Consider the following 56,603-nt stretch of genomic DNA (forward strand, 5'->3'; position numbering starts at 1 on the left):
AGGTGTGGAAGACCCCGATCGGCGCGCACCAGGGCATCGCACATCCGTTGGCCCAGAACCACATCGAGATCGAACTCGCGAAGCTGATGATGCAGAAGGCCGCGGCGCTCTATGACAGCGGCGACGATTTCGGTGCCGCCGAGTCGGCGAACATGGCCAAGTACGCCGCCGGTGAGGCATCGGTACGCGCGGTCGATCAGGCCGTGCAGTCCCTCGGCGGAAACGGACTGACCAAGGAGTACGGCATCGCCTCGGTGCTGACCGCCTCCCGACTGGCGCGTATCGCGCCGGTCAGCCGGGAGATGATCCTCAACTTCGTCGCGCAGACCTCGCTGGGTCTGCCCCGGTCCTACTGACCATGCCGGTCGATTACACGGTCGAGGGCCGGATCGCCCGCCTGACGCTGAACTCCCCGCACAACCACAACGCGCTGTCCACCGCGCTGGTCGAACAGTTGCATCAGGGGTTCGCCGACGCGGCGGCCGCCGATGTCCGCGCGGTGGTGTTGGGCCACACCGGTCCGACGTTCTGCGCGGGCGCCGACCTGTCCGAGGCAGCCGGCCGAGAACCGGGGGATGTGGCGGTCGACCGGGCCCGCGAGATGACCCGCCTGCTGCGCGCGATCCTGGAGTTGCCGGTCCCGGTGATCGCCGCGGTCGACGGGAACGTGCGGGCCGGCGGCATGGGTGTGGTCGGCGCCTGCGATATCGCGGTGGCCGGACCCGCGAGCTCCTTCGCCCTCACCGAGGCGCGGATCGGGGTGGCTCCGTCGATCATCTCGCTGACCCTGCTGCCGAAGCTGACCGCCCGCGCCGCGGGCCGCTACTTCGTCACCGGCGAGAAGTTCGGGCCGGCGGAGGCCGCCAGGATCGGGCTCATCACCGCGGCCGCCGATGACGTCGCCGCGACGGTCGCCGATCTCACCGCGAGCATCGCCAAAGCTTCGCCGCAGGGGCTTGCCGCATCCAAGGCGCTCACCACCGCGTCGGTGCTGGCCGGCTTCGACGAACGTGCCGAGGAACTCACCGAGCAATCGGCACGGCTGTTCGTATCCGAGGAGGCGCACGAAGGCATGCTCGCTTTCCTGCAGAAACGCCGGCCGTCCTGGACGTGAGGGGGTAGCTGTCGTTTGCCAGCCGGGCGTCCGAGCGGCGATGTTTGCCGTAACAGTTTTGCCCACGCGCTTGCATTCGCGAGTATGAGTCGTAGGCTCGTCTGCGATGAGCACCTCAGCCGCCGAACCTGGCTCGACCCGAGCCGGCGATGCCGAGCGGGCGCAGGCTGCCCAGCTTCTCACCGACGCCGCCGCCCAGGGCCGGCTCAGCGTCGAAGAGTACGAGCAGCGGCTGGCCAAGGCCTATGCAGCCAAGACACACGGTGAGCTCGCCCGACTCTCGTCCGATCTGCCGGACTTCGCCACCACCGCACAGTGCGGACCCCGCCGGCCGGCGCCATCGACCCTGCTCTTGGCCATCCTGAGCGGGTTCGAACGCCGTGGCCGCTGGAACGTCCCGAAGCGTCTGACGTCCTTCGCGCTGTTCGGCGGCGGTGTCATCGATCTGCGCTACGCCGACTTCACCTCACCCGATGTGGACATCCACACGATCTCCATCTTCGGCGGTCAGACGATCCTGGTGCCGCCGGAGGTCAACGTCGCGGTCCGTGGGCACGCCGTGATGGGCTCGTTCGACCATGTCGGCGAACCGGGGACACCCGGCGCGCCGTGCGTGACCATCCGTGGGTTCTCGCTGTGGGGCAGCGTCGGCGTCAAGCGCAAGAAACGCAAGAACAGCTGAGCATCATTTGCTGAAAAGCGCGCTTCCGCGACGCTTGTTTTGCTGAACAGCGCAACGATCAGCGGCGCCGCGCGCGCAGATAGTCGCCGACCACCGCCGCGCCGAGCCCGTCGAGATCGGGCACCACGACACGGCCGCCGACCCGGCGGGCCACCTGATCGATGAACCGGGCCAAACCCGGGTCGCTGCCGAGCCGGAAGATCGTCAACTGCGCGCCCAGGGCAGCGAGATCGTCGAAACCCTTCACCGTCAGTCCGATCGTGCGCGGGTGCGGCGGGTAGTAGAAGAACGCCTCGGCGCCGTCACCGAAATCCTCAAGATGCGCCGTCGGCTCCCCGTCGGTGACCACCAGCACGACCGGCTGGGCGTTGGGGTGCTTACGCAGGTGCCGGGCCGCCAAGGCCAGCGCGTGGTGCAGGTTGGTGCCCTGGTCGCGCACCCCCTCCAGGGCCGTCAGCTCGGCGGCGCTGACGGTGCGCGCGTGCCGGCCGAACGCGATGATCTCCAGCGCATCGGAGCGGAACCGCGTGCTCACCAGATGGTTGAGCGCCAGCGCGGTGCGCTTCATCGGCAACCACCGGTTCTCCATGACCATCGAGAAGCTGGTGTCCACCAGCAGGGCGACGGCGGACTGGGTGCGGGTCTCGGTCTCCGAGATCTCGACATCCTCGACACCGATCCGCACCGGGCCGTCGATATGCCCGGCTCCGGGTCGGCGTTGGATGTCTCTGGTCGCCGCCGTGCGGAGCACGTCGTTCGTGGCCGCCGTGCGGAGCACGGCATTAGTGATCGTGCGGGTGACATTCCACGGCTCGGTGTCCCCGAACGCCCACGGGCGGGTCGCCCCGGTCAGCTCACCGGCCGCACCGGCGCGGCGCGTCTCGCGCTCACCGTGCCTGCCCGAGAGCCGCTGGGCGACATCGCGCAGCGCTGTCTGCCCGAGCTGGCGCATCGCCTTCGGCGACAGCCGGAACTGACCGTCGGAGCCACGGTCCAGGAAACCCTGTTCGGTGAGCGCACGTTCCAGATCGGCCAGAGTGCGGGCGTTGACGGCGGCCTCGTCACCGAGCTGGCGGGCCAGCATGTCCAGATCGACATCCTCCATGGTGGCCCCGGCATAGCCCTGCGAGAGCTGTTCGGCCAGCTGTTCCAGCTCGGCGATATCGGCGAGCGCCTGCGCACCCTGACCCATGCCCAGCGGATCGTCACCACGGAATTCCTGCGAACCGTTCCAATCCTCGCCGGGGCGGGCGGCCTGCAGGTTGGCGTCCAGCCGGCTCAGCGCATTCATCAACGACGGCGATCCGAAGGCCTGCTGGGCCAAGGCATCCAGCTCGGCGCGCTGGGATTCGGACAGGCTGTTGCGGAACCGTTGGGCGGCCGCGGAGCGCTTGGCCAACGAATCCATCAGCTCGTCGACATTGCGCGGGTTCTCCGGGAAGTGCTGACCGTGCTCGGCCATGAACTTCTCGAAGTCCTCGTCGGTGTCCTCTCCCCTGGCGTGCTTTTCCAGCAGATCGTTGAGGTCGTCGAGCATCTTGTTGATGGCGGCGCGGTCGTCGTCGGTGGCGTTCTGCAGCGCGTCCTTCATCCCGGCGAACCGCTGGTCGAGCATCTCGCGGCCGAGCAGATCCTTGATCTGGTCGTACTTCTGCCGGGCCTCGGCCGAGCGCCAGTTGTAGTCGGCGAGTTCCTGGACGGCCTTGGCCGGCGACGGCGACAGCGCCTCCATCTGCATCTCACCGAACCGGGCGTCGTCGTCGAGGGCGCGGGCCAGTTCCTTGCGCTCGGCCAGCACGGCCTCGTCGAGCAACTTCTTGACCTCGGCGAGGGTGCCGTCGAGGTTGTTGCGCTGCAACAGTTCCCGGCGCCGCCGGTGAGCCTCGGCGGCCAGCTTGTCCGCGCCCGGCATGGAGGCGGTACCGCGGCGCATCAGTTCCTGCAGCGCCCGTCGCGGCGACGCGCCGGACATCACGTCCTCACCGATCTGGTCCAGCGCCTCGCGCAGATCAACCGGCGGGGCCAGCGGATCTGGCCCGCCGGTGTAGCGCGAATACCGCGAATTATGTTTAGCCATAGACGGTTTCACCATCATCGGAGGTCTTGTCGATCCGCTTGGCCAGATACAGGCCTTCCAGCGCCAGCTCCACCGCGGCGGCGCGCTGCCCCTCGGTGCGAGCATCGAGGCGTTCGGCGATCTGGTCGATCACCTCCAGCTCCGGCAGCGCAGCGAGCACGTCCTTGGCGCTCACCCGCTCACCGGTGGTCACCGGTGAGCCCGTTTCGACCGCGGCGACCAACGGCCCGACGTCCAGTCCGCCGAGCGCCCTGGCCGCGGTGTCGGCGGTGGCGCGGCGCAGCAGGTGCTCCATCACCGCCTGCTCGCGGCCCTCCTCGCCGGACTCGAATTCGAGCTTTCCGCGCAGCACGTCGATGACGGTGCCAAGGTCGACGACGCGGGCCACCGGATCCTGCTCACCGAGGATGGCGGCGCGGTGCCGCGCCGAGGCGGCGACGGTCTCGGCCGCGGCGATGGCGAACCGGGCCGACACCCCCGAACGCTGGTCCACGGCCGTGGACTCGCGCAGCGCCCTGGCGAACCGGGCGACGACGGCGAGCAGGTACTCGGGGACCTCGGCGCTCAGGTGTGCCTCTTGGGCGATGACGGCGACCTCGGCGTCGAGTTCCAGCGGGTAGTGGGTACGGATCTCGGCGCCGAACCGGTCCTTGAGCGGGGTGATGATGCGGCCGCGGTTGGTGTAGTCCTCGGGGTTGGCGCTGGCGACCACCAGGACGTCCAGCGGCAGCCGCAGGGTGTACCCGCGCACCTGGATGTCGCGCTCCTCCATCACGTTGAGCATGGACACCTGGATACGCTCGGCCAGGTCGGGCAGTTCGTTGACGGCGACGATGCCGCGGTGTGCGCGCGGGATGAGGCCGTAGGCAATGGTTTCCGGGTCCCCGAGACTGCGTCCCTCGGCCACCTTGATCGGGTCGATATCACCGACCAGGTCGGCGACGCTGGTGTCGGGGGTGGCCAGCTTCTCGGTGTAGCGCTCGCTGCGGTGTACCCAGGCGACCGGCAGATCGTCACCGGAGGTGGCGGCGCGCCGGATCTGCTCCGGCGTGATCGGCGAGTATGGGTGCTCGTGCAGTTCGGAGCCCTCGATCACCGGGGTCCATTCGTCGAGCAAGCCGACCAGCGAGCGCAGCAGCCGGGTCTTGCCCTGCCCGCGCTCGCCGAGCAGGACGAAATCGTGGCCGGCGATCAGGGCACGTTCGACCTGCGGCAGCACCGTGTCCTCGAATCCGAACAGACCGGGCCAGATCGCGGTGCCCTCTTCCCCGTCGGCCAACCGGGCCAGCAGGTTGGCCCGGATCTCGTCCTTGATCCCGCGCTCGACGTGGCCGGAGGCGCGCAGTTCGCCGAGAGTGCGGGGCAAGTCGTTAGGTGATGTCACGACCTCCACGCTACGACTGCTGTCGACCGCAGGCATGGTCACCGGGCGAATGCCGGTTTTCGCTTGCCGCGAACTACCCGGTACCCTCGGTACCGTGAACTTGCTCGAATGGCACGACCGGCCGATGACGACGCACTTCGGGCCGGCGTCTTGGCAGTCGCGGGTGCTGGGTGTGCTGACCGCGCTGACGCTTCGCCCCGTGCTCGGGTTGTCCACCCTGATCGGCCTGCTGGTCAACCGCATCTGGCCGGCCGGCCTGCAACGGGCACATCTCGACGTCATCGACCGGCCGCTGCGGGCGATCTCCGCGCTGCCCGGCACCACGGTCACCCGCGAGGCGCTGCCGCACTGCCCGGCCGAATGGGTCAACGCGCCCGCCGCCGGCACGTCCACCGATCTGATCATCTACTTTCACGGTTCGGCGCTGGTCACCCTCGGGCTGAACTCGCATCGCCGGTTCGTCTCCAAACTGTCGGCCGCCACCGGAGCCAAGGTGCTCAATGTCGGTTACCGCCTGGCACCCCAGGCCACGATCGAAGAGGCCGTCGAGGACGGGGTGGATGCCTACCGGCGCGCCTTGGATCTCGGCTTCGCGCCGAGCCGCATCGTGTTCGCCGGCGACTCGGCGGGCGGTCTCATCGCGGCCGACACCGCGCTGGCCGTGCGCGACGCCGGGCTCCCGGTGCCGGCCGGGCAGATCCTGTTGTCGGCGTTGACCTCTGCCGATATGGATCTGAAGTATCAGGCCCTCAAACAACATCGGGATGTGCTCTTCCCGTTCATGACGGTCAAGTTCATCTACGACGTCTTCGCGACGGTGAACGGCACCCGCCCGGTGCCGATCATGCCCGCCGAGGCCAACGCGAAAGGCCTGGGCCCGTTCCTGTTGCAGATCGGCACCAACGAGATGCTGCGCAACGACACCTTCGTGCTGGCCGATCAGCTCAAGGCCGCCGGGGTGCCGGTCTGGGTTCAGGTGTGGGACAAGGCCATGCACATGTTCCAGCTGACCTTCGATGTCAACCCCGACGCCCGCCGCGCCATCGACGAGATCGCCTCATTCGTCGAACACGTCACCGCCGAGGCCAGCAAAGCGGCCTGACCTCCGGCGCCCAGTGGCCACTTATTGCACGCATTCTCGGCGGAACCGTGTCACAAGTGGCCACTGAGCCATGAGTCGGCTGTCCACAATCGCGCCTTCGTCCACAGTCAACGCATTCCCGGTGAGCTGAGCGACCTGCGGCGTCGTCTACCCACGCGACCCTGCACCCATGGTTGCTTTCTTGGGCAACGAGGCCCTGAACACCGGCACCCTGAGTCGTCGCGCACTACGACACCACCGGTCCCTCTATCGCAATGTCTACCTGACTCCCGGTGCGACCCTCACCGCCGAGACGCGGGCCCACGCCGCCTGGCTCTGGTCACAACGCAAGGGCATCCTCGGCGGTTTGTCCGCCTCCGCGTGGTACGGCACACGGTGGATAGACCCGGCGACACCGGCCGAATTGTTCCGCGTCAACGGAAAACCCGTCAGTGGAATCCTGATCCATCGCGATGCGCTCCTCGTCGGCGAATACCGGACCGTTCGTGGGATCACGGTGACCTCACCGGCGCGGACGGCCTTCGATCTCGGGAGACGGAGGGGCCGGTTGCGGGCGGTCGAGCAGGTCGACGCCTTGGCGAACCGGACCGGCGTCACCCCGCAGCAGATTCTCGTGCTGGCCGAGGAACACCCGGGCGTGCGCGGGCTCGTCCAACTTCGGCAGGTGTTGCAGGTCATGGACGGCGGTGCCGAGTCCCCACAGGAGACCAGGACGCGGCTGGTGCTCGTCGACGCCGGCTTACCCAAGCCGCGCACGCAGATCGAGGTGTATCCCTACCGGCTCGACATGGGTTATGAGGAGTTCAAGGTCGGCGTGGAGTACGACGGCGAACAACACTGGCAAGACCCGAGACAACATGCGCGCGATATCGACCGGCTCGCCGATCTGGCGGCCGCAGGCTGGCAGATCATTCGCGTGAGCGCCCGGATCCTTCGTCACCGACCTGAGGTCGTCGTCGAGCGCACCTGCCGGGCGTTGCGGGATGCCGGCGCCCAGTGGCCACTTATTGCACGTATTCTCGGCGGAACCGTGTCATAAGTGGCCACTCGGCCAAGGACCTAGTGTGCGAAGTGCCGGGCCCCGGTCAGGTACAGGGTGATCCCGGCGGCCGTCGCGGCGGCGGTCACCTCGTCGTCACGCACCGAACCACCCGGGTGCACAACCGCTTTCACCCCGGCATCGATCAGTGTCTGCAACCCGTCGGGGAACGGGAAGAACGCGTCGGAGGAGGCCACCGCGCCCTGGGTGCGCTCCCCCGCCCGCTCGACTGCCAGCCGGGCGGCGTCCACCCGGTTGACCTGACCCATCCCGACCCCGACGGTGGCGCCGTCCTTGGCGATCACGATGGCATTGGACTTCACCGCCCGGCCGGCCCGCCAGGCGAAGACCAGATCGGCCAGCGTCGCGGGATCGGCGGCCGCACCGGTGGCCAGGGTCCAGTTGTTCGGATCGTCGCCCTCGGCATCGAGGGCATCGCGCTGCTGGACCAGCAGACCACCGCTGATCGGGCGCAACTCGGTGGCGGTGCCCTCGGGTTCACCCGCGACCAGGATGCGGATGTTCTTCTTCTTGGACAGCACCTCGACCGCGCCGGGCTCGTAGGCCGGCGCGACGATCACCTCGGTGAAGATATCGGCCACCGTCTCGGCCATCTCGACGCTCACGGTGGTGTTGGTGGCGATCACCCCGCCGAACGCCGAGAGCGGATCGCAGGCGTGAGCCTTGGCGTGCGCGTCGGCGACCGATGTCGTCGACACCGCGATGCCACACGGGTTGGCGTGCTTGATGATCGCCACACAGGTCTGCTCGTGGTCGAACGCCGCCCGCCATGCCGCATCGGCATCGGTGTAGTTGTTGTAGGACATCTCCTTGCCGTGCAGCTGCTCGGCCTGGGCCAGACCCGGCCAGGCCGAGTCGTCCCGGTAGAGGGCCGCGCGCTGATGGGGGTTCTCGCCGTACCGCAGCACCGCGGTGCGCCGCGAGGTCGAGCCGACCCAGCGCGGGAGCGCGGACGCATCCGCCGTGCCTTCTTCGGGGGACAGCACCGAGACCATCCAGCTCGCCACCGCGACGTCGTATTCGGCGGTGTGCTGGAAGGCCAACGCGGCCAGCTTCTTGCGTTCGGGCAGGGTGAAGCCGCCGTCGCGGACTGCGGCCAGCACCCCGTCATAGCCGAGCGGGTCGACCACGACGGCCACGCTCGGGTGGTTCTTGGCCGCGGCACGCACCATCGACGGGCCGCCGATGTCGATCTGCTCGACACACTCGTCGGGCGCCGCGCCGGAGGCCACCGTCTCGCTGAACGGGTACAGGTTCACCACCACCAGCTCGAACGGGGCGATCCCCAACTCGGCCAGCGCACTCTCGTGCTCTGGCTTGCGCAGGTCGGCGAGCAGACCGGCGTGCACCTTGGGGTGCAGCGTCTTGACCCGGCCGTCGAGCACCTCGGGGAAGCCGGTGACGTCCTCGACCGGGGTCACCGGAACACCGGCGTCGGCAATGGTTTTCGCGGTCGAGCCCGTCGAGACGATGCTCACCCCCGCGGCGTGCAGCCCACGGGCGAGGTCGGCCAGACCGGTCTTGTCGTACACACTGATCAACGCCCGCCGAATCGGCTTACGTTCGCTCATCCCAGGATTGCCTTTCGTCCGCTCCAGGTCAGGCCGCGCGTCGCCAGCGCGGCCAGCACGTCCACCAACAACGCCCGTTCGGCGGTCTTGATGCGCTCGTGCAAGGTCTCTTCGGTGTCATCGTCGCGTACCGGTACCGCCTGCTGCGCCAGGATCGGCCCGGTGTCCACGCCGGAGTCCACCAGGTGCACGGTGCACCCGCTCACCCGCACCCCGTGCTCCAGGGCGTCGGCGACGGCGTGTGCGCCGGGAAAGGCGGGCAGCAATGCCGGATGGGTGTTGACCACCCGGCCGTGGAAGCGCTGCAGGAATTGCGGTCCCAGGATCTTCATGAACCCGGCGCTGACCACCAGATCGGGCTCGTGCTCGGCGACGGCCTCGGTGAGCGCGGCATCCCAGGCGCTTCTGTCGGCATGATCGGCGACGCGCAGCCGGAACGACGGGAGTCCGGCGTCCTCGGCAATCTCAAGCGCCCGGCAGGTGCGGTCGGTCCCGACCGCGACCACGCGCGCCGGGTAGTCGCCGACCGCGGCCGCCACCAGTGCTTCGAGCAGGGAACCGGTGCCCGATGCCAGCACCACCAGCCGAGCCGGTGCGCTGGGCGGCACTCGGAACGGTGGCTGCGGCACGCGCAGCAGCCTAGTCGTCCTGCTCGCGTCGCTTTTCGGCGACCACGTCGGGAATGTCGCCGTCGACCATGAAGTGTTCCTCGGGATCCAGCAGCGGGTCGTCGTCACCGAGGACCGGCGGCTCGACGATCTCGGCGTCGAGATAGTCGGGCTCGCCGAGCATCACATGGTCGTCGATCTCGGCGTCGATGATCACCTCGGCGTCGATGACATCGTCGGTGCGCTCGGAACGCCATTCGCTGTCGATGATGACCTCGGTGATCGCGTCCTCGTCAGCGGGCTCGGGTTCGGGTTCGGGTTCGGGAGCCGGAACGGGCTTCACCGGCTTCGGCCGCCGCGTCAGGCCCCCGGCCATGACCACGGTGAGACCGCCGATGACGGCGAACCACAGGAACACGGCCGGACCGAACGTGGTCTGGTCGACCCCGACGTCACCGAAGTTGCCCAGTCGCCCGCCACCGGCATAACCGAGCAGGGCCATGGTCACTGCCGCGGCCAGCGCGGCGACGCCGAGCTTGGCCAGTGCGATCGGCCAGGGCGCGGGCCGACGGGCGCACTGCTGCCCCAGCGCGACCGCCGCCACTGCCGCCACGATCAGTAGCGCCACCCAGATCGGGCCGAGCGGCGGCGTCGGCAACGCGGCCAGGACCGGTACCGCCGGGATGTCACCGCCCAGCACGGTGAACGAGCTGAACGTGGCCAGCCCGATGTGGGCACTGGACCCCACTGCCACGGCCGCGGTGCCCACCAGCACGTTCGGGATGTACAGAATCGACAGCAGGGCGAGGCTGAGCTGACCGAACATCGAGTCGGTGATCGCGAAGAGGTCATGCATGGTTCCCCAGTGCACGACGATCGACCCGACGGCCACAACACCGCACAGTCCGAGCAGCGCGAGCACACCGGTTGCCGCCGCGCGCAGCGCCTCGGGCAGCCAGCGCGGCAGCCACGGCAGGCCGGCCAGTCGTCCGGTCATCAGGATGCCGATGAGCACACCGAACAGATGCACCAGGAAGACCCCGGCGAAGGCACGCGACGCATCGGGGGTCTGCAGCTGGGTGATGACCGAGGATGCGTCGTGGATCACGGCCAGCGCGATCGCCGCGATCAGCAACGGTCCGCCGAGCGCCGAGGCCGCCACCCAGCGGATGACGAACCACGACGACCGCGCCGAGGCGGCCGCGGTGGTGCGCGCGGTGGCCCACACCATCAGCAGCACCGGCAGCAGCGGCATCACGCCGAGCTCCCGGCCGCCGATCGACACCGGGACCTGGTGCACGCCGAGCCACATGCTGGCGATGGCGCCGAACGCGCCGGTCATATCGCTGTTGGCGATCAACAGCTGCAGCAGTGTGATCGCGGCGATGATGCCCAGCGCGGCAACCGACGGCCCGAACGCGACCCGTAGCAGATCACGGGCCTGCCGGGTGCCGACCGATCGGTTGTCCACTAGCTGGGTCGCTCCTCGCACGCTGGTATCACGCATGCCTGATCCCCGCTGTCCGGGCACGCGACGCCCAGACTACGACGACGGCGACCCGGATTGCGGCGTGGAGTCCGACTGCGAAGGGGGTGTCGGCGATTGGGTCGGCACCGCGGTGGTGGGAGCCGACGATCCCTGCTGTTGCGGCTGCCCGAAGGCCGGGAAGCCGGTGGGCGGGGTCGGCGGACCGGAGTGCCCACCCGCGGCGTGCGAGTCGGTGTTGGCGTCGCTGTAGGAACCGGCCGAGCCCGCCCCGGCGAAACCACCGGTGGACGGGCCGCCGGGGTAGGAGCCGTACGGCGTCGGATAGCCCGGACGCTGCTGGGGCTGGCCGTACTGCTGGGGTTGTCCCTGGGGTTGTCCGTAACCGTAGGGCGGCTGACCGTACTGGCCGTAGGGCTGCTCGTAGCGCGGCTTGGGCACCGGCGGGGTGAGCACCTCGGCGTCGAACAGCAGTGCCGCGATCGCCGCACCGGCCTGGAACAGCGTGGTGGCGATGATCAGGTACAGCCCCCAGCCGATCGACAGCCCGGTCGGGGCGTTGATGACCTCGGAGAGCACCAGCAGGAAGGACAGCGTGGCCACGACGGCCACCAGTCCCGCCCGGGTCTTCTGCTTGGGCAGCAGGCCGATGCCGGCCAGCAGCGCGGCCAGCACCGAGGCGGCGACGGCGAGGCCGAGGCCCGGGGTGCTGCCGCTGGCGCTGCCGAACTGCGGGAAGTCGGAGTTGCTGATGGTCAGCAGCGGTCCGAAGTTGAAGACGTAGGTGCCCAGACCGAACACCGCCACCGCCGCGCTCAGGTACGCGGGCAGCTTGCTGGGTCCGGTCTGCTCGGGCTCCCCGACCTTGCCGAACTGCTGCGTCGGCGCGATGTACTGGTTGCCCTGCTGTGCAGGCGGATATCCGGGGCTACCGGGTGGGTAGGTCATGACTCTCCTGTGTGGGCGATTTCGACCCACGCTAGCGCACCGTGCTGGGAGGCGGCTCAGGCCGATACGAGCAGCGGGCTGTCGGCGACCGCACTCTCGGAGGCCTCGATTTCGCGGACGAGCGGCAGCACTCTGGCGCCGAAGTACTCGATTTCCTCCTGGAAGTGGAGGAAACCGCCGAGGATCAGGTCGACACCGCGTTTGCGGTAGGCGGCGATGCGTTCGGCGATCTGCTCGGGGGTGCCGATCAGCTGGGTCCGGAATCCGTCGTTGTACTGGACCAGGTCCTCGAAGGAGGAATCGGCCCACATGCCCTTCTTGTCCGCGGTGGAGTTCCCGGCCTGCTGGACCGCCGAGCGGAATCCCTCGACGGCCGGCTTGTTGGCCTTGGCGATGATCTCCCGCAGCGTTTCCTTCGCTTCCTTTTCTGAGTCGCGCGCGATGATGAAACCGTTCAGGCCGATCTTGACCTCGCGACCGGCGTCCCGAGCGTGGTCACGCACCTCGACGACCTGCTCGGTGATGCCGTCGAAATCCTTGCCGTTGGAGAAGTACCAGTCGGCGTAGTGACCGCCGTTGCGTCGGGCGGCGGTGGAGTTGCCGCCCTGGAACAGTTCCGGGTTGGGCCGTGCCGGGGTGTTCAGCGGCTTGGGCTTGAGGGTGAAATCGTGGATGCGGTAGAAGTCGCCGCGGAAGTCAACATCGTCCTCGGTCCAGATCTTGCGCAGCACCTGGAGGAATTCGGCGCTGCGCCGGTAGCGCTCGTCGTGTTCGAGCCACGGCTCACCCAGGTGGGTGAATTCGTCCTTGAACCAGCCGGAGACGACGTTGACCGCGAACCGGCCGCCGGAGAGCTGGTCGGCGGTGGCGCCGAGTTTGGCCAACACCGCCGGCTGCCACAGCCCGGGGTGGACGGCCGCGATCACCTTGAGTCGCTCGGTGGCCAACAACAGCGCGAGGCTGAAGCTCGTCGACTCGTGCTGGTACTCCGCCCCGTAGCTGGCCTCGTAGCGGACCTGGGACAACGCGTACTCGAAACCGTTGTTCTCTGCGGTCTGGGCCAGCTTCTTGTTGTACTCGTAATTCCAGTCGGTGCGCTGCTCGATATCGCTGGTGACCAGGCCACCGCTGACGTTGGGCACCCAATAGGCGAAGGTGGTGTGATCGGCGATGCGTTCGGTCGTCATGGTTGCCATGGCAGCATTTCGGGCCGCCTGCCGTCACCGGTAAAGATCGTGCTGAACGGAACCTCAGGACCCCGGCCTTGCGCCAACGGACTAGAACACGTTCTAATTCTGGCCATGGACTACGGGCTCGTTCTCTTCACCAGTGACCGCGGCATCGCCCCGGCAGCTGCGGCCAAGCTGGCCGATGACCACGGCTTCACCACCTTCTACGTGCCTGAGCACACGCACATACCGATCAAGCGCCAGGCCGCACACCCGACCACCGGAGACGAGTCGCTGCCCGACGACCGGTACATGCGCACCCTGGATCCGTGGGTGTCGCTGGGCACCGCCGCGGCGGTCACCAGCCGGGTGCGACTGTCCACCGCGGTCGCGCTGCCGGTCGAACACGATCCGATCACCCTGGCCAAGTCAATCGCGACGCTGGATCACCTCTCCGGCGGCCGGGTCAGCCTGGGCGTCGGATTCGGGTGGAACACCGACGAATTGGCCGATCACAAGGTCCCGCCGGGCCGGCGGCGCACCATGCTGCGCGAGTACCTGGAGGCGATGCGCGCGCTGTGGACGCAGGAGGAGGCGGAGTACGACGGCGAATTCGTCAACTTCGGTCCGTCCTGGGCGTGGCCCAAGCCGGTGCAGTCCCATATCCCGGTGCTGGTCGGCGCGGCGGGCACCGAGAAGAACTTCAAGTGGATCGCCCGATCCGCCGACGGCTGGATCACCACCCCGCGGGATTTCACCATCGACGAGCCGGTCAAGTTGCTGCAGGACACCTGGGCCGCGGCCGACCGAGCCGGCGCCCCGCAGATCGTCGCGCTGGACTTCAAGCCCGACCCCGAAAAGCTGGCGCACTGGCGCGATCTCGGCGTGACCGAGGTGTTGTTCGGCCTGCCGGACAAATCCGAGACCGAGGTCGGCGCGTATGTGGAGCGGCTGGCCGGGAAGCTCGCTCAGCTGGTCTGAGCGAGCGGGTTCACGCCAGCGTGGCGTGGTTCTCCTTGTCCCCCGCGGTCACCGTGATCGCGGCACCGAGCGGGTCGCCGTCGGTCATCAGGGCGAGCAGATCCTCGTCGGTGGTCAGTGCCATGAACCGGCTGCCGTCGGCGTCGAGCCTGCCGATGATGACCCCGGTGGTCGTCGGCCAGTCGTAACGCACCGAGTACGTTTCGATCGTGCCGCGACCTTCGGGGTGCCGGGTGACCGCAACCGTCGGCTGCGCGTCGATCCCGGACTGCAGTTCCCGGCTGCGGTCGGTACGCCAATCGACCGGCACGGTCGAGTACACGCCGACCGAGTATTTGCTCATCACACCGCCGTTGGCGCCGACGAGGCCGAATCGACCCGGCCGTTCCCGAGCGCTGCACACCGTCTCGGCGATGCCGTGCAGTGAGTAGCTGTTGCCCGGGCCGCCGAAGAAGGGCAGCCCTCCGGTGAGGGTCAGGCCACGTGGGTCGTCGGTGGCCAGTCCGGCCGAGTCGCACACCGAGAACACCGGGAAGGGGAAACAGCTGTAGAGGTCGAAGGTGGATACCTCGGATAGCTCCGCCTCGGCCACGCGAAGCGCCTCTGCCACAGCCATTTCCGCCGAAAGGCTGGCGCTCAGGTCGGCGCGGTCGAGCAGGGACTGTTCGACGAGGTCGGCATGACCGTGCAGGTAAACCCACTTCTCCTCGGGCACCGCCAGCCGGCGCGCGGCGGCCACCGACATCAGCAGCACCGCGGCACCCTGGTTCACCTGGTCGCGGGCCACCATCAGGCGCGGGTACGGGTCACAGATCATCCGGTTTTCCGTTGTGACGGTGGCGAGTTCGTCCACGGACCGTTCCACCGGTGATGACGCCAACGGGTTCTTGGCGGCGACCTCCGAGAACGGCGCGAAGAGTTCGGCCATCTGACGGCGGTAGTCGGCCACCGAGGCACCGATGCGGGCTCGGCGGGCGTTGTCCAGCAGTCCGTACTGCACGGGCGCACCCGTCAGACCGTGGGTGGCGGTGTACTCGTTCATGTACTGGTCGAACCCGTAGCCGCGATCCTCCAGCTGGCCACCGACCGTCTCGGAGTGGTCCGGCTTGTCCTCGCGGTTCGCGAAATAGCGCAGTGTCGAACCGTTTTCGGATCCCAGCACCAGCACGACCTCGGCATCACCGGCGGCGATGACTCCGGCGAACTCGGTGGTCACCTTCTGCGATCCGTGCCCGCCCAGCGGTTCGAGCACGGCGCGGGTCGGGTCGGCGCCGATCCGTGCGGCAACCGAGCGCGGGTAGTTGTCCGAACAGCCCAGCGGCGCCTGCGAGAACGGCGTGCAGATCTCGAACTGGCGCAACCCGACGAAGACCTCGATGGCGGCGGCGATGGTCGCCGGGTCGGCACCGGTGTCGACCAACGCCGCCCGGGCCGCCTCGGTGGCCAACTCCACCGAGGACATCCCCCGGTAGCCGTCGTCATCGATGCGCTCGGTGAACTGTCCGACGCCGACGATCACCGGGGTATGCGGATCCACCATCACTGACCTCCTGGCAGGTGTTAGTTCGTCAGGCTAACCGACGCCGAGTCGGCCACCTGGGGCGGAGGGCAGCTTGACCCCGATGTCACTTGATGACACTGTGGTGATGTCACTAAGTGACACCGAGGAGGTGGGTCGCCATGGACGACAAGGCAGCGGCCGCGCGCCTGCGGGTGTCCCGGCACGCCGCGGCATTGTTCTGGGAACGGGGCGTGTCGGGCACCAGCGGTGACGACATCGCCGCTGCGGCGAACCTGTCCACCCGCACCATCTGGCGGTATTTCCGCTCGAAGGAAGCGTGCGTCGAGCCGTTGCTCGCCAAGTCCGCGCACCGTTTCATCGGGGTGTTGGACCGCTGGCCTGCCGAACTGTCGCTGGGACAACACATGCGCGCCGACGCGATCGCCCACCCGTTCTCCGAACAGGATCTCGCCGACGAGACGGCGGCGATGCGCATCGCGGCCATGTCGGCGAATGAACCCGCCTTGCGCACCGCGTATCTCATGGTGCACGACGAGATGGAGCGCGGGTTCATCCCGGTGATCGCCAAACGGCTCGACCTGCCCGCCCACGATCTGACGGTGCGGCTGTGCGCGGCCGCCACCACCGCGGCGTTGCGGGTGGTCGACGAGGACGTCAGCACCGCCGTCGTCGTGCACGGACGCACCTTCGAAAGCCAGGACATATTGACGTTGATCGACCGCGCCGTCCTCGATGCGACCAACGGACGCATCGGCGCACCGGTCAGCACATAGAAAGGAACCCGTGGCCCGCCACAGCACCGAAACCACACTCCCGCCGCGTATCTCGGTGGAGCAGTTCTTCAATCCGCCGGAACGTGCCGGTGCCACCATCTCTCCCGACGGAACCCGGATCGCCTACCTGGCGCCCTGGCGCAACCGCCTCAACATCTGGGTGCAGGATCTCGACGGCACCCTCGAGCCGCGCTGCGTCACCGCCGACGACGTCCGCAGTGTCTACCTCTACAGCTGGACCCACGACTCGCGGCACCTGTTGTACATGCAGGACAGCGGTGGGGACGAGAACTGGCATCTGCACCGCGTCGATCTCGACGATCCGGGCAGCGCCGCAGTCGATCTCACGCCCTTCCCGAACACCCGGGTCAGCTACGAACTGCTCAAGACCCGGCCGGGAAAGGCCGTCGTGCAGCACAACGCGCGCAATCCCGAGCTGGTCGACGCCTACGAACTGGACATCGCCACGGGCGAACTCACCATGATCGCCGAGAATCCCGGCAATGCCATCGGGTGGGTCACCGGCCCCAACGGAGACCTGTTCACCAACACCCTCACCGCCGACGGTGACGTCGAGATCTCCCGGTGGGATCCGGACACCCGCACCCTGCGGCCCATCAAGCTGTACGACGGGCGCGACTATCCGCTGGGTATCCACCCGATCGCGCCCACACCCGACGGCACCGGAATCTGGCTTGGCTCCTACGCCGGCGGCGACAGGATGCGGCTGATGCGGTTGGACGTCGCCACCGGCACCGAGACCGAGGTGGACAGCCACCCCCGGTTCGATCTCGGGGCACAGATCATGTTGCCGTCCCCGTTCATTCTCAGTGAGCAGACCGGTGAGCTGATCGGTGCCCGCTATTACGGTGAGCGACAGGTGATTCACGCGCTCGACCCCGACTTCGCGGCGGTTCTGGACAGGCTGGCCGGCCTCTCCGACGGTGATCTGTCGACCATCTCCTGCGATGACGGCGGGCAACGGTGGGTGGTCAGCTTCCAGCACGACCGTGAGCCGGGCGTCACCTATTTCTACGACCGCAGCACCGACGAGAGCCGACTGCTGTTCCGGCCGTACCCGAACCTCGACCCCGCCGGGTTGGCACCGATGGCGCCGGTGCGCCTGAAGTCCCGCGACGGACTCGACCTGCACGGGTACCTGACCCTGCCGGTCGGGGTGCAGCCGATCGGACTGCCGATGGTCCTGCTCGTGCACGGCGGTCCGTGGGCACGTGACGTGTGGTCCTATCAGCCCGATGTTCAGCTGCTCGCCAATCGCGGGTACGCGGTGCTGCAGATCAACTTCCGCGGTTCGACCGGTTACGGAAAGTCGTTCACCCAGGCCGCGATCGGCGAGTTCGCCGGCCGGATGCACGATGACCTGATCGACGCGGTCGACTGGGCCGTCGAGCAGGGTTACGCCGACCGCGACCGGGTCGCCATCTTCGGTGGGTCCTACGGCGGGTACGCGGCGCTGGTCGGGGTCACCTTCACTCCGGACGTGTTCGCCGCCGCCATCGACTACGTCGGCATCTCCAGCCTGGCCAATTTCATGAAGACCCTGCCGAATGTGGGTCGCCGCTTCCTGGCCACCAATTGGCATCTGTACGTGGGTGATCCGTCGGATCCGCAGGCCGAGGCCGATATGCTGTCCCGCTCCCCGATCACCCGGGTGGACCAGATCCGCACCCCGCTGCTGGTGGTGCAGGGCGCCAACGATTCTCGCGTCGTGCAGGCCGAGTCCGACAACATGGTCGCGGCGCTGCGGGCCCGCGGCGTCGAGGTGGAATACATGGTCAAGGAAGACGAGGGGCACGGCTTCGTCAACCCGGACAACAGCATCGACATGTACCACCTCGTCGAGAAGTTCCTCGCCGAACACCTGGGCGGCCGCGCCTAGCCCGCCGCTCGACAAGAAAGGCCCCCGCGAACTCTCGCGGGGGCCTTCCTCTGTGCAGTTCTTTACAGCTTGTTGAACAGCTCGCGCGCCTTGGCGGCGGTCTCCGACGGCGTCTTGCCGACGGCCACACCCGCAGCCTCGAGAGCCTCCTGCTTACCGGCCGCGGTACCCGCACCGTCGGAGACGATGGCGCCGGCGTGGCCCATGGTCTTACCCTCGGGAGCGGTGAAGCCCGCGACGTAGCCGACGACCGGCTTGGTGACGTTGGCCTTGATGTAGGCGGCGGCCTTCTCCTCGGCGTCGCCACCGATCTCACCGATCATCACGATCAGCTTGGTCTCGGGATCCTTCTCGAACGCCTCGAGAGCGTCGATGTGGGTGGTGCCGATGACCGGGTCGCCGCCGATGCCGATGGCGGTCGAGAAGCCGAGATCGCGCAGCTCGTACATCATCTGGTAGGTCAGGGTGCCGGACTTGGAGACCAGTCCGATCGGGCCCTTGCCGGTGATGTTGTTCGGCGTGATGCCGACCAGCGACTCACCGGGGGTGATGATGCCGGGGCAGTTCGGCCCGATGATGCGGGTCTTCTCGCCTTTTTCCACGTTGTAGGCCCACGCATAGGCGCTGTCCTGCACCGGGATTCCCTCGGTGATGACGACCAGCAGCGGGATCTCGGCGTCGATGGCCTCGATGATCGCGTCCTTGGAGAACGCCGGCGGCACGAAGGCGATCGACACGTCGGCGCCGGTCTCCTTCATGGCCTCGGCGACCGAACCGAAGACGGGCAACTCGATCTCATTGCCGTCTTTGTCCTCATGCTTGACGGTCGTGCCGGCCTTACGGGCGTTCACGCCACCGACGATCTGGGTGCCGGCCTTGAGCATCAGCTTGGTGTGCTTGGTGCCCTCGCCACCGGTGATGCCCTGGACGATGACCTTGCTGTCCTTGTTCAGGAAGATAGACATTCTTGTTGGCTCCCTTACTTGTTGGCCAGCTCGGCGGCCTTGTCGGCGCCGGCGTCCATGGTTTCGGCCTGTACGACCAGCGGATGATTGGCTTCGGCCAGGATGCGGCGACCCTCGTCGACGTTGTTGCCGTCGAGACGCACGACCAGCGGCTTGTTGGCCTCGTCGCCGAGGATCTCCAGCGCCTTCACGATGCCGTTGGCGACGGCGTCACACGAGGTGATACCACCGAAGACGTTGACGAACACGCTCTTGACCTGGCTGTCGCCGAGGATCACGTCCAGACCGTTGGCCATCACCTCGGCCGAGGCGCCGCCGCCGATGTCGAGGAAGTTGGCGGGCTTCACGCCGCCGTGCTTCTCACCGGCGTAGGCGACGACGTCGAGGGTCGACATGACCAGACCCGCGCCGTTGCCGATGATGCCGACCTCGCCGTCGAGCTTGACGTAGTTGAGGTCGTTCTCCTTGGCCTTGAGCTCGAGGGGATCGGTGGCGTCCTTGTCCTCGAACTCGGCGTGGCCGGGCTGGCGGAAGTCGGCGTTGGCGTCGAGGGTGACCTTGCCGTCCAGCGCCAGGATCTGATCGTCGGGGGTACGCACCAGAGGGTTGACCTCCACCAGGGTGGCGTCTTCGCCGACGAACACCTCCCAGAGCTTCTGGATGGTCACGGCGGCGGCATCGAGCACCTCGGCGGGCAGGTGGCCCTTCTCGGCGATCTCGCGGGCGAAGGCCAGATCGACACCCTTGACGGCGTTGACGGGAACCTTGGCCAGCCGGTCGGGCTTGGTCGCGGCGACCTCTTCGATCTCCATGCCACCCTCGACCGAGCACATGGCCAGGTAGGTGCGGTTGGAGCGGTCGAGCAGGAAGGAGATGTAGTACTCCTCGGCGATGTCGCTGGCCTCGGCGACCAACAGCTTCTTCACGACATGGCCCTTGATGTCCAGGCCCAAGATGTTGTTGGCGTGCTCCAGCGCGTCGGCGGGGGTGGCCGCGTACTTCACGCCGCCTGCCTTGCCGCGGCCGCCGACCTTCACCTGAGCCTTGACCATGACCGGCTTGCCGATCTCCTCGGCGATCGCCTTGGCGTCCTCGGCGGACTCGGTGACCCGGCCCGGCGTGGTCGGTACGTTGTGCTTGGCGAAGAGTTCCTTCGCCTGGTACTCGAACAGATCCATGAGTTTCCTAAAAGGGTGTCTGTCTAGGTGACGTTTCGAACTGACTTCACAGGTAGTGGGCCGGACAGACCGATGGCCGTGACTGGCTCGCTGGCACTGTATCCACCCGCCCGGCAGGCGCCCGCACCGCCCACCGTTCATGTGGTACATCTCACCGAGGCCCATTGGTGATACAAGTCACAATGCCCCTGGGAATGAGCTCATAAGTTGCCACCAACATTGGAATTTGGTTAACGTGCCTCTTGGTCTCGGTAACGGTCAGGTCACGGCGCTAAGGAATTTTCAGGTTGGCTGAGCACAGTTCGTCTCGATCCCTCCGGGGAGCAGCGACGAAGGGGCGGCAAAGCCCCGAGCGGCCAGAGAACCCGGCAGCGGTCACCGACATCATTCCTTTCAACGAGTTCGGCGATCTGTGCGAACTCGACTTCCGGGACAGCTCCGCGTTCGACAAGGAACAGCGCGTGATCGCCGCCCCCGAACTCGACGACCTGCACGACACCGACGACCTGGTCCCCCTGCGACTGGTCATCCCCAACGAATTCCAGGCCGACGGCGAGCCCTCGTCGCACGCCTACCGCGACAGCCACACCGACCTCAGTGACGGCACCGCGCTGACCGATGTCATCGACATGCGGGCGCACCGCACCGGCGGGGCGCACCGCAAGCAGACCGTGGGCGCGGTCAAGAGCCGGCTGATGATCGCCGCCATGGCCGCCGGAGCAACCGCCTCGGGCGCCTACTCGCTGTCCACGGCAAACGACGTGACTCCCGCCCCGGACACCCTGCTCGCCGCCGACGGCGCCCTCATCGAGGGTGCCTCGATCACCGGATCGGCCGACGGTGTGCAGATCATCGCCGTGCAGCCGGTGGCCTCCTCGGCGGTGCACGCCGAGGAGATCAGCAAGGCCGCCGCCTTCGCCCAGGAGCGCGCCGATCGCGAGGCCCGGCTGACCCGGCCCATGTTCGTGATGCCCACCAAGGGCGTGTGGACATCCGGCTTCGGATACCGCTGGGGTGTCCTGCACGGTGGCATCGACATCGCCGGTCCGATCGGCACGCCGATCCTGGCCGCCAGCGATGGCGTGGTCGTCGACGTCGGGCCGGCCGCCGGTTACGGTGCGCTGGTCAAGCTGCGCCATTCCGACGGCACCGTGACGCTGTACGGACACATCAACACCTGGTTGGTCAGCAAGGGCCAGCGCGTGATGGCCGGCGATCAGATCGCCACCATGGGCAACCGCGGCAACTCCACCGGTCCGCACCTGCACTTCGAGGTGCTGATGAACGGTTCCAACCGGATCGACCCGGTGCCGTGGCTGGCTCAGCGCGGGCTCTCCCCCGGCAATTACGTCGGGTAACTACCGTGGTCGGGGTGACGGCAGAACCTCCGGTGCCACCCGCCGAACAACCCCGCATCATCCGTCGGCACCCGACGGGTTCCTTCCCCGCGCTCGCCGCTGACCCCGGTGCCGAACCAACGTCACTGGTTCCCGCGGCGACCGAGACCACGCAGACCACCTACATTCCACGACCGGTTCCGGTGGCAGTCCCCGGGCGACGGGCCGCCGGGCCCGTCACCGCGATCTCAGCCGCCATTGCGAGCATTCTCAGCGGCTGGGCCACCTCGGTCATCGCCACCGACCTGATCGCCGGCTGGTGGAACACCGACCTGCTGTTCTGCATCGCGATCGGATTCCTTACCGCGATCTCGGCGGGCGCCGGTATCGCCGGGCTGATCGCCCTGCTGCTGCAGCGCCGGATGGGTCGACTGCTGATCATCGTCGGGGCGGCCATCGGGCTGCTCATCTTCGGCAGCCTGTTCCTGGCCGGAGCCAAACTGCACCCGGTGGTGTTCGCGATGCCGGTGCTGCCACTGGCGACGGTGGTGCTGACGCTGTTGCCCGCCACTCGACGGTGGTCTGAAGGACCGGGTCGTTAGAGCTTCTGCACCGGCGCATGGTTGTGCATCAACTTGACCCGGCCGGCACTGCCGAAATCGATCAGCGACATCGCCGATTCGCCCATCCCCGACACCTCCTCGACGCGGCCCAATCCGTACTTGTCGTGGTTGACGCGGTCGCCGGGTTCCAACGTGATGATCGTGCGGTTGCGCGCCTTCCCCGGTGCGGGACGGGCGTTCTCGGCGAAGCGGCCGACGCGCGGCGCGCTCAGCGCGGCCGACGGCGCCTCCACCCGACGCCAATTGATCAGGTCCTCGGGGATCTCGCGCAGGAACCGGGACTCGGGGTTGAGCATCGGCTGGCCCCATGACGAGCGCACCTTGGCACGGCTCAGATACAACCGCTGCCGAGCCCGGGTGATACCCACGTAGGCCAGCCGGCGTTCCTCGCTGAGCTCGGTGGGGTCGCCGAGCGCCCGCATGTGCGGGAACATGCCGTCCTCCCAGCCGATCACGAAGACCACCGGGAACTCCAGACCCTTGGCGGTGTGCAGTGTCATCATGGTGACCACGCCGGAACCGTGCTCGGGGATCTCGTCGGCGTCGGCCACCAGCGAGACCCGTTCCAGGAACTGGGCCAGTACCCCGGTGTCGGGGATGTCCTCGTCGCGGTCTTCCTCTTCGGCCAACGCCTGCCGGTTGGCCAGGTCGATGCTGAATTCGTGGGCGACGCTGACGAGCTCGTTCAGGTTGTCCAGTCTGGCCAGATCCTGCGGGTCACTGGATGATTCGAGCTCACGTCGGTAGCCGGTGCGCTCCAGCACCGCCTCGACGAGGTCGCCGAGTTCGCCGTCGAGTTGGCCGCGCAGCTCGTCGAGCAGTTTCACGAAGGACGCGATCGCCTTCTCCGAGCGGGTATTGAGCATCGGCACCCGGCCCTCGGCGGCGGCCTGCAACGCATTGTTGAAGCTGCCACCGCTGTTCTCGGCGTACACCGCGACGCACGCCTCGGCCCGGTCCCCGATTCCCCGCCGCGGGGTGTTCAGGATACGGCGCATGCTCACCGAGTCCCCGGGGTTGTCGAGCACCCGCAGGTAGGCGACGATATCGCGAATTTCCTTGCGCTCATAGAACCGAACGCCGCCGACCACCTTGTACGGGATGCCCGAGCGGATGAAGACTTCTTCCAGCGCGCGGGAGGAGTTGTTGGTGCGGTAGAACACCGCGACGTCGCTGAAGTTGTGGCAGGAGATTCCACCCTCGCTCGTCAGCGCATCGATCTCACCCGCGACGAACCGGGCCTCGTCGTGCTCGTTGTCGGCGACGTAGCCGACGATCAGCTCTCCCTCACCGGAGTCGGTCCACAATCGCTTCTCACGGCGGCCGGTGTTGCGGGCGATCACGGCATTGGCGGCGTTCAGGATCGTCTGCGTCGACCGGTAGTTCTGTTCCAGCAGAATCGTTCTGGCGTTGGGATAGTCGCGCTCGAAGTCCTCGATATTGCGGATGGTGGCGCCACGGAACGCGTAGATGGACTGGTCGGCATCACCGACCACGCACAGCTCCGAGGGAGGCACCCCGGCCGGGTCATCGGAGTGTGTCTCGACCCCGACGAGCTCGCGCACCAACACGTACTGCGCGTGGTTGGTGTCCTGGTACTCGTCGACGAGGATGTGCCGGAACCGGCGCCGGTAGTACTGGGCGATCTGCGGGAAGGCCTGCAGCACGGCCACCGTCTCGCCGATCAGATCGTCGAAGTCCAGGGCGTTGGCCGCCCGCAGCCGGCGCTGGTACTCGCCGAACACCGAGGCGATGGTCTTGGACATGTCATCGGAGCTGTCCGTCAGGTCGGCAAGCGCCTGGTCGGGGTCGATCAGCTCGTTCTTCAGGTTCGAGATGCCATTGGCCAGCAACCGCGGGGTGTAGCGCTTGGTGTCCAGGCCCATGTCCTTGGCGATCATCATGAGCAGCCGGCGCGAATCGTCGGAGTCGTAGATCGAGAAGTTCGAGTTCAGCCCGGGCAGCAGTGAGGCCTGGTTACGCAGGATGCGCACGCACGTGGAGTGGAAAGTGGACACCCACATGTTGCGGGCCCGCGGGCCGATCAGCCCGACGACGCGTTCGCGCATCTCGGCGGCGGCCTTGTTGGTGAAGGTGATGGCGAGCACCTGCCCGACACCGACATCACGCGCGGCCAGCAGGTAGGCGATGCGCCGGGTGAGCACCGCCGTCTTACCCGATCCCGCGCCGGCCACGATGAGCAGCGGGGATCCTTCGTGCAGGACAGCTTGGCGCTGCTGCGGGTTGAGCCCGTCGAGCAGTTGATCGGTATCAGAACCCTGGGCCGGCGCGTCAAAAAGAGATGTCATTTCGGTCTCGAATCTACCGCCGACCGGTGACATCCCGGTGACCCGCCTTTGCACCGAATCTGCGCCGGGTGGCACACTCGGATCGTGTTACCCGAGCCCGCCGCCGATATCGACGAACTGCGCCTGGAGATCGACCGCCTCGACGCGGAAATCCTGGCCGCGGTGAAGCGCCGCGCCGAGGTTTCGCGCATCATCGGCAAGGCGCGGATGGCCTCCGGCGGCACCCGGCTGGTACACAGCCGCGAGATGAAGGTCATCGAGCGCTACAGCGAGCTCGGCCCCGAGGGCAAGGACCTGGCCATGCTGCTGTTGCGCCTGGGTCGCGGCCGCCTCGGCCACTAGTCCCCCCCGATTTCGGCGCGGAAACGCTCGGTCAGCGAGCGTTTCCGCGCCGAAATCGTCAGGACGTGAAGGCGATGTACTTGGTCTCCAGGTACTCCTCGATACCCTCCGAGCCGCCCTCGCGGCCGAACCCGGATTCCTTGATCCCGCCGAACGGCGCCGCGGCATCCGAGATGACCCCGCGGTTGACGCCCACCATGCCCGCCTCGACGGACTCGGCCACGCGCAGCGCCCGGTCGAGGGACTGGGTGTAGATGTAGGACGCCAACCCGTACTCGGTGTTGTTGGCTGCGGCGATGCCTTCCTCCTCGGTATCGAAGCCGGTGATCGGCGCGACGGGCCCGAACACCTCCTCCTTGAGGATGCGGGCGTCGGCCGGGACGTCGGCCAGCACGGTGGCCGGGTAGAAGTGTCCGGGACCGTCCGGGGCCACTCCGCCGACGGCCACCTCGGCGCCGCGGGACACGGCGTCGGAGACCAGGTCGGCGACGATGCCGAGTTGTTTGGCCGAGATCAGCGGGCCCAATGTCGAGGACTCCTCAAGACCGTTGCCCAACGAGTATTCGCTCATCCGCTTGACCAGCTTCTCGGTGAACTCCGCGCGCACCGCATTGGCGACGTGGAACCGGTTGGCCGCGGTGCAGGCCTCGCCGCCGTTGCGCATCTTTGCCAGCAACGCACCCTCCACGGCGGCATCGACGTCGGCATCGTCGAACACCACGAACGGGGCGTTGCCACCGAGTTCCATCGAGGTGCGCAACAGCTTGTCGCTGGACTGTTTCACCAGTGCCTTGCCGACCCCGGTCGAGCCGGTGAAGGTCAGCTTGCGCAACCGGCCGTCGTCGATCAGCGCTGCGGTCAGATCGCCGGGCTTGGTGGTCGGCAGCACCGAGAGCACCCCCTTGGGCAAGCCGGCCTCGTCGATCAGCTTGGCCAGCAGCAGCATCGTCAGCGGGGTCTCCTGCGCCGGTTTGACCAGCATGGTGCAACCGGCCGCCAGGGCGGGGCCGATCTTGCGGGTGCCCATCGCCAGTGGGAAGTTCCACGGCGTGATGGCGTAACACGGGCCCACCGGCATCTTGGTCACCAGGATGCGCCCGGTACCCGCCGGACTGTGGGTGTAGCGCCCGTCGATGCGGACGGCTTCCTCGGCGAACCAACGGAAGAACTCCGATCCGTACTTCACCTCGCCGCGGCTCTCGGCCAGCACCTTGCCCATCTCCAGGGTCATCAGCATGGCGAGGTCTTCACTTCGCGCGGTGAGGGTTTCGAACACCGAGCGCAGGATTTCACCGCGTTCGCGCGCCGGGGTGGCGGCCCAGTCGGCCTGCACGGCGGTGGCGGCATCGAGCGCGGCGATCCCGTCTTCGGGCGTCGCATCGGCCACCGAGGTGATCACCTCGTCGGTCGCGGGGTTGAGCACGTCGAACTTCTGGGATGAAGCCGAGCCCCGCTCTTCACCACCGATCCACAGACCGGTGGGCACGGATGAAATCAACTCTGCCAACTTTTCGGTGCGCATACATCCATCATGTACACCCTCGATCCCGACGCCGCACTAAGGTCGGAAGAATGAGTGCTGACATCACCGAGACGGCCGCATGGCATTCGCTGCAACGCCACCACGAGGCGGTGTCGTCGAAGAATCTTCGGGAGCTCTTCGACGAAGATCCGGCCCGCGGCACCGATCTCACGCTGACCGTCGGCGATCTCTACATCGACTACAGCAAGCACCGGGTGACACGCGAGACGTTGGAACTCCTGGTCGAGCTGGCCACCGCGGCCGGGCTGCAGGACCGCCGCGACGCCATGTACTCCGGTGCGCACATCAACACCTCCGAGGACCGCGCCGTTCTGCACACGGCCCTGCGGTTGCCGAGGGGCGCCGAGCTGATCGTGGGCGGCCAGGACGTGGTCGTCGACGTCCATGAGGTGCTCGACGCGATGGGCGATTTCACCGACCGGTTGCGTTCCGGACAGTGGACCGGCGCCACGGGCGAGCGGATCACGTGCGTGGTGAATATCGGCATCGGCGGCTCGGATCTGGGACCGGTGATGGTCTACGACGCGCTGCGCCACTACGCCGATGCCGGTATCTCGGCGCGCTTCGTCTCCAACGTCGACCCTGCCGACCTGGTCGCGAAATTGGACGGGTTGAACCCGGCCACAACGCTTTTCGTAGTCGCGTCGAAGACGTTCTCCACGCTGGAGACGTTGACCAATGCGACCGCGGCGCGGCGGTGGCTGATCGAATCACTCGGCGCGGAAGCGGTTTCCAAGCATTTCGTCGCGGTCTCCACCAACAAGAAGCTCGTCGACGAATTCGGCATCGACACCGCCAACATGTTCGGCTTCTGGGATTGGGTGGGCGGCCGATACTCGGTGGACTCGGCGATCGGGCTGAGCGTGATGGCGGCGATCGGTCGCGAACGCTTCGCGGAGTTCCTCTCCGGGTTCCACCTCATCGACGAGCACTTCCGGACTGCACCGCTGGCGCAGAACGCGCCGGCCCTGCTGGGCCTGATCGGCGTCTGGTACAACAACTTCTTCGGCGCGCAGTCCCGCGCGGTGCTGCCGTATTCCAATGACCTGTCCCGGTTCGCCGCCTATCTGCAGCAGCTGACCATGGAATCCAACGGGAAGTCGGTGCGCGCGGACGGCACCCCGGTCAGCACCGATACCGGCGAAATCTATTGGGGTGAGCCGGGAACCAACGGTCAGCACGCGTTCTACCAGTTGCTGCACCAGGGCACCAGGTTGATCCCGGCCGACTTCATCGGCTTTTCCCAGCCCACCGACGACCTGCCCACCGCAGACGGCACCGGCAGCATGCACGACCTGCTGATGAGCAACTTCTTCGCACAGACGCAGGTGCTGGCCTTCGGCAAGACAGCCGAGGAGATCGCGGGCGAGGGCACCGACGCTGATGTCGTGCCGCACAAGGTGATGCCGGGAAACCGGCCGAGCACATCGATCCTGGCGACCAAGCTCACCCCATCGGTGGTGGGTCAGCTCATCGCACTCTACGAACACCAGGTTTTCACCGAGGGCGTCATCTGGGGTATCGACTCGTTCGACCAGTGGGGTGTCGAGCTGGGCAAGACCCAGGCCAAGGCGCTTCTACCGGTGCTGACCGATGATGCCGCTCCCGCGACGCAGACGGATTCCTCGACCGATGCCCTCGTGCGGCACTACCGCGCGGAGCGCGGTCGAACGGCCTGAGCCGCGGGTGCCGAAAGGCGCGTACCCGCTGCGCCTTTCGGCGAGCAGCGGGTACGCGTCGTGTCGAGATGCTGTGTTACGGGGCGGGGATGGTTGCGCAACCCACATTCGGGATGCAGCCGCTCGCCCCACCGGGACCTGCGGTGCCACTGGGGCCGCCGGGGATCGCCCCGGTAGCACCGTCCGGGCCCGCCGATCCGCCGGGACCGCCCGGGATCACACCACTGGCACCACCGGGTCCGGCCTCACCGACGGGACCACCCGGAATGGCACCACTGGCACCACCGGGTCCGGCCTCGCCGACGGGACCACCGGGGATCGCCACGTTGGCACCGCCCGGACCGGCATTGCCGACTGCGGCGCACGGCGTGCCGTCGGCGTTCCAGCACGGCGGCGGTGGCGGCGGGGTGGCACCGGACACCGGGGAGAAGGCGATGGCCGCACCCGCGGCGCCGGCGAACAACAAGGGCGTCATCTTCGTCAGTTTCACCATCATGAAAAGAGAGTTACCACTGACTAAGTCGGGCTAAACATCATCCCGATCGCAATCGAGATCAGGCGAAGCGTTTGGTGTACTTCGGCGGCAGCAGTCGCATGATCTGGGTCAGCGGCGCCCACGGCCAGTTCGGCACCACCGCGCGGCCCTTCTCCTTCTCGATGGCCGCGACCATGGCGCGCACGCCGGTCTCGTTGTCGACCATCAACAAGGTGTTCGCCGCCTGCGCCGTCATCTCCGATTCGATATAGCCCGGTTCGATGACGGTGACCCGGATGGGCCCCTTGTCGTACTCGGCGCGCAGGGATTCACCGAGGGAGGTCATGCCCGCCTTCGACGCCGCGTAGGCGGCCTTGGTGCCGGGCACACCGGTATTGCCCAGCACCGAGGAGATGAGCACCAGGTGCCCGCCGCCCGCCTTCTGGAACAGCTGCAGCGCGTACTCGATCTGCACCAGCCCGGAGACCAGGTTGGTGGTCAGCGTCGCGGAGTTGTGCCACGGCTTCCCGCCACCGATCTGGTAGCCCTTGCCGATGCCGGCATTGACGATTACGCGGTCGATACCACCCAATTCGTCGGACAGTTGCCCGAAGACCTGCGGGATGGCCTCGTGGTCGTCGACGTCGAGCGTGGCGATGGCGACCTTGGCGTACGGGTGCTTGTCGAGGATCTCGGCACGCAGTTCTTCCAGTCGATCGAGGCGGCGCGCGCACAGCGCCAGGTCGCGGCCCATGGCCGCGAAGGCGCGGGCCATCCCGGCGCCGAGGCCGGAGCTCGCACCGGTGATGAGTATCTTCTGGCGGGTCATGGCAGCAGGATAACCGAGTTAGATTTCTGGCCGGAAACCCTCAGAGTTCTGTCGCGGTATCGGAGTCCGCGCCACGGCGCGCGAACGCATTCCACATCGCGTATCCGGTGGTGAAACCCAACGCGATGGACATCATCGACACGAGCATCACCGTGATTGCCGCGCTGCCCTGCCCCGACGCGAGTTCGGCGAGGCCGATCATCCCGATCGAGCTGGGAACCAACAGCCAGAAGCCGGGTGCCAACATCACCTGCGCCACCGGCGTCATGGACAGTCTACTCAGGGCCAACGCGCTCAAGATGAGGATCAGTCCGCCGCCGAATCCGCTGACATAGCCTCCGAAGACCGCGTTGGTCAGCAGCTGGGCGCCGTAGGCGGTGAACAGGACGAGCGTCAGCCATGGCGCGAACCCACGCGGCGGGCCGAGGTGCAGGATGATCCCGACGGCGTAGACCGCGACCCCGAGCCAGGGCGCCCAGCTGCCCAGGGTGTTCACCGGCACATCGACCAGTTCGGACCACGTCAGACCGAGTAACTGGACGGCCAGCAGGATGCCCAGCGCCAGTTGGGCCAGGCGCATCAGTCCCGCCATCAGACGTGCCGAACCGGAGACCATTTCACTGGTGGACGACTCGATGACGGCCAGCGTGATGGCGACCCCCGGTAGGAACAGCGTCAGCGGTGCGATCAGCACCCGCAGGCTGTCGTGACCCATGTGCAGAAGCCGCCCGAGGCTGAAGGCGACATAGGTCACCAGGAACGCGCTGAGGACCGGGAGCAGTTGGCGCAGTGCGGGATTGCGCCGAGTGAGCAATTCCAGCAATCCGACCAACAACCCGAATCCGGTCGCGGCGATCAGCGATAGCACGGTCGGCTGCAGGATCAGCGCGTAGGCCGCACTCTGCAACCCGTAGCCGATGACGCTGACGCCACCGCCGAATCGTCGCGGCATGGCGTGGATCCGGTCCAGCTCGGCCAGCCCCTCGGCCGGATCCAACCGCCGGGTCTGGGCCCGTGCCACGAGCTCACCCAGCGGGAAGGTCTGGTCGTAGCGCAATGCCGCGCCGCGGACCACCGTCGTGTGTTGCCGGTCCCCCGCTTGGATGAAGTTCGGCAACACGAGCACCGGGCAGTCCGTGCCCTGCCGCGCGGCCACCCGCTCCAGCGTATGGCGAACCATCGTCACCGGATAGTCCGCGCTGAGCATCGCCGACCCGAGCCGGGCGATGAATTCGATGGTGGTCGTCGTGTCAGACATGGTGCGTTCCTTGTGGTGCGGACGGCCGCAAGAACGCGAGTGCCACCACGGTCGCCACTGCGGGTACGGCGGTCAGCAGTCGGACCAGCGTGTGCATCGCCGCGATCACCGCGTGCGCGTTGCGGGTCCAGAGCATTGTGTCCCTACGCCTGACCACCGGCCTCCTCGCCGCTATTTGAGCAAGCGCGACATTCTCCGGTCGGCGAGCTTCTTACCACCGGTCTGACAGGTGGGACAGTACTGGAAGGACTTGTCCACGAAGGAGACTTCGGCGACGGTGTCACCGCAGACGGGGCAGGGCAGCCCGGTGCGTGCGTGCACGCGCAACCCGGACCGTTTCTCCCCCTTGAGCGTTGCGGCCTGCTGCCCCACCGAACGCGCCACCGCATCGGTGAGCACCGAGGACATCGCATCGTGCAGGTCGGCCAGCTGCGCATCGGACAATTTGTTGGCCGTCGCGAACGGTGACAGCTTGGCCACGTGCAGGATCTCGTCGCTGTAGGCATTGCCGATACCGGCGATGATCTTCTGGTCGGTGATCACCGTCTTGATCCGTCCACCGTGCGCGGCGAGCACCTCCTTGAGATCCTCGGGCCCCAGCGTCAAGGCGTCGGGGCCCAGCGCGGCGATCTGCGGGACCTCCATCGGATCCCGAGCCACCCATACCGCAAGCCGTTTCTGGGTGCCTGCCTCGGTCAGGTCGAAACCGACGGTCTGGCCCGGTTCGTCTCCGGCCAGATGCACCCGCAGCGCGATCGGGCCCTTGCCGGGCTTCAGCGGCGCGGGTGCGAGCTTGTCCGACCAACGCAGCCAGCCGGCCCGCGACAGATGGGTGATCAGGAACATCTCACCCACCTCCAGACCCAGGTACTTGCCCCACCGCTGCGCCCCGGTGACCGGCCGCCCGTGCAGGGCGGTCACGGGCGGATCGAAGGTCTTCAGCACCGACAACGCGGAGATGTCGACCCGCACGATCTGACGGCCGACGGCGTGGCGGCGCAGATGGTCGGCGAGCGCCTCGATCTCGGGAAGCTCGGGCATGGGTCCAGTGTGCCGGACAGGCCCCGATATCGTCTCTGATGTGCTGGCGGCGGTGCGGCGGTTCCTGGTGATCAACCCGGCGCCGGGGCGGTGGCAGTTCGCGGTGCGCGCGGGTATCTGCATGGCGGTTCCGGTACTGGTGGGCTGGTTGCTCGGCGACACCGGTGCCGGGCTGATCGCCGTGATCGGCGGATTCACCTCGCTCTACGGCAGCGGAAGGCCCTACCGGAACCGAGCCGGATACCTGGCGGCGATCGCGGTGTGTTTCGCGGCCGCGGTGGCCCTCGGCGACTGGGCCGCGGCCATCCCGTGGCTCGGGCTGGTGACCATCACCGCGATCGCGATGGTGGCCGTCCTGGTCTGCCATGCGCTGGGTGTGGGCCCGCCCGGCGCGTTCATGTTCGTGCTGGGCTGTGCCGCCGGTACCGCCACCGCGTCGACCCATCTGCCGCCCTGGCATATCGGCCTCCTGGTGCTCGCCGGTGGCGCGTTCTCCTGGGTGGTGCACATGCTCGGGGCGTTGTGGGAACCATTCGTGGGCGACGGGGGAAAGCACGGACCGGAGGTGCGCGCCGTCGCGGCCGCCCGCACCGCCGTCGAGCGCTATCGAGACAGCGGCGAGAACAGCGACCGGCATCTGGCCGCCAAGGCGTTGCATCAGGCGTGGACAACCCTGGTCAACTATCAGCCGACGCACTGCGAACCCGATGCTGTGGTCGACCGCCTGCGCGCGGAGAACCTGCGTTTGCACCGGGTGTTCGGTGCCATCGTCGACGGTGCCATACCCGATTTCGCACCCGTTGACAGCACCGCGCCCGCGCGGTTGCCGCTGGGCAGGCCCGGCAATGCCGTCCTGCTGCGCCGGGCGTTGAGTCCGGGTTCGGAGTCGGTGCGGGTGTCGCTGCGGGTCGGGGTCGCGGTGGCGCTGTCCGGTGCGGCGGCATTGCTTTTCACCGCCGACCATTCGTACTGGGCGATGGCCACGGCGGTGCTGGTGCTGTACCAGGGGTTCGATTGGTCACGCACCGTGCAACGCGGCGCCGAACGCATGGTGGGCACGCTGCTCGGGCTGGGGCTGGCGGCCGCGATCCTGGCCTGGCAGCCGCAGGGCTGGTGGCTGGTGGCGGTGGTGGCCGTGCTGCAGTTCGCCATCGAGATGTTCGTGGTGCGTAACTACACCATCGCCGTCATCTTCATCACCCCGCTCGCACTGACGATCGCTACCGGCGGTCGTCCCGTCGCCGACCTCGGTCACTTCCTGGTGACCCGGGGCCTGGATACCGTGATCGGTTGTGTGATCGCACTTCTGGTGTATCGGGTGGCGCTGCGCCGGCACGGGCCGGCCCCACTGAAGGCGGCGCTGGCCCGAACCGTGGCCGCGACCCACCGGACCGATGTGCATATGCGGGCGGGCGCGGTGAGCAGTACGCCGGCCCGCGCCGCGCGCCGGGATCTACAACTGAGCGCGCTGGCACTGCTGGAGACGTATCAGGCGGCGATCGGCGGATCGGCAACGCAACGGGCCGACGCCGAGCGGTTGTGGCCGACGGTGGCGGCCGCCGAACAGGATGCGTATCAGACGTTGGCGGCGTGTTGGGTGCGCGAGCACCCGGAGAACGGTTAGCGCTCAGACCTTTTCAGGTCACTGGCGAGCACCGACAGCATCCAGCTGACGATGGACAGCACGATGGCGGCCCAGATGGCGGTCCACCAGAACTCGTCGATCTGCAGGCCCCAGTGGGTGGTGTTCTCGGTGATCCAGGAGGTGATCCAGAGCATCCAGGCGTTGATGACGATGTGGATCAGGCCAAGGGTCAGGATGTAGAGCGGTATCGAGATGAACTGCACGATCGGTTTGACGACCGCGTTGACGAGCCCGAACACCACCGCGACGATGAAGATGATGCCGACCCGCTGCAGCGTGGAGTCACCACCGACGATGCTGATCCCCGGGACCAGCATCGTCACCACCCAGAGCGCGACCCCGGTCAGTGCGGCCCGCAGCAGAAAACCCATGGCCGTCAGTCTGCCGCCCGCAGCAGGTAGGTGTCCATGATCCAGCCGTGTCGTTGCCTTGCTGCGGCGCGGATTTCGGCGATCTGATCGGCGACCTCTCCCACGGTTCCTGCCACCAGCAACTCGTCGGGAGTTCCCAGATAGGCACCCCACCAGATCCGGGTATCGGGCGGGCAGCCACGGAAGGAGCAATCCCCGTCGAGCATCACCACGGCCGCGCCGGTCAGTCCGTCGGCACGCAGCCGGCGCCCGGTGGTGATCAGCACGGGCTCGCCAATATCGTTGAGCGGGATGCGATGCCGCGCGGTAAGCGACTGGATGGCGGTGATACCGGGTATGACGTCGAACTCGAAGTCCACGTGTTCGGCGACGCGGTCGAGGATGCGCAGGGTGCTGTCGTAGAGCGACGGGTCACCCCAGGCCAGGAAGGACCCGCTCGCACCGTCGGGCAGCTCGGTCTCGATGGCACGGGCCCACAGTTTTGCCCGTGCCGCGTGCCAGTCGTCGACGGCCTGCTCGTAGGGCACGTCGGCGGCCCGCGTGGGGTCGGGCAGTGTGACGAAGCGGTATCCGGGCTTCTCGATGAAGCGATCGCAGATGAGTCTGCGCAGCGCGACCAGATCGTCCTTGGCCTCGCCCTTGTCCATCGCGAAGAAGACCTGGGTGTCATTCAGTGCCGAGATGGCCTGCACTGTCACGTAGTCGGGGTCGCCTGCTCCGATGCCGATCACATGAATGGTGCGCACCCGCAAAGGTTAGTCGATCGGATTTACCCGGTACCGCAGGTATTGACTACCGTTGGTATCGGGCTTACCGTCGGAATCTCGGACCGCTCAAGGGAGAGTCGACGATGACCGCTTCGGTGAAGGCAGGGACCACACGCGCCGAGTTCGCCGAGCGCCTGCTCAAAGGGTCGGTGCGCAAGTCGTACGAGCCGATCGTCGACATCGATTGGGACGCACCCCTGGATCCCGACAAGTTCTACCTGCCGCCGAGGGTGGTCTCGCTGTACGGCACCGAGCTCTGGGAGTCGATGACCCGGGCCGAGCAGATCGAGTTGTCCCGCCAGGAATTGGTCAACACCCTCTCGGCGGGCATCTGGTTCGAGAACATCCTCAATCAGTCGCTGCTGCGCAAGATGATGCATGCCGACCCCACCGCGGCCACCACCCACTACGAGCTCACCGAACTCGGCGACGAGACCCGACACATGGTGATGTTCGGTAAGGCGATCGCCAAGGTGGGCGCCAAACCGGTGCGTCCGCGGCTCTATCAGCGGATCATCATCAACGCCCTGCCGTTCGCGTTCCGCGGGTCGGTGTTGTGGGTAGCCGCCCTGGTCGGCGAGGAGATCTTCGATTCCCTGCAGCGCCAGATGATGGACGATGACGAGTTGCAGCCGATGGTGCAGCGCCTCATGCGCATCCACGTCACCGAGGAGGCCCGCCACATCCAGTTCGCCCGCGACGGCCTACGCAAGCGCACGCCGCAGATGTCGCGGGCCAAGCGGATCTGGGTCGGCAATCTCAACGGGCTCGGCGGGCCGTTCTTCCGCCACCTGTTCACCAATACGGTGCAATACCGCCGGGTCGGCCTGGACGGGAAAGAAGCGCGCCGGATGGCCCGCCGCTCACCGCACCGACAGCAGGTGCAGATCGCGGGCTTCGCACCGCTGGCGTCGTTCCTCGACGAGGTCGGCCTGATGGGTCCGATTGCCCGGCGGATGTGGCGACGCAGTGGATTCCTGCCGACCGGCACGATCGGCACCGCCGGCCGCGTCGAGGACACCGACCAGGACGGCCCGTCCGACGATGACTTCTACAGCGGCCCCGCGACGGTCGACGGCCGCCAGGTCCAGGTCATGTTGGCCGGCCATCTGGATCCGATCGACGGTCGATATCATTGGCGCGGAACGGTTCTGGAGCCACTACCCGAGGGGCCCGGCAATCCGGTCTCGATCACCATCGGCGAGCGCACCGCATCGGCGAAGTTCACCGAGCGCAGCCAGCAGGGTGGCTACTCGATCGCCGGGGTGGGCACGCCGCCTTTTCCGCGGTAAGCCCTGACCAGCAACACCGCGGCAAAGATGCCGCCGAGAACCCCGGAGATCAACAACGGCACGGTTCCCGCTCCGGGGCCGGCCCCCCAGGCAAGTCCCGCCCAGATACCGGCGAACAGGATCGCAAAACCGCTTGCGCCCTGGAAGACGCCCTGCCCGCTGGCCTGCAGGTCAGGTCCGACCAGCGAAGAGATCCACGCCTTGCCGACCCCGTCGGTGCAACCGGCGAACGCGCCGTACGCTCCGATCAGCACCGAGGCGAGCATCGGGTCGGTCGTCAGCCCCAGTCCGGTGTAGCCCACCGCGAAGAAGACCACACAGATGGCGAACACCGCGAGCCGTCCGATCCGGTCGGCGAGCAGGCCCGCGGGATAACTCGACGCCGCGTAGACCAGGTTGTAGCCCACATAGGCCGTGATGACGCCGGTGACCGAGAAGCCGATCTCGGACAGCCGCAACAACAGCAGCGCGTCCGGGAAGTTGATCACGCCGAACGCCACCAGCGTTCCCGCGGTTCGCCAGTATTGCCGCGGCAGATCCTTGACCCTGGCGAAGACGGGGCGGCGCTGCGTGCGTTGGACACGCCGGGGTTCGCTGACCAGGAACACCAGCGCGACGCTGAGCAGAGCCGGAACGACGGCGATCCAGAGCAACGGGGCGATCTGCTGGTCGAGCAATTCATAACCGGCCAGGCCGATCAGCGGGCCGATCACCGCCCCGAGAGTGTCCATGGCGCGGTGGAAGCCGAACACCCGGCCGCGCGCACCGGCATCGATCCCGTCGACCAGCAACGCGTCGCGTGGCGCCCCGCGCAGGCCCTTACCGAGCCGGTCGGTGACGCGGCCGGCCATCACACCGGGCCACGTCGCGAACGCCGCGACCATCACCTTGCCCAGGGCCGCCATACCGTAGCCACCGGCGATCAGCGGGCGCCTGGCGAACCGGTCACCGAGCGGACCGGAGGCCAGCTTGGTCAGCGAGGCCGCACCCTCGGCCGCCCCCTCGATGGCGCCGACCACCGCGGGCGGGGCGCCCAGCACCGTCGTCAGGTAGATCGGCAGCAGCGGGTAGAGCAGTTCACTGGCCGCGTCCTGCAGGAACGAAACCGCAGACAGAAGGCGGACGTTGCGGGTGAGCCAGGCTCGGGGCAGCCGGCTCATCCTGCCCGACCAATCCGCATCGCATAATTAGAACGTGTTCTAGTATCGGCGTCATGCGGTTCACCTATGCGGAAGCCATGACCGATCCGAAGTACTACATCCCACTGGCAAAGGCCGCCGACGAGGCCGGATACCACGCGATGACCATCCCGGACAGCATCGCCTACCCCGAGGTCTCGGATTCGAAGTATCCCTATACCGAGGACGGGAACCGAGAGTTCCTCGATGGCAAGTCGTTCATCGAGTCGTTCGCGCTCATCGGCGCATTGTCGGCCGTGACGACCAAACTGCATTTCAACATCTTCGTCCTGAAGCTCCCGATCCGGCCACCGGCGCTGGTCGCCAAGCAAACCGGATCACTGGCCGCGATGTTCGACAACCGGCTCGGACTCGGTGTCGGCACCAGTCCGTGGCCCGAGGACTACGAGATCATGGGCGTACCGTTCGCCCGCCGCGGGAAGCGGATGGACGAGTGCATCGATGTCATCCGCGGTCTGACGTCCGGGGACTACTTCGAGTATCACGGTGAGTTCTACGACATCCCGAGCACCAAGATGACCCCGGCACCCACGAAACCCGTGCCGATCCTGGTCGGCGGCCATGCCGATGCCGCGCTGCGCCGGGCCGCCCGCAACGACGGCTGGATGCACGGCGGTGGCGATCCGGCCGACCTCGATCCGCTGCTGGCCAAGCTGGCGAAGTTCCGCGAGGAGGAAGAGCGCATCGGCAAGGCCGACGAGTTCCAGATCCACGTCATCTCCATCGACGGGTTCACCCTCGACGGGGTGAAGCGCCTCGAGGACAAGGGCGTCACCGACGTCATCGTCGGTTTCCGGATCCCGTACATCATGGGCCAGGACACCGAGCCGCTCGACGACAAGATCCGCAACCTGGAGTGGTTCGCCGAGAACGTCATCGCCAAGTGCTGACATCGACGGCCTGACACCGGCGGCGCGCTACCCCGGCTTGACGGCCTGCACGGTGTAGGTGAGCGGCAGCCGTTCGGGGTGCTCGGCGAGCACGTACTCACCGTCGTACTCGGCGCTCTCGACCATGGCCTCGAGCGCTTTCCACGGCGCCTCGCGGTGTTCCTCCAACGCGGTGACGACCAGACCGGCCGCGGTCAGGGCGGTGAAGACCTCGCCGAGACCGTGATTGAACGACACCCCGGCCGATGCCGCGAGCGTTCCCTGCCCGGCGTAGCTGCTCGGCTCGTCGAACGCGGTTCCCGCCGTCTCGAAATACGGGTAGTGCACCACCAGCAGATCATCGGATCGGCCATCACCGATCGTGTCGAGCATCGGGTGTCCCTCACGCATGAACAACCGTCCACCGGGACGCAGGAGTTCGGCGACCACCGTGGCCCATCGCCGGATATCGGGCAGCCAGCACAACGCACCGATACCGGTGTAGACCAGATCGCAGCACTGGCCTCCGAGAGCGCCGACCGCGTCGTAGACATCGGACTCGACGAATGCGACCGGGTTGTCGGCGCGCGCCGCCAGCGCGGTGCCCGCGGCGATCGCCGACGGCGAGAAGTCCAGTCCGGTCACCGATCTCGGCCCGAGTCGGGCCAATGAGACGGTGTCGGTGCCGATATGGCATTGCAGGTGCACCACGTCGAGCCCACTGATGTCCCCGAGGCGGGGAAGGTCGTAGCGCACCACGCCGGACAGGTACCGAGGGTCCGCGAAGCCGTCGAGCTCGTAGCCACCGGGGCCCAGGTGTATCGGGACCCGGGATTCCCAGTTCGCCAGATTCAGCGCCCGCCAGTTCTCGGTCATGGGAGAACATTCTGGCACCGGCCACGCCGTCGGAATCTCGGCGTCAGAGGCGTGCGTCGATCGCGGCGACGCTGAGCACGTGTTCGAGCACGAGCATCGCAGTACCGACCGTGGCGGAACGGTCGCCGTGCGCCGCCGGGCGCACCTGCAGAGCCCCGGTGGCTTCGGCGGTGGCGTTGCCGTACAACGACTCTCGCAGGCCCGCGACGAACATCTCGTACACTCCGGCCATATCGCCTGCGATCACGACGGCAGCCGGGTTGAGCAGGTTCACCGCAGGCGCTATCCCCGCACCGACGGCGCGCCCACTCTCACGGACCATCCGGCGGGCCTCGGGGTCGCCGTCGGCGGCCAGCTCGGCAACATCGCGCAGGTGCCGGACGGATATGCCCTGTTGCTGCAATGCCCGTACGATCGCCCATCCGCCCGCGACGGCCTCCAGGCACCCGGTGTTCCCACAGCGGCACGGAATGCCCTCTGCGGCAACGACCTTGTTATGACCGAATTCGCCCGCGGCCTGGTTCGCGCCACGCAACAGCACGCCCCCGGCGATGATGCCCGCACCGAGACCGCTGGAGGCCTTGACCACCAGCACATCGTCATCGCCACCGCGTTCGGCCAGCGCGATGGCGTTCGCATCGTTGTCCAGCACGATGGGCGCGGACCCGATGCGCGGTAATGCCTCCAGGTAGGGACGCAGCGGCACACCGTCCCAACCGCGCAGGATCGCCGATCCGCAGCTGCATCCCCGTTCGGCATCGACCGTGCCCGGCAGGGTCAGCCCGACACCGTGGACGTCGACCCCCGGGAACTGTTCCAACAGAACGTCGAGTCCCTTGCCGATATCGGGCATCAGGTCAGCAGGACCGAGCGCGACCTCGGAGTCGATATCGGAGAGCGCCAACACCGCGCCGGCCAGATCGCAGACCGCAAGACGGGTGCGGCTGAGCCCCACCGCGACCGAGAGCACGATCCCGGCATCGGTATCGACGCTCAGCTGGGTGGCCGGACGCCCGCCCGTCGAGGGAGCCGGCTGGCACTCCTTGACCAGCCCGGCGCCCAGGAGGACCGCCAACCTGGCGCCCACCGCGGTCCTGGACAGGCCGGTCAGCGCGGTGATCTCGGTACGCGTCAGCTCGCCCTTGGCCCTGATCAGGGCAAAGACTTCACCGACGCTGGTCACACCTCATTGCAGCACAGTTGCGTAAGATTGGCCACTTTCGCCGAAAAAAGACATAACTCGGTTGAATGCCGACCCTAAGTATCCGTAGGCTGCATTCGGTGACCCCGAGCACCCAACGCCCCACCACCCCGCAGTCGGTCGTGGCCGCCGATCCGGCGGTGCGTGCGCTGGCCGTCCTGGCGCTCGCCCTCGGCGGCTTCGGGATCGGCACCACCGAGTTCGTTGCCATGGGCCTGCTGCCCGATATCGCGAGCGGTTTCGGCGTCTCCGAACCCACCGCCGGACACGTCATCTCCGCCTATGCACTCGGTGTCGTCATCGGCGCGCCGACCATCGCCGCGCTGACCGCCCGTGTCCCGCGGCGGGCACTGCTGCTGGGCTTGATGGCGGTCTTCACCCTGGGCAACCTCGCCAGCGCGCTCGCCCCCTCCTACACCACACTTGTCATCGCCCGATTCGTCGCCGGATTGCCCCATGGTGCGTTCTTCGGCATCGCGGCACTGGCGGCGGCGCACCTGATGGGCCCCCGCAATCGCGCCAAAGCGGTCGCCTATGTGCTGTCCGGTTTGACGGTTGCCACCGTGCTCGGCGTGCCGCTGGCCTCCTGGCTCGGTCAGGCGTTCGGTTGGCGCAGCGCCTTCGTGCTGGTGGTCGTCATCGGCCTGATCACACTGACCGCGCTGTGGTTCTGGCTGCCCGACCAATTACGCACCATGCACGTGACCAGCCCGCTGACCGAACTCGGCGCCCTGCGCCGTCCCCAGGTCTGGTTGGCGGTCATGGTCGGGATGATCGGCTTCGGCGGGATGTTCGCGGTCTACACCTACATCAGCACGACGATGACCGACGTCGCCGGACTGCCGAGAACGCTGGTTCCGGTGGCGCTCATGATGTTCGGTCTGGGCATGGTGGTGGGCAACCTCGTCGGCGGCCGGTTGGCCGACATCTCGGTGATACGAGCGCTGTACCTGTCCCTGGGGTCACTCGGCGTCGTCCTGCTGGTGTTCGTGGCCGCCGCGCACAACCCGTGGACAGCTCTTCCGGTGCTCTTCCTGATCGGCACCGCGGGATCGGCGGTCGGTCCGGCGTTGCAGACCCGACTGATGGACGTGGCGCACGACGCGCAGACACTCGCGGCGGCGCTGAACCATTCGGCACTCAACATCGGCAACGCGGCAGGCGCCTGGGTCGGCGGACTGGTGATCGCCGCCGGGCTCGGCTACACCGCGCCGGCGGCTGCCGGATCGATCCTGGCGATGTGTGGTCTGCTCGTGCTCACGCTGTCGGTGTTGCTGGGGCGCGCTACTCGTCGATGATGTGCACGGCGGCCTCCTCGGCCGACGCCGCACCGCCGTCGATGCCGACATCGCTGCCGAGTAGGTCCTTTTCGGTATCCACCCCGGAGCCCTCGTCGGGTGCCACCAACCGGCCGGAGCGCCGGTCGCCCACCTCGTCGTCACCGGCCTGCTCATCGGGACGGTAGTTTTCGTCGAGGGCGGGATCGGGCTGCTCATCGGCCAGCCGCTCATCGAGGCTCTCGTGCTCGCGCGGCTCCTGCCACCGCTCCGGCGGTGAATAGCCTTCGTCGAGCAAATCATCGACACCGCGGTCGAGCAGGGTGTCCTCAGCCGTGAGTTGGTCTTCTTCTTCCGGGCTGTATCCCTGATCGTCCTCGGGCAGTTCTGCGGTCATGCCGACAACGCTACTCATCGCACCGAATGCGCGCCGCTGATCGTCGAACCGGCCATCGAGAAGCTGCGAGCAGGAATTCGTCGGGGCGAATAAGGTGTGATGGTGGACCACCGTTCTGATGCCGCCGGGTTGATCACAGGCCCGCGCCGCTTCACGGATACAGCGGATCAACCCCCGTGCGGACCGGCTCATGTCCACTCCGAAAAACGTTCCCCTGGCAGGCATGAAAACACCGATAAACGGGTACGTAGCCCCGCGATGGCTTCAGGCATGCAGGCTGCGCTTCACGCACGCAGCGATCCACCTCCTGCGTGGCTTGTTTCGCTGCGCGCAGATGTCCTCGACGCCGTGTCCGACTTCCTGGCCGACACCTGCGCCGATGCCCTGCGCGGCAGCCATGTCGACATCACCGAACGCGTGCTGCGCGACATGCTCGCCGAGGGCAAATGTCTGCGCTCGACCTATCTCTACCTGGGCTGGCGTGCCGGCGCGGACGGCAGTCACGCCGCCGTGCGGGCGGCAGGAAGTCTGGAGTTCCTGCACGCCTTCGCCCTGTTCCAGGACGATGTGATGGATGAGTCGCCGATGCGGCGCGGACGCCCCAGCGCGCACCGGGCCTTCGAGGACTGGCATCGCGAACGCGGACTGCCCGGGTCCTCCGCGCGTTTCGGTGAGTCGGCGGCGGTCCTGCTGGGCGACCTGTGCCTGGTGTGGGCCGAGCAGATGTTCCGCCAATGCGGGCTGCCTTCCGAACCGCTGGCCCGGGCCTGGCCGCGCTATGACGATATGCGCACCGAGCTTGCCATCGGGCAGTTCGCGGATCTGGTCAACGACACGGCGGGCTTCCCCACCCTGGACCGCGTTCTGGATGTGGCCCGGCGCAAGTCCGGTAACTACACCGTGCGCAGGCCCCTCGAGATCGGGGCCGCGCTCGCCGGCTGCGACGATGCGGTATCGGAAGCCCTGGGCCGCTACGGCGAGAACATCGGCGAGGCCTTCCAGTTGCGCGATGACCTGCTCGGCGTCTTCGGCGCCCCGGCGACCACCGGCAAGCCGATCGGCACCGACCTGGTGGCCCGCAAGGCAACGACCGTAGTGGTCGCGGCGTACGAACTGGCCACCGGAGCCCAGCAGCGCCAGTTCAAGGAATTCATGACCGCCGAACGACTCGGCGATGACGACATAGCTCGCTGGCAGAACTTGATCTCGGAGGTAGGAACAGTGCAGCGGATCGAAGATCTGATCCATTCACGGTTCGCCGCGGCAACGGCCGCGCTCGACGGTGTGGCCGGCGGCGCGCTCGACCCCGAGGTGCGCGCAGCGCTCGTCGCGACCGCCGCGGCCTGCACCGAGCGGACCGCCTGATGCGCACGGTGGCTGGTCGCACCGACCACGTGGTCGTGGTGGGGGCCGGATTGTCCGGACTGTCGGCGGCGCTGCACCTGGCAGGCAGGGGTCGCCGGGTCACCGTCGTCGAACGCGGGTCGGATCCCGGCGGCCGGATGGGCCGCGCCGACATTTCCGGCTACCGCATCGACACCGGTCCGACGGTGCTGACCATGCCCGACATCATCGACGAGACCTTCGCCGCGGTCGGCGAATCCACCGCCGACCGCTTGGAGCTGCATCAGGTCGACCCGGCGTATCGGGCGTCCTTCGCCGACGGCAGCAGTATCGACGTGCACAGTGACGCGGCCGTCATGGCCGCCGAGATCGAACGCTTCGCCGGTCGTACCCAGGCCGAAGGCTATCTGCGCCTGCGTGATTGGCTGACCAAGCTCTATCAGGTCGAGTTCCAGGGCTTCATCTCGTCGAACTTCGACTCCCCGCTGTCGCTGCTGACCCCGCAGCTTGCGAAGCTGGCCGCGATCGGCGGTTTCCGCGGCTGGGAAACGATGGTGCGGCGGTTCATCACCGACGAGCGATTGCTGCGTGTCTTCACCTTCCAGGCTCTATACGCGGGCGTGCCCCCGCGCCGGGCGCTGGCCGCCTACGCGGTGATCGCCTACATGGACACGATCTCCGGGGTGTACTTCCCCAAGGGCGGAATGCGCGCGCTGCCCGACGCGCTGGCCGCGGCGGCCGCCGATGCCGGAGTCGAGTTCCACTACGACGCACCGGTTTCGGAACTGGAGCGCACCGGCGACCGCATCACCGCGGTCCGCACCGCCGCCGGTGCTCGATTCGCCGCAGATGCCGTGGTGCTGACCACCGAGCTGCCGGACACCTATCGCCTGCTGGGACGTAGTCCCCGACGGCTGATCAAGCTGCAGCCCGCGCCATCGGCGGTGGTCGCCCACATCGGTTGCGGTGCCGTCGCCCCGGATGCCGGCGCATCGCATCACAACATCCTGTTCGGCAACGAATGGGCGCGCACCTTCGAGGAGATCATCGACGAGGGTGTGCCGATGGAGGACCCGTCACTGCTGGTCACCCGCCCCACCGCGGCGGACCCGAGCCTCGCCCCGGAGGGCAGGGATCTGCTCTACGTCCTCGCCCCGACACCCAATCTTGATGTCGGCGCACGGGACTGGGACGGTCAGCGCGACCAGTACACGGCGCAGATGCTCGACACCTTGGCTGCCCGGCTGCCGAACGTCGTCACCGATCCGCAGGTACTCGACGTGGTGACCCCCCAGGACTGGGCCCGCCAGGGCATGATCGCCGGCACACCGTTCGCCCTGGCGCACACCTTCGGCCAGACCGGACCGTTCCGCCCCGCCAACACCGTGCGCGGTATCCCCAACGCGATCCTCGCCGGTTCGTCCACCGTTCCCGGCGTGGGAATCCCGACCGCCATCGTCTCCGGCCGACTGGCCGCCGACCGGATCACCGGAGCCGATTCCTCGGTCCGTCCCCGAATTTTCACCCGATGAGGAGGACCAGATGATGCTCGGCTCAGAGCTCGACGCAGCGGGTGTACAGGGCAGGGAACTGCGCCAGGCATATCAACGCTGCCGGGCGCTCAACGCCGCGCACGGCAAGACCTTCTTTCTGGCGACCCGGTTGCTGGCACCGGGCCAACGCCCGGCGGTGCACGCGCTGTACGGTTTCGCCCGCCGTGCCGACGATGTGCTCGACGGATTCGACGATCGCACCACTGCCGAACGTGAAGACGAGTTGCGTCAGCTCTCGGATGCGCTGCACAGCAGGCTGGTCGAGAACCGGATGGCAGGTGACGACCCGGTGCTCGACGCGGTGGTCGACACCGCGCGCCACTACGGTCTGCCCTGGCAACTATTCGAGGATTTCCTGGCCTCCATGCGGATGGACCTGACGATCAGCGACTACCCGGACCGGGCCGCATTGGACCGCTACGTCTACGGGTCAGCCGAGGTCATCGGTCTACAGCTGCTGCCCATCCTCGGCACGGTCGTCCCCACCGCGGAGGCAGCACCGCACGCCGCCGCGTTGGGAAAGGCATTCCAGCTCACCAACTTCCTGCGGGATATCGACGAGGACCTCACCCGCGGCCGCGTCTACCTACCCGCCGACGAACTCGCCGCGCACGGTGTGGACCGTGAGGTGCTGTACTGGTGCCAGCGCAATCGGCGTACCGACGTACGGCTGCGGGCGGCGCTGGTCGAGCAGCACGCGATCACCAGGGACATCTATCGGCAAGCCGAACTCGGCATCCCGATGCTGCGGCCGCAGTCGCGGCCGTGCATCCGGGCCGCGTTGACGCTGTACTCCGAGATCCTGGATCGCATCGAGGAGATCGACTTCGAGGTGTTCACGCAGCGGGCCACCGTGTCCAACGGCCGGCGTCTGCAGGTCGCCGCCCGCGGCCTCGGCGCCGCGTGGCGCGCCCGTATCCGGCAGGCGGCGTGAGCACATACGACGTTCCCGAGGCCTTCGACGCGGGTGCGGCTGCCTATGACGGCCTGGTCGGCGCCAATCCCGGGTACCACCGCCATCTTCGGCTCTCGGCGCAGCGCATGGGTATCCGCGACGGCGGACGCGGACTGCGGCTGCTCGATATCGGCTGCGGCACCGGCGCGTCGACCGCGGCCCTGCTGCACGCCGCCCCGCACGCCGAGATCGTCGGCGTGGACGGTTCGGCGGGCATGCTCGAGCAGGCCCGGACCAAGCGGTGGCCGTCCACGGTGACCTTCGTGCACAGCCGGGCCGAGGACCTGGCACAGGCCGGGGTGCACGGCCCGTTCGACGGGATCCTGGCGGCATACCTGGTGCGCAATCTGCCCGACCCCGATCCGGTGCTGCGTATGCTGCTTGGCATGCTTTCCCCGGGAAGTGTCTTCGCCGCCCATGAGTACTCGGTCCGTGACTCGCGAGCGGCCGGCATCCTCTGGAACGCGGTGTGCGCCGCGGTCATCATCCCGGCGGGTCGATTCCGCACCGGCGATGCCGATCTCTACCGTTACCTGCGCCGCAGCGTCAACGACTTCGATGGCGCAACACAGTTCCGAGACCGGTTGCAGCGCAACGGATTCACCGACGTTCAGAGCATGACGATGCCCGGGTGGCAGCGCGGTATCGTGCACACCTTTCTCGGCAGGGCGACGTCATGACCGACCGCCGCCGCGTCCGCCATCGCGCCGGGTCCGGCCAACCACATGCCGCCTATCTCGCCGACCGGCCCACCGTCGCGGTGATCGGTGGTGGTATCGCCGGCCTGAGTGCGGCAACCGCGCTGGCCGAGCGCGGGGTGGCCGTGCATCTGTTCGAGCGTGAGCAGTACCTGGGCGGCCGCGTCGGCGGGTGGACCGAAACCGCTCCCGACGGTTCGCACATCACGATGAATCGCGGCTTCCACGCGTTCTTCCGGCAGTACTACAACCTGCGCAACGTGCTGCGCAGGGTCGACCCCGAACTATCCATGTTCACCCCTCTCGACGACTACCCGCTCGTGGACGGACAAGGTCGACGCGACACCTTCCGGGGCCTGCCCCGCACGCCACCGCTGAACGCGATGGCCTTCGCATTACGCAGTCCCACCTTCCGCGTGCGCGACCTGATCCGCATCGATGCCAAGGCGGCGGCACCGTTGGCATCGGTGTCGGTGCCCGAAACGTACTGGCAGCTCGACGATTCGGACGCCGAGTCATTCCTGCGCGATATCAACTTCCCCACCGCGGCACAACATCTTGCCTTCGAGGTCTTCTCACGCAGCTTCTTCACCCGGCCGGACGGCCTGTCGGCGGCCGAACTGGCCACCATGTTCCACATCTACTTCCTCGGCTCCAGCGAGGGCCTGGTGTTCGACGTCGCCGCCGAGAACTTCGACATCGCCCTATGGAAACCGCTGGAGCGCTATCTGCAGCGTCACGGAGCCGATATCCGCACCGGGGCGGCCGTCACGGCGGTAGGCAACGATGATGAGGGTCGGTTCCTGGTCACCACCGAGTCCGGCGACACACTGCGCTGCGACGGCGTGGTCCTGGCCACCGAGGTGCCTGCGCTGCAACGCATCGTCGCCGGTTCTCCCGGGCTCGGCGATGCGCAATGGCGCGCTGCGATAGGCGATCTCGGAACCGCTGCACCGTTTTTGGTCCGGCGCCTCTGGTTGGACCGCCCGGTCGACGCCGACCGGCCCGCGTTCCTCGGCACCGGCGGCCTGCCGCCGCTGGACAACATCAGCGTGCTGGAGCGCTATGAGCGGGAAGCCGCGGAGTGGGTCGACCAGCATGGCGGGTCCGTGGTGGAACTGCACGCCTACTCGATCACCGAGGACAGCCCGGAGCTTCGGAAAGCGCTGGACAGTCGGTTGTACGAGCTCTTCCCCGAGACCGCCGATGCGCGCGTGGTGCACGAGGTCACGCTGTGCCGCAACGACTGCCCGCGACTGGCGCCCGGCGATTTCGCCGGCCGGCCCGGTGTGCGGACACCGGAGAATGGTCTGGTGCTTGCCGGTGACGGGATCCGCATCGATCTTCCGGTGGCGTTGATGGAACGTGCCGCGACGACAGGACTGTCGGCGGCAAATGCCCTGCTCGAACAGTTCGGGGTGCGCGGTCACGACATCTTCACGGTGCCGGTGCGCGGCAGGTCTGCGGTCCTGCGGCATTTCGCAGAACGGGTCGAAGGGCGGGTGTGGACATGAAAGCGTGGCCGTTCGAACTACTCCCGCGCACTCCGTGGAGTCAGCAGAAGCCGACCTACCGGCAGGCCGACCCGGCGGTGATCGACGCCGCCCTGAAGCGGTCGCAGAATCGGCCCAGCGGCAACTGGTATGTGGTGGGGGCGAGCACCGACATCACCTCCAAACCCTTCGCCGCCACCGTCGCCGGTGCCGAACTGGTCTGCTGGCGCGGTGACGACGGCCGGTTGCACGCCGGTCCGGCCCGTTGTCCGCACCTGGGAGCCGATCTGTGCACCGGGGTGGTCGAACGCGGCAACCTGATCTGCCCGTGGCACGGTCTTCAGTTGACCGGCCGAACCCGTGCGGACTGGACGGCGGTTCCGATCCACGACGACGGTGTGCTGGTCTGGGTTCGGCTCGACCGGATCGGCGGTGAAACCCCCACCGAGGCACCGATTCTGCCGGCCCGGCCGGGACTTCCGCGGATTTCTGCCGTCGCCGCCATGACGGGCGACTGCACACCGCAGGACATCATTGCCAACAGGATGGATCCCTGGCACGGCGCCTGGTTCCATCCGTACTCCTTCACCCGGCTGGAGGTGCTCAGCGCACCGCCGACGGATCCGGATCTACCCGAGGAAGAGGACCGTTTCCTCGTTGCGGTCACCTTTCGACTCGGCCGGTTGGGCATTCCCGTCATCGCCGAGTTCACCAGCCCGGAGCCCCGCACCCTGACGATGCGCATCATCGAGGGTGAGGGGTGCGGCAGCGTCGTGGAGACCCACGCGTCGCCATTGCGCGCTGGTGCGGACGGCCGCCCGCAGAGCAGGGTCGTCGAGGCTGTCATCGCGCACTCGGACCGACCCGGCTTCGCTCATGCCGGACGTGTGCAGGGTCTGATCATCCCGTTCATGCGCCATGCCGCACATCGCCTCTGGCGCGATGACCTGGTGTACGCCGAGCGGCTTGCGCAGGTCCGCCGTCAGGACGACGAGGCGACGCGGGAGGGCACCGCAAACCTGCTCACGCCGCCGAGCGCCGCGCCCACGACGGAAGATCGGCCGCGTCGAGCAGCGGAACCTGAATCTGCGCCCACGGGCTGATCGCCCAACCCAGTTCTGCGGCCATCCGGATCTCGGGCCAGTGCACCCACGCGGTGTCCATCACTTCCTCGGGTGCCACGCGCAGCGGCCCGTCGATCAGCGCACAGAACACCGGGCAGAGCTCGTTCTCCACCGTCCCATCGGCCGCGGTCGCGCGGTACCGGAATTCGGGAAGGATGCAGTGCACATCGCGCACGGCCGTGCCGAGTTCCTGATCTGCGCGACGATGCACCGCGTCCACGGTGGGTTCGTGCGGGCCGGGATGCCCGCAGAACGAATTGGTCCACACCCCCGGCCAGGTGCGCTTGGTCAGCGCCCGCCGGGTCAGCAGCACGCGACCGTGGTCGTCGAAGAGATGACAGGAGAAGCCGAGATGCAACGGGGTGTGTGAGTGATGCACCGTGGCCTTGTCGGCACTGCCGATGGCCCGGCCGGAATCGTCAAGGAGGACCACCTGCTCGTCATTCACAACGGGACTGGTTACCCGCCGTCGACGCCATCAAACGCACAGCTCAGCGCCCACGTGCGGACCGTCCGGATCAGTGCGCAGCGGAGTGGTGATACCTGTTGCCGCCGGCGCGTTTTGCCTCGTACATCGCATCATCGGCAGCGCCCAACAGCTGATTCACCCGAGCCTGCAGATGGCCCGCGCCCCGGCGCAGCGACCGGATCGGCACCGACGCGGTCCCCACACTGGCGGTGATCGCCATCGGCAACGCGGCTATCCCATCGCAGAACCGCTGGGCCAGCGGACCCGGGTCGTCGGTGTGCCACTCGGCGGCGACGACGAACTCCTCACCGCCGGTGCGGGCGACGATGGCGATGATATCGGCGACGGCGTGGCCGAGGGCGCGCCCGACCGCCACGAGCGCGTCGTCACCGGCCTGATGACCGCGGGTGTCGTTGAGTCGCTTGAAATTGTCGAGATCGATCATCACGACCACCAGGTGCGCATCCGGGTCGATATCGCTCTCGTCGAGCATCCGCGCGGCATACCGGTCGAATGATCGGCGGTTCAACAGTCCGGTCAGCGAGTCTCGCCCGGCGCGTTCCAGATCCACCCCCAGCGACCGGATGAGCAGGTGGATCGCAATGGGCATGACGATGTTGATCTGGGTCACCAGGAACAGGTCGACCACGGCCACCGCGACATGCCCGGTGGCGACGATCCGCGATGCGATGACGATCGCGACCGTCGAGGCCACCACGAAGTTGTAGATGACCAGGCCCGTGGAATGGAAGAACCCGATGTAGGCGGCGCTGGTCGCGAACGCGACACAGCCGAGCAGGGCGCCATGGGGGTCGGAGAAGGACAGACACGCCAGCGCCACGCATGCGTTGGTGACGAACGCGAAGGCCAGTGATTGACGCCGCGATGGCCAGCGCGTGGCCCACAGGGCGGACCCGGCCACCCCACCGCAGAACGCGGCCCACATCATGGCGGTGGGCACTCCCGGCCGTGGTGCGTCGATACTGCGCAACAACACCAGCAGGCAGATCGCCAGGGACGCCGGGATGATGGTCATGACGACCCGCACCGCACCGGTGGCGCCGCGTGCGGCCAGGTAATCGGTGATCCACTCGTAGTGATGGGTCCGCGCCAACCACTGCCTCGATGGAGTCCCGACCACCGTCATCGCTCCGTTCAGGGTGTTGAGCAAATCGACACGAGGCTACCAACGCAACGGCGCCGCCGTCAGCGAACTGGCGAGCGCGCCGCTCCTTGAGCCCCACCGGCACACCAGCAAACGGAACGGACCCTACGCCACGGTGGCGGCACCACACCGGGCAAGATCTCCAGGCGTGGCACTCAGCATCGACGAAATCCTGGTGGCCGACCCTGCGGCCGCATGGACCGGCGCCGGGTTCGGCGTAGACGCCGACGGGGTCTGCCGGGTGGGGTCCGTGCGGATCCGCCTGGTCGGGCGGGAGCAGGGCACCGGCATCATCGGCTGGTCGTTGCGGGAGTTCGACGGGGCCGATGTGGACGGCATACCGACCGCATCGTCGCGGTCCGATCCGCCACAGCCCGGTGAGCACCCCAATGGCATCGTCGACATCGACCATCTGGTGATGATGTCGCCCGACCTGGATCGGACCGTTGCTGCCCTGGGGTCGGCGGGGGTGCTGCCGCGTCGGGAACGCGATACCGAACTCGGCGGACGACCCGTCCGGCAGATCTTCTATCGGCTCGGCGCGGTGATCCTGGAGGTCATCGGTTCCCCCGAGACGCGTGCCGACGGACCGGCCACCCTGTGGGGTATCACCTACACCGTCGCCGATATCGACGCGGGCGCCGCCTTGCTCGGCGAGCTGACCTCGCGGGTCAAGGACGCCGTGCAGCCCGGGCGCCGGATCACCACGCTGCGCCACCAGCAGCTCGGCATGTCGGTTCCCAGTGCGTTCATCTCGGCACCTATTCTCGGCAGATGACCGACGAGCCCGTCATCATCCACACCGACGGTGGCTGCCGGCCCAACCCGGGACCGGGCGGTTGGGGCGCGGTGCTGCGCCAGCGCCATCACGTCCGGGAGATGTTCGGTGGCGAGCCGGACCGGACCAGCAACAACCGGATGGAACTCACCGCGCCCATCATGGCGTTGGAGGCGCTCACCCGTCCGGTGACGGTGCACCTCTACACCGACAGCACCTACGTGCGTAACGGGATCACCACCTGGGTTCGCGGCTGGGAGCGCAATGGCTGGCTGACCGCGGCCAAGGAGCCGGTGAAGAACGTCGACCTGTGGCAGCGGTTGCAGGCCGCATGTGCGCGCCACCAGGTCGAATGGTTCTGGGTGAAGGGCCATTCCGGGATTGCCGACAACGAGTTGGCCGACGTGTTGGCCACCCGGGGACTGGAAGCCGCGGTGGCCGCGGCGGGCTGACCGTCTCCGCTGCCGCACAGCCACTCTCGGTGATCACCATGCCATCAGAATCGGAATCGGACTGGACCGTACGTCCCCGGTCGGGGTTGGGACGACTGGAATTCGGCATGTCCCCGGCACAGGTGGACGCGCTGGCGGCGACCTACGGGGTCATCACCGGTCGCGGTGCCGATCGTGTCGCCGACGATATGCTGCGCGAGACCCTGGCCATGTTCGGTGACGCCATGACCGAGGACGAGAAACAGGACTTCATCGCCGAGTACACCGGCAGCGGTCCGTCCGCGGACAGCGTGACCGAAACGCGCGGCGACCTCGTGCTGCGGTATGCGGCGGACCGGCTCTGCGAGATCATGCCCGCCCACCCGCGACGCCCGGTGTTCCTCGACGGCAGCGACCTTTTCGCGCTTGCCGGCCTCGACGCGTTGCGATTGCTCGAACGGCGCAACCAGGGCCCGGGTCGGTATGCCGATACCGAAGCGGCGTTCGACGAACTCGCCATCTCGGTGGACGGGTTCAGCGTGCACGATTCGACGTCCGGCGTGCTGGCGCTCGATGATTCCGACGAGCGCTTCCGGCAACGGACGGTGCTGCTGCGGGACGCCCCCTACTTGCCTGCGCAGGAAACGCAGCGCTACACCGTGCAGTCGTTGCCGCCGGCCACCGATCGGTAGCCCTACTCCCAGACCACCTCATCCGGCGACTTGTCGGGGCGTAGTCCTCGCCAGCTGGGCTGACGCAGCCGCTTGTCCGATGTCCGCTCGCTGTAGCGGACCTCCCCGACCAGTTCGGGCCGCACATAGGTGACCCCCTTGGCGTCCGGCCCGGAAAGTCTTGTCGTGAAGGGGGAATCGGAGGTCTCCAACGGCGCCAATGTGGTCCGCAGGTCCGTGAGCATCTTCTCGGTGAAACCGGTACCGACGCGGCCGACGAACTGCAGCCCGTCCCGGTCCGGCACACCCACGACAAGTGCGCCGATCCCGCTGGTGCGACCGCCCTCGCCGGCCCGCCAGCCGCCGATGACCACTTCCTGGGTGCGCCACAGCTTGTCCTTGATCCAGGACCGCGACCGTCGGCCCGGTTGATAGGTCGAGTCCCATTTCTTGGCGATCACGCCCTCATAACCGTGCTCACGCACGTACTCCAGCGCGGCGGCACCGTCACCGTCGAGCAGTTCCGGCACGATGAGGGCGCCGTCCCCACCCAGCAGTTCCAGCAGCTTTCGGCGGTCGCGATACTTCGCGCGCAACAACGAACGGCCATCCAGGGCAAGCAGATCGAATGCCCAGAACTCGATATTGCTACCCGCCGCCCGATTCTGCATGGCACCGAAACTCGGCACGCCGTCGGCATCCAAAGCCACGACCTCGCCGTCGAGGATCAGCCGATGCTCGGCGAGATCTGCTGCCAGCGAGCGCAACTGCGGGAACTCGGCGGTGATGTCGCGACCGCTGCGCGAGCGCAGCATCAACTCACCGTGATCGATCTCGACCAGCATGCGGTACCCGTCCCACTTACCCTCGAACGCCCAGCCGGCCGGTGTCAGCTTGGCCACCGAACCATGGGTCGCGAGCATCGGTTTCAGGTCTGCCACCGTCGTGACGGGCTGCTCCTTCATACGGTGCGCCAGCCAGTTCTTTCCCCCGGTCTGGATCAGCGCGTAACGCCCACGCACCTTGGCGCCGTGCAGCGTCACGATCACCTCGCCTTTTGCGTGCCCTTTTCCGTCCGTGTCGATCGGCTTCTCACCGTCGACACCGGGATCGCGGAACTTCTCGGCCTCGTAGGTCCCGGCGTCCCAGATGATCACCTTCCCGCCGCCGTACTCCCCTGCCGGGATGTCCCCTTCGAAGGTGGCGTATTCCAGCGGGTGGTCCTCGGTGTGGACGGCCAGGTGGTTCACCGATGTCATCTCGGGCAGGTTCTTCGGAATCGCCCAGGACACCAGCACGCCGTCGCGTTCCAGCCGGAAGTCGTAGTGCAGCCGGCGCGCGTGATGCTCTTGGATGACGAAGGTGTTGTCGTGCCCCACCGCGGGCGGTGCCGTCGGGACCGGTTCGGGGGTCTTACCGGCATCGCGCATGGTGCGATACGTGCTCAGCCGGTCCTCGACGGGCAGCGGATCGTCCAGAGCCGTCAGCAGATCGCCGTCGCGTTCCAGTCGGTGCAGCACCTCCTCGAAGTTCAGCTGCCGCAGGTCGGGATCGGCGAGTTCCTCCCAGGTGCGCGGTGCGGCCACGGTGGGCTCGGCGCGGCCACGCATCGAGTAGGGCGCGATGGTGGTCTTGGCCGCGCTGTTCTGGCTCCAGTCCACGAACACCTTTCCATCCCGCAGGCTGCGCGTCATGGTGGCGGTGACCTGGGTCGGCATGCCCTTCTCCAGCGCCAGCGCGATTCGCTTGGCCAGCACCGAAGCCCCTTGGGAGCTGATCGGATCGGCCAGCGGCACGTACAGGTGCACGCCCTTGCTGCCGCTGGTCAACGGGTAGGCGGTCAGGCCGATGTCCTCGACGTAGCCGCGCACCTCATGGGCGACCTCACAGAGCTGCCGGAAGGTCACGCCTTCACCCGGATCGAGGTCGAACACGATGCGGGTCGCCGGCCCGGGCGCCCCGTGCGGGTCGAACCGCCACTGCGGAACGTGCACCTCCAGCGATGCCTGCTGGGCGATCCAGGCCAGTCCTTCGGCGGTGTCGATGATGGGGTAGGTCGTAGTACCGGAGCGGTGCGTCACCGATCCGCGGCGCAGCCAGTCCGGCGCCGAGGACGCGAGTTGCTTTTCGAAGAAGTCCGATTGGCCGACGCCGTTGGGCCATCGCTTGCGCGTGACGGGGCGGCCGGCGATGTGGGGCAGCATCGCCGCGGCGACCGCGACGTAGTAGTCGAACACCTCGGCCTTGGTGGTGCCGGTCTGCGGATACAGCACCTTGTCCGGATTCGTCAGTTTGACCCGGCCCACACGCTCCACCACCGAATGATATTTCCCGGCAACCACCAGATCGGAATGCCCGCTGTTACCGTTGCCTATGCGGTCGATCTGGAAAGGTTCGGTCTCCTTCGGTCTGGTCAACGTGCCGGTCAAGGTCTACAGCGCCACCGAGGACCACGACATCAAGTTCCACCAGGTCCATGAGAAGGACAACGGGCGCATCCGCTACAAGCGGACCTGCGAGGTGTGCGGCGAGGTGGTCGAGTACCGCGATATCGCCCGCGCGTACGACTCCGAGGACGGCCAGACGGTCATCATCACCGATGAGGACATCGCCACCCTTCCCGAGGAACGCAGCCGCGAGATCGAGGTCGTGGAGTTCGTGCCCGCCGACCAGCTCGACCCGATGATGTACGACAAGAGCTACTTTCTGGAGCCGGACTCCAAGTCGACGAAATCCTATGTGCTGCTTGCCAAGACGCTGGCCGAGACGGATCGGGTGGCCATCGTGCACTTCGCGTTGCGCAACAAGACGCGCCTGGCCGCGTTGCGGGTGAAGGATTTCAGCAAGCGCGATGTCATGGTGATCCACACGCTGCTGTGGCCCGACGAGATCCGCGACCCGGACTTCCCCTCCCTGGACAAGGATGTCGAGATCAAACCGGCCGAGCTCAAGATGGCCGGCCAGGTGGTCGAATCCATGACCGATGACTTCAAGCCCGACCAGTTCCGTGACGATTATCAGGAGCAGCTACACGAACTGGTGCAGGCCAAACTCGAAGGTGGCGAGGCGTTCACCGTCGAGGAACCGCCGACCGACCTCGACGAGACCGAGGATGTCTCCGACCTGCTGGCCAAGTTGGAGGCCAGCGTGAAGGCCCGCGGATCCGGATCGTCGGGCAAGGACGAGCCCAAGAAGGCACCGGCCAAAAAGGCACCGGCCAAGAAGGCTGCCGCCAAAAAAACACCGGCCAAGAAGGCACCCGCAAAGAAAGCACCCGCCAAGAAGGCCGCCGCCGAGAAGTAGCGCGACCGAGGTTCACACCTGGGACCGATCTCCTCCCGAAAATGTCCCTGATGTGGAACTCGCACACCGGAGCCGCGAATGTGCACTCCGAGGGTGTTGTGCACCGCATCGGTTTCCGTGAGCCTCACATCTCGACCCCGAAATCTGGGCTGCCGCGCCATGTGTCAGCCGCCGACAAATTAGAACGTGTTCCAGAAATCTCGTCCGAGGCTTCCCCATGCTTGTTACCGTGGCGCCGACGGCAGAAACGAGGCATTCATGATTCTGGACAGATTCCGACTCGACGATCAGGTGGCCGTGGTGACCGGCGCCGGTCGCGGATTGGGTGCCGCCATCGCGGTGGCCTTCGCCGAAGCGGGCGCTGACGTGCTGATCGCGGCGCGCACCGAGTCCCAGCTCCAGGAGGTCGCCGCCCAGGTGGAGGCGACCGGACGGCGCGCACACATCGTGGTCGCCGACCTGGCGCATCCCGAGGCGACGGCGGCGCTGGCAGCGCAGGCGGTCGAGGCGTTCGGGAAACTAGACATCGTCGTCAACAATGTCGGCGGAACCATGCCCGCCCCGCTGTTGAACACCTCCACCAAGGACCTCAGGGACGCGTTCACGTTCAACGTCGGCACCGCCCACGCGCTGACCACCGCGGCGGCCCCGCTGATGCTGGAGCATTCCGGCGGCGGGTCGATCATCAACATCACCTCGACGATGGGCAGGCTGGCCGGGCGCGCCTTCGCGGCCTACGGCACCGCCAAGGGGGCGCTGGCGCACTACA

53 protein-coding genes (2 of these 53 only partly in view) are annotated in these 56,603 nt (G+C 67.4%); 27 read left to right on the plus strand and 26 right to left on the minus strand.

The features are described from left to right. From FBY28_RS08435 to FBY28_RS08445, 3 genes are all read left to right on the plus strand, one after another. Window positions 1–356 carry the 3' portion of an acyl-CoA dehydrogenase family protein gene (locus FBY28_RS08435; protein WP_141865852.1) on the plus strand. 805 nt of this gene lie to the left of the window's left edge, so the window shows 356 of its 1,161 coding nt (coding positions 806–1,161); its start codon lies beyond the left edge, outside the window; it ends in the stop codon at window positions 354–356. Window positions 357–358: 2 nt separating this feature from the next. Further along, window positions 359–1,114, plus strand: coding sequence for an enoyl-CoA hydratase family protein (locus FBY28_RS08440; RefSeq protein ID WP_216847568.1), 756 nt, complete (start codon window positions 359–361; stop codon window positions 1,112–1,114). A 106-nt stretch (window positions 1,115–1,220) separates the two neighbouring features. Next, complete coding sequence (locus FBY28_RS08445) at window positions 1,221–1,796, plus strand: DUF1707 SHOCT-like domain-containing protein (protein ID WP_141865856.1); 576 nt, start codon at window positions 1,221–1,223, stop codon at window positions 1,794–1,796. Window positions 1,797–1,854: 58 nt separating this feature from the next. Here the strand turns inward: FBY28_RS08445 and FBY28_RS08450 are convergent, their stop codons facing one another. Further along, entirely contained in the window at window positions 1,855–3,873 is a 2,019-nt protein-coding gene (locus FBY28_RS08450; protein ID WP_174241573.1) for a vWA domain-containing protein, read from the minus strand. Next, complete coding sequence (locus tag FBY28_RS08455) at window positions 3,866–5,257, minus strand: sigma 54-interacting transcriptional regulator (RefSeq protein WP_141865860.1); 1,392 nt, start codon at window positions 5,255–5,257, stop codon at window positions 3,866–3,868. The genes FBY28_RS08450 and FBY28_RS08455 overlap by 8 nt, the downstream gene beginning before the upstream one ends. A 94-nt stretch (window positions 5,258–5,351) precedes the next feature. On the opposite strand from FBY28_RS08455, the gene FBY28_RS08460 reads away from it, so the two are divergent. Continuing rightward, window positions 5,352–6,359: an alpha/beta hydrolase gene (locus tag FBY28_RS08460; RefSeq protein ID WP_174241574.1), complete on the plus strand. Its 1,008-nt coding sequence runs from the start codon at window positions 5,352–5,354 to the stop codon at window positions 6,357–6,359. Between the two features lie 169 nt (window positions 6,360–6,528). Further along, on the plus strand, window positions 6,529–7,398 hold the full coding sequence (locus tag FBY28_RS08465) for a PDDEXK-like endonuclease domain-containing protein (RefSeq protein WP_141865864.1): 870 nt from the start codon (window positions 6,529–6,531) through the stop codon (window positions 7,396–7,398). Between the two features lie 20 nt (window positions 7,399–7,418). On the opposite strand, the gene purH is transcribed toward FBY28_RS08465, so the two are convergent. Genes purH through sfnG form a run of 5 tightly spaced genes read right to left on the minus strand, consistent with a single transcriptional unit; the run spans window position 7,419 to window position 13,228 of the window. Further along, window positions 7,419–8,990 carry a bifunctional phosphoribosylaminoimidazolecarboxamide formyltransferase/IMP cyclohydrolase gene (gene purH, locus FBY28_RS08470; RefSeq protein ID WP_141865867.1) on the minus strand — a complete coding sequence of 524 codons (1,572 nt, stop codon included), beginning with the start codon at window positions 8,988–8,990 and terminating at the stop codon, window positions 7,419–7,421. Beyond that, a complete protein-coding gene (purN, locus tag FBY28_RS08475; RefSeq protein ID WP_286177866.1) occupies window positions 8,987–9,619 on the minus strand; it encodes a phosphoribosylglycinamide formyltransferase in 633 nt (210 codons plus the stop codon). Before purN ends, purH begins: the two co-directional genes overlap by 4 nt. A 10-nt stretch (window positions 9,620–9,629) precedes the next feature. Further along, entirely contained in the window at window positions 9,630–11,105 is a 1,476-nt protein-coding gene (locus tag FBY28_RS08480; protein ID WP_216847569.1) for a cell division protein PerM, read from the minus strand. Window positions 11,106–11,141: 36 nt separating this feature from the next. Further along, entirely contained in the window at window positions 11,142–12,032 is an 891-nt protein-coding gene (locus FBY28_RS08485; protein WP_141865869.1) for a DUF5336 domain-containing protein, read from the minus strand. A 56-nt stretch (window positions 12,033–12,088) separates the two neighbouring features. Continuing rightward, the gene (sfnG, locus tag FBY28_RS08490) at window positions 12,089–13,228 is read right to left on the minus strand and encodes a dimethylsulfone monooxygenase SfnG (RefSeq protein WP_216847570.1); all 1,140 of its coding nucleotides are present in this window, start codon (window positions 13,226–13,228) and stop codon (window positions 12,089–12,091) included. 105 nt (window positions 13,229–13,333) lie between these two features. Here sfnG and FBY28_RS08495 point away from each other — a divergent pair, with 105 nt between their 5' ends. Then, a complete protein-coding gene (locus FBY28_RS08495; RefSeq protein WP_141865873.1) occupies window positions 13,334–14,182 on the plus strand; it encodes an LLM class F420-dependent oxidoreductase in 849 nt (282 codons plus the stop codon). 10 nt (window positions 14,183–14,192) lie between these two features. On the opposite strand, the gene FBY28_RS08500 is transcribed toward FBY28_RS08495, so the two are convergent. Beyond that, the gene (locus tag FBY28_RS08500; protein WP_141865876.1) at window positions 14,193–15,722 is read right to left on the minus strand and encodes an acetyl-CoA acetyltransferase; all 1,530 of its coding nucleotides are present in this window, start codon (window positions 15,720–15,722) and stop codon (window positions 14,193–14,195) included. Window positions 15,723–15,862: 140 nt separating this feature from the next. Between FBY28_RS08500 and FBY28_RS08505 the strand changes: the two genes are divergently transcribed. Together FBY28_RS08505 and FBY28_RS08510 are read left to right on the plus strand one after the other, a co-directional pair. Further along, entirely contained in the window at window positions 15,863–16,477 is a 615-nt protein-coding gene (locus FBY28_RS08505) for a TetR/AcrR family transcriptional regulator (RefSeq protein WP_141865878.1), read from the plus strand. A 10-nt stretch (window positions 16,478–16,487) separates the two neighbouring features. Beyond that, window positions 16,488–18,377 carry a S9 family peptidase gene (locus FBY28_RS08510; protein WP_141865880.1) on the plus strand — a complete coding sequence of 630 codons (1,890 nt, stop codon included), beginning with the start codon at window positions 16,488–16,490 and terminating at the stop codon, window positions 18,375–18,377. A 62-nt stretch (window positions 18,378–18,439) separates the two neighbouring features. On the opposite strand, the gene sucD is transcribed toward FBY28_RS08510, so the two are convergent. Beyond that, window positions 18,440–19,342: a succinate--CoA ligase subunit alpha gene (gene sucD / locus FBY28_RS08515; protein ID WP_141865882.1), complete on the minus strand. Its 903-nt coding sequence runs from the start codon at window positions 19,340–19,342 to the stop codon at window positions 18,440–18,442. Between the two features lie 14 nt (window positions 19,343–19,356). Beyond that, window positions 19,357–20,520 carry an ADP-forming succinate--CoA ligase subunit beta gene (gene sucC, locus FBY28_RS08520; protein WP_141865884.1) on the minus strand — a complete coding sequence of 388 codons (1,164 nt, stop codon included), beginning with the start codon at window positions 20,518–20,520 and terminating at the stop codon, window positions 19,357–19,359. Window positions 20,521–20,807: 287 nt separating this feature from the next. Here sucC and FBY28_RS08525 point away from each other — a divergent pair, with 287 nt between their 5' ends. Together FBY28_RS08525 and FBY28_RS08530 are read left to right on the plus strand one after the other, a co-directional pair. Then, window positions 20,808–21,878, plus strand: a complete 1,071-nt coding sequence (locus FBY28_RS08525; RefSeq protein ID WP_174241576.1) for a M23 family metallopeptidase — start codon at window positions 20,808–20,810, stop codon at window positions 21,876–21,878. Window positions 21,879–21,892: 14 nt separating this feature from the next. Further along, window positions 21,893–22,459 carry a hypothetical protein gene (locus FBY28_RS08530; RefSeq protein WP_216847572.1) on the plus strand — a complete coding sequence of 189 codons (567 nt, stop codon included), beginning with the start codon at window positions 21,893–21,895 and terminating at the stop codon, window positions 22,457–22,459. Here the strand turns inward: FBY28_RS08530 and pcrA are convergent. Then, the gene (gene pcrA, locus FBY28_RS08535; protein ID WP_141865886.1) at window positions 22,456–24,789 is read right to left on the minus strand and encodes a DNA helicase PcrA; all 2,334 of its coding nucleotides are present in this window, start codon (window positions 24,787–24,789) and stop codon (window positions 22,456–22,458) included. The genes FBY28_RS08530 and pcrA overlap by 4 nt on opposite strands. Before the next feature lie 84 nt (window positions 24,790–24,873). Between pcrA and FBY28_RS08540 the strand changes: the two genes are divergently transcribed. Continuing rightward, on the plus strand, window positions 24,874–25,131 hold the full coding sequence (locus FBY28_RS08540) for a chorismate mutase (protein WP_286177867.1): 258 nt from the start codon (window positions 24,874–24,876) through the stop codon (window positions 25,129–25,131). 58 nt (window positions 25,132–25,189) lie between these two features. Here the strand turns inward: FBY28_RS08540 and FBY28_RS08545 are convergent, their stop codons facing one another. Next, a complete protein-coding gene (locus FBY28_RS08545) occupies window positions 25,190–26,653 on the minus strand; it encodes an NAD-dependent succinate-semialdehyde dehydrogenase (protein ID WP_141865888.1) in 1,464 nt (487 codons plus the stop codon). Window positions 26,654–26,703: 50 nt separating this feature from the next. Here FBY28_RS08545 and pgi point away from each other — a divergent pair, with 50 nt between their 5' ends. Further along, window positions 26,704–28,353: a glucose-6-phosphate isomerase gene (gene pgi / locus FBY28_RS08550; protein ID WP_141865890.1), complete on the plus strand. Its 1,650-nt coding sequence runs from the start codon at window positions 26,704–26,706 to the stop codon at window positions 28,351–28,353. Between the two features lie 76 nt (window positions 28,354–28,429). Here the strand turns inward: pgi and FBY28_RS08555 are convergent, their stop codons facing one another. Genes FBY28_RS08555 through FBY28_RS08570 form a run of 5 tightly spaced genes read right to left on the minus strand, consistent with a single transcriptional unit; the run spans window position 28,430 to window position 31,956 of the window. Then, a complete protein-coding gene (locus FBY28_RS08555; protein WP_174241577.1) occupies window positions 28,430–28,849 on the minus strand; it encodes a hypothetical protein in 420 nt (139 codons plus the stop codon). 58 nt (window positions 28,850–28,907) lie between these two features. Then, window positions 28,908–29,657 (minus strand): SDR family oxidoreductase, encoded by a 750-nt coding sequence (locus FBY28_RS08560; RefSeq protein ID WP_141865892.1) that lies wholly within the window; start codon window positions 29,655–29,657, stop codon window positions 28,908–28,910. A gap of 40 nt (window positions 29,658–29,697) precedes the next feature. Continuing rightward, window positions 29,698–30,915 carry a threonine/serine exporter family protein gene (locus FBY28_RS08565; protein ID WP_141865894.1) on the minus strand — a complete coding sequence of 406 codons (1,218 nt, stop codon included), beginning with the start codon at window positions 30,913–30,915 and terminating at the stop codon, window positions 29,698–29,700. Continuing rightward, window positions 30,908–31,072 carry a hypothetical protein gene (locus FBY28_RS25740; RefSeq protein WP_160145467.1) on the minus strand — a complete coding sequence of 55 codons (165 nt, stop codon included), beginning with the start codon at window positions 31,070–31,072 and terminating at the stop codon, window positions 30,908–30,910. The genes FBY28_RS08565 and FBY28_RS25740 overlap by 8 nt, the downstream gene beginning before the upstream one ends. 14 nt (window positions 31,073–31,086) lie before the next feature. Further along, window positions 31,087–31,956, minus strand: a complete 870-nt coding sequence (locus tag FBY28_RS08570; RefSeq protein ID WP_141865895.1) for an Fpg/Nei family DNA glycosylase — start codon at window positions 31,954–31,956, stop codon at window positions 31,087–31,089. Here FBY28_RS08570 and FBY28_RS08575 point away from each other — a divergent pair. Next, complete coding sequence (locus FBY28_RS08575; protein WP_216847574.1) at window positions 31,955–33,580, plus strand: FUSC family protein; 1,626 nt, start codon at window positions 31,955–31,957, stop codon at window positions 33,578–33,580. The two genes, FBY28_RS08570 and FBY28_RS08575, sit on opposite strands and share 2 nt — an antisense overlap. On the opposite strand, the gene FBY28_RS08580 is transcribed toward FBY28_RS08575, so the two are convergent. Both FBY28_RS08580 and cobF read right to left on the minus strand, forming a co-directional pair. After that, window positions 33,577–33,972 carry a phage holin family protein gene (locus FBY28_RS08580; RefSeq protein WP_141865897.1) on the minus strand — a complete coding sequence of 132 codons (396 nt, stop codon included), beginning with the start codon at window positions 33,970–33,972 and terminating at the stop codon, window positions 33,577–33,579. The genes FBY28_RS08575 and FBY28_RS08580 overlap by 4 nt on opposite strands. 5 nt (window positions 33,973–33,977) lie before the next feature. Further along, window positions 33,978–34,718 carry a precorrin-6A synthase (deacetylating) gene (gene cobF / locus FBY28_RS08585; RefSeq protein ID WP_141865900.1) on the minus strand — a complete coding sequence of 247 codons (741 nt, stop codon included), beginning with the start codon at window positions 34,716–34,718 and terminating at the stop codon, window positions 33,978–33,980. 104 nt (window positions 34,719–34,822) lie between these two features. On the opposite strand from cobF, the gene FBY28_RS08590 reads away from it, so the two are divergent. After that, window positions 34,823–36,031: a diiron oxygenase gene (locus tag FBY28_RS08590; protein ID WP_141865902.1), complete on the plus strand. Its 1,209-nt coding sequence runs from the start codon at window positions 34,823–34,825 to the stop codon at window positions 36,029–36,031. Here the strand turns inward: FBY28_RS08590 and FBY28_RS08595 are convergent. Beyond that, on the minus strand, window positions 35,989–37,191 hold the full coding sequence (locus FBY28_RS08595; RefSeq protein WP_141865904.1) for an MFS transporter: 1,203 nt from the start codon (window positions 37,189–37,191) through the stop codon (window positions 35,989–35,991). The genes FBY28_RS08590 and FBY28_RS08595 overlap by 43 nt on opposite strands. Before the next feature lie 53 nt (window positions 37,192–37,244). On the opposite strand from FBY28_RS08595, the gene FBY28_RS08600 reads away from it, so the two are divergent. Next, a complete protein-coding gene (locus FBY28_RS08600; RefSeq protein ID WP_141865906.1) occupies window positions 37,245–38,120 on the plus strand; it encodes an LLM class flavin-dependent oxidoreductase in 876 nt (291 codons plus the stop codon). A 27-nt stretch (window positions 38,121–38,147) separates the two neighbouring features. Here FBY28_RS08600 and FBY28_RS08605 read toward each other — a convergent pair whose 3' ends face one another. Together FBY28_RS08605 and FBY28_RS08610 are read right to left on the minus strand one after the other, a co-directional pair. Continuing rightward, a complete protein-coding gene (locus tag FBY28_RS08605) occupies window positions 38,148–38,975 on the minus strand; it encodes a class I SAM-dependent methyltransferase (RefSeq protein ID WP_141865908.1) in 828 nt (275 codons plus the stop codon). Between the two features lie 43 nt (window positions 38,976–39,018). Beyond that, entirely contained in the window at window positions 39,019–40,158 is a 1,140-nt protein-coding gene (locus FBY28_RS08610) for an ROK family transcriptional regulator (protein WP_141865910.1), read from the minus strand. A gap of 98 nt (window positions 40,159–40,256) precedes the next feature. Here FBY28_RS08610 and FBY28_RS08615 point away from each other — a divergent pair, with 98 nt between their 5' ends. Beyond that, on the plus strand, window positions 40,257–41,474 hold the full coding sequence (locus tag FBY28_RS08615; protein ID WP_141865912.1) for an MFS transporter: 1,218 nt from the start codon (window positions 40,257–40,259) through the stop codon (window positions 41,472–41,474). Here the strand turns inward: FBY28_RS08615 and FBY28_RS08620 are convergent. Next, entirely contained in the window at window positions 41,461–41,850 is a 390-nt protein-coding gene (locus tag FBY28_RS08620; RefSeq protein ID WP_141865914.1) for a DUF5709 domain-containing protein, read from the minus strand. The two genes, FBY28_RS08615 and FBY28_RS08620, sit on opposite strands and share 14 nt — an antisense overlap. A 270-nt stretch (window positions 41,851–42,120) precedes the next feature. Between FBY28_RS08620 and FBY28_RS08625 the strand changes: the two genes are divergently transcribed. From FBY28_RS08625 to FBY28_RS08650, 6 genes are read left to right on the plus strand one after another with little or no spacing between them, the layout of a single operon-like run. Beyond that, window positions 42,121–43,215, plus strand: coding sequence for a polyprenyl synthetase family protein (locus FBY28_RS08625; RefSeq protein WP_141865917.1), 1,095 nt, complete (start codon window positions 42,121–42,123; stop codon window positions 43,213–43,215). Beyond that, window positions 43,215–44,726: a phytoene desaturase family protein gene (crtI, locus tag FBY28_RS08630; RefSeq protein ID WP_141865919.1), complete on the plus strand. Its 1,512-nt coding sequence runs from the start codon at window positions 43,215–43,217 to the stop codon at window positions 44,724–44,726. The genes FBY28_RS08625 and crtI overlap by 1 nt, the downstream gene beginning before the upstream one ends. A gap of 10 nt (window positions 44,727–44,736) precedes the next feature. Then, on the plus strand, window positions 44,737–45,681 hold the full coding sequence (locus tag FBY28_RS08635) for a phytoene/squalene synthase family protein (RefSeq protein ID WP_216847577.1): 945 nt from the start codon (window positions 44,737–44,739) through the stop codon (window positions 45,679–45,681). After that, window positions 45,678–46,382 (plus strand): class I SAM-dependent methyltransferase, encoded by a 705-nt coding sequence (locus FBY28_RS08640; RefSeq protein ID WP_141865921.1) that lies wholly within the window; start codon window positions 45,678–45,680, stop codon window positions 46,380–46,382. Before FBY28_RS08635 ends, FBY28_RS08640 begins: the two co-directional genes overlap by 4 nt. After that, window positions 46,379–47,914 carry a hydroxysqualene dehydroxylase gene (locus FBY28_RS08645; RefSeq protein ID WP_141865923.1) on the plus strand — a complete coding sequence of 512 codons (1,536 nt, stop codon included), beginning with the start codon at window positions 46,379–46,381 and terminating at the stop codon, window positions 47,912–47,914. The genes FBY28_RS08640 and FBY28_RS08645 overlap by 4 nt, the downstream gene beginning before the upstream one ends. Then, window positions 47,911–48,996 (plus strand): DUF5914 domain-containing protein, encoded by a 1,086-nt coding sequence (locus FBY28_RS08650; RefSeq protein WP_141865925.1) that lies wholly within the window; start codon window positions 47,911–47,913, stop codon window positions 48,994–48,996. Before FBY28_RS08645 ends, FBY28_RS08650 begins: the two co-directional genes overlap by 4 nt. Here the strand turns inward: FBY28_RS08650 and idi are convergent. Then, on the minus strand, window positions 48,917–49,465 hold the full coding sequence (gene idi / locus FBY28_RS08655; RefSeq protein WP_141865927.1) for an isopentenyl-diphosphate Delta-isomerase: 549 nt from the start codon (window positions 49,463–49,465) through the stop codon (window positions 48,917–48,919). The two genes, FBY28_RS08650 and idi, sit on opposite strands and share 80 nt — an antisense overlap. Before the next feature lie 70 nt (window positions 49,466–49,535). After that, a complete protein-coding gene (locus tag FBY28_RS08660; RefSeq protein WP_216847578.1) occupies window positions 49,536–50,657 on the minus strand; it encodes a GGDEF domain-containing protein in 1,122 nt (373 codons plus the stop codon). Between the two features lie 142 nt (window positions 50,658–50,799). Between FBY28_RS08660 and FBY28_RS08665 the strand changes: the two genes are divergently transcribed. From FBY28_RS08665 to FBY28_RS08675, 3 genes are read left to right on the plus strand one after another with little or no spacing between them, the layout of a single operon-like run. After that, window positions 50,800–51,429 (plus strand): VOC family protein, encoded by a 630-nt coding sequence (locus FBY28_RS08665; protein WP_141865929.1) that lies wholly within the window; start codon window positions 50,800–50,802, stop codon window positions 51,427–51,429. Further along, window positions 51,426–51,881, plus strand: a complete 456-nt coding sequence (rnhA, locus tag FBY28_RS08670) for a ribonuclease HI (protein ID WP_141865931.1) — start codon at window positions 51,426–51,428, stop codon at window positions 51,879–51,881. The genes FBY28_RS08665 and rnhA overlap by 4 nt, the downstream gene beginning before the upstream one ends. A 38-nt stretch (window positions 51,882–51,919) precedes the next feature. After that, entirely contained in the window at window positions 51,920–52,552 is a 633-nt protein-coding gene (locus FBY28_RS08675) for a hypothetical protein (RefSeq protein WP_141865933.1), read from the plus strand. 2 nt (window positions 52,553–52,554) lie between these two features. On the opposite strand, the gene FBY28_RS08680 is transcribed toward FBY28_RS08675, so the two are convergent. Then, complete coding sequence (locus FBY28_RS08680; protein WP_216847579.1) at window positions 52,555–54,846, minus strand: ATP-dependent DNA ligase; 2,292 nt, start codon at window positions 54,844–54,846, stop codon at window positions 52,555–52,557. A gap of 58 nt (window positions 54,847–54,904) precedes the next feature. Between FBY28_RS08680 and ku the strand changes: the two genes are divergently transcribed. Together ku and FBY28_RS08690 are read left to right on the plus strand one after the other, a co-directional pair. After that, window positions 54,905–55,834 carry a non-homologous end joining protein Ku gene (gene ku / locus FBY28_RS08685; protein WP_141865937.1) on the plus strand — a complete coding sequence of 310 codons (930 nt, stop codon included), beginning with the start codon at window positions 54,905–54,907 and terminating at the stop codon, window positions 55,832–55,834. A 258-nt stretch (window positions 55,835–56,092) separates the two neighbouring features. Continuing rightward, a protein-coding gene (locus tag FBY28_RS08690; RefSeq protein ID WP_141865938.1) for an SDR family oxidoreductase crosses the window boundary here: on the plus strand, window positions 56,093–56,603 show its 5' portion. 281 nt of this gene lie beyond the right edge of the window; the window shows 511 of its 792 coding nt (coding positions 1–511); the start codon lies at window positions 56,093–56,095; its stop codon lies beyond the right edge, outside the window.

This window comes from Arthrobacter sp. SLBN-53, from assembly GCF_006715585.1.
GTDB lineage: Bacteria > Actinomycetota > Actinomycetes > Mycobacteriales > Mycobacteriaceae > Mycobacterium > Mycobacterium neoaurum_A.

What these genes read in the sequence shown, in the direction of transcription:
- pcrA (WP_141865886.1), bottom strand. Translation starts at nt 24,789, where the DNA reads ATGACATCTCTTTTTGACGCGCCGGCCCAGGGTTCTGATACCGATCAA.
- FBY28_RS08440 (WP_216847568.1), top strand. Translation starts at nt 359, where the DNA reads ATGCCGGTCGATTACACGGTCGAGGGCCGGATCGCCCGCCTGACGCTG.
- sucC (WP_141865884.1), bottom strand. Translation starts at nt 20,520, where the DNA reads ATGGATCTGTTCGAGTACCAGGCGAAGGAACTCTTCGCCAAGCACAAC.
- rnhA (WP_141865931.1), top strand. Translation starts at nt 51,426, where the DNA reads ATGACCGACGAGCCCGTCATCATCCACACCGACGGTGGCTGCCGGCCC.
- ku (WP_141865937.1), top strand. Translation starts at nt 54,905, where the DNA reads ATGCGGTCGATCTGGAAAGGTTCGGTCTCCTTCGGTCTGGTCAACGTG.
- FBY28_RS08480 (WP_216847569.1), bottom strand. Translation starts at nt 11,105, where the DNA reads ATGCGTGATACCAGCGTGCGAGGAGCGACCCAGCTAGTGGACAACCGA.
- FBY28_RS08580 (WP_141865897.1), bottom strand. Translation starts at nt 33,972, where the DNA reads ATGGGTTTTCTGCTGCGGGCCGCACTGACCGGGGTCGCGCTCTGGGTG.
- FBY28_RS08570 (WP_141865895.1), bottom strand. Translation starts at nt 31,956, where the DNA reads ATGCCCGAGCTTCCCGAGATCGAGGCGCTCGCCGACCATCTGCGCCGC.
- FBY28_RS08485 (WP_141865869.1), bottom strand. Translation starts at nt 12,032, where the DNA reads ATGACCTACCCACCCGGTAGCCCCGGATATCCGCCTGCACAGCAGGGC.
- FBY28_RS08465 (WP_141865864.1), top strand. Translation starts at nt 6,529, where the DNA reads ATGGTTGCTTTCTTGGGCAACGAGGCCCTGAACACCGGCACCCTGAGT.
- FBY28_RS08635 (WP_216847577.1), top strand. Translation starts at nt 44,737, where the DNA reads ATGATGCTCGGCTCAGAGCTCGACGCAGCGGGTGTACAGGGCAGGGAA.
- sucD (WP_141865882.1), bottom strand. Translation starts at nt 19,342, where the DNA reads ATGTCTATCTTCCTGAACAAGGACAGCAAGGTCATCGTCCAGGGCATC.
- FBY28_RS08555 (WP_174241577.1), bottom strand. Translation starts at nt 28,849, where the DNA reads ATGATGGTGAAACTGACGAAGATGACGCCCTTGTTGTTCGCCGGCGCC.
- FBY28_RS08645 (WP_141865923.1), top strand. Translation starts at nt 46,379, where the DNA reads ATGACCGACCGCCGCCGCGTCCGCCATCGCGCCGGGTCCGGCCAACCA.
- FBY28_RS08625 (WP_141865917.1), top strand. Translation starts at nt 42,121, where the DNA reads ATGCAGGCTGCGCTTCACGCACGCAGCGATCCACCTCCTGCGTGGCTT.
- FBY28_RS08505 (WP_141865878.1), top strand. Translation starts at nt 15,863, where the DNA reads ATGGACGACAAGGCAGCGGCCGCGCGCCTGCGGGTGTCCCGGCACGCC.
- FBY28_RS08500 (WP_141865876.1), bottom strand. Translation starts at nt 15,722, where the DNA reads ATGGTGGATCCGCATACCCCGGTGATCGTCGGCGTCGGACAGTTCACC.
- FBY28_RS08675 (WP_141865933.1), top strand. Translation starts at nt 51,920, where the DNA reads ATGCCATCAGAATCGGAATCGGACTGGACCGTACGTCCCCGGTCGGGG.
- FBY28_RS08495 (WP_141865873.1), top strand. Translation starts at nt 13,334, where the DNA reads ATGGACTACGGGCTCGTTCTCTTCACCAGTGACCGCGGCATCGCCCCG.
- FBY28_RS08605 (WP_141865908.1), bottom strand. Translation starts at nt 38,975, where the DNA reads ATGACCGAGAACTGGCGGGCGCTGAATCTGGCGAACTGGGAATCCCGG.
- FBY28_RS08650 (WP_141865925.1), top strand. Translation starts at nt 47,911, where the DNA reads ATGAAAGCGTGGCCGTTCGAACTACTCCCGCGCACTCCGTGGAGTCAG.
- FBY28_RS08590 (WP_141865902.1), top strand. Translation starts at nt 34,823, where the DNA reads ATGACCGCTTCGGTGAAGGCAGGGACCACACGCGCCGAGTTCGCCGAG.
- purH (WP_141865867.1), bottom strand. Translation starts at nt 8,990, where the DNA reads ATGAGCGAACGTAAGCCGATTCGGCGGGCGTTGATCAGTGTGTACGAC.
- FBY28_RS08560 (WP_141865892.1), bottom strand. Translation starts at nt 29,657, where the DNA reads ATGACCCGCCAGAAGATACTCATCACCGGTGCGAGCTCCGGCCTCGGC.
- FBY28_RS08565 (WP_141865894.1), bottom strand. Translation starts at nt 30,915, where the DNA reads ATGTCTGACACGACGACCACCATCGAATTCATCGCCCGGCTCGGGTCG.
- FBY28_RS08595 (WP_141865904.1), bottom strand. Translation starts at nt 37,191, where the DNA reads ATGAGCCGGCTGCCCCGAGCCTGGCTCACCCGCAACGTCCGCCTTCTG.
- sfnG (WP_216847570.1), bottom strand. Translation starts at nt 13,228, where the DNA reads ATGGCAACCATGACGACCGAACGCATCGCCGATCACACCACCTTCGCC.
- pgi (WP_141865890.1), top strand. Translation starts at nt 26,704, where the DNA reads ATGAGTGCTGACATCACCGAGACGGCCGCATGGCATTCGCTGCAACGC.
- crtI (WP_141865919.1), top strand. Translation starts at nt 43,215, where the DNA reads ATGCGCACGGTGGCTGGTCGCACCGACCACGTGGTCGTGGTGGGGGCC.
- FBY28_RS08575 (WP_216847574.1), top strand. Translation starts at nt 31,955, where the DNA reads ATGGGTCCAGTGTGCCGGACAGGCCCCGATATCGTCTCTGATGTGCTG.
- FBY28_RS08450 (WP_174241573.1), bottom strand. Translation starts at nt 3,873, where the DNA reads ATGGCTAAACATAATTCGCGGTATTCGCGCTACACCGGCGGGCCAGAT.
- FBY28_RS08600 (WP_141865906.1), top strand. Translation starts at nt 37,245, where the DNA reads ATGCGGTTCACCTATGCGGAAGCCATGACCGATCCGAAGTACTACATC.
- FBY28_RS08620 (WP_141865914.1), bottom strand. Translation starts at nt 41,850, where the DNA reads ATGACCGCAGAACTGCCCGAGGACGATCAGGGATACAGCCCGGAAGAA.
- FBY28_RS08545 (WP_141865888.1), bottom strand. Translation starts at nt 26,653, where the DNA reads ATGCGCACCGAAAAGTTGGCAGAGTTGATTTCATCCGTGCCCACCGGT.
- FBY28_RS08445 (WP_141865856.1), top strand. Translation starts at nt 1,221, where the DNA reads ATGAGCACCTCAGCCGCCGAACCTGGCTCGACCCGAGCCGGCGATGCC.